Origin of the sequence: Chitinophaga hostae (genome assembly GCF_018224885.1) — a bacterium.
GTDB classification, from domain to species: domain Bacteria; phylum Bacteroidota; class Bacteroidia; order Chitinophagales; family Chitinophagaceae; genus Chitinophaga; species Chitinophaga hostae.
In genome coordinates this window covers 461,374-519,044 of sequence record NZ_JAGTXB010000002.1, presented here as the reverse complement: position 1 = coordinate 519,044, position 57,671 = coordinate 461,374, and the positions used below count along the sequence as shown (strand labels likewise).

51 protein-coding genes (2 of these 51 only partly in view) are annotated in these 57,671 nt (G+C 46.7%); 22 read left to right on the top strand and 29 right to left on the bottom strand.

Annotated elements, in window-relative coordinates; genetic code table 11:
• Positions 1–538, top strand: partial view of a 3-hydroxybutyryl-CoA dehydrogenase gene (locus tag KE626_RS06400; protein WP_211972027.1) — the 3' portion only. 350 nt of this gene lie to the left of the window's left edge; 538 of the gene's 888 nt are visible here — the last part of the coding sequence; its start codon lies beyond the left edge, outside the window; the stop codon is at positions 536–538.
• Positions 539–614: 76 nt separating this feature from the next.
• On the opposite strand, the gene KE626_RS06395 is transcribed toward KE626_RS06400, so the two are convergent.
• From KE626_RS06395 to ribD, 9 genes are all read right to left on the bottom strand, one after another.
• Entirely contained in the window at positions 615–1,532 is a 918-nt protein-coding gene (locus tag KE626_RS06395; RefSeq protein ID WP_211972026.1) for a hypothetical protein, read from the bottom strand.
• Between the two features lie 13 nt (positions 1,533–1,545).
• Positions 1,546–1,806 carry a hypothetical protein gene (locus KE626_RS06390; RefSeq protein ID WP_211972025.1) on the bottom strand — a complete coding sequence of 87 codons (261 nt, stop codon included), beginning with the start codon at positions 1,804–1,806 and terminating at the stop codon, positions 1,546–1,548.
• 61 nt (positions 1,807–1,867) lie between these two features.
• On the bottom strand, positions 1,868–2,305 hold the full coding sequence (locus KE626_RS06385; RefSeq protein WP_211972024.1) for a hypothetical protein: 438 nt from the start codon (positions 2,303–2,305) through the stop codon (positions 1,868–1,870).
• A 96-nt stretch (positions 2,306–2,401) separates the two neighbouring features.
• Positions 2,402–2,851 carry a hypothetical protein gene (locus tag KE626_RS06380; RefSeq protein WP_211972023.1) on the bottom strand — a complete coding sequence of 150 codons (450 nt, stop codon included), beginning with the start codon at positions 2,849–2,851 and terminating at the stop codon, positions 2,402–2,404.
• A gap of 14 nt (positions 2,852–2,865) precedes the next feature.
• Positions 2,866–7,152, bottom strand: coding sequence for a DUF6531 domain-containing protein (locus KE626_RS06375; protein ID WP_211972022.1), 4,287 nt, complete (start codon positions 7,150–7,152; stop codon positions 2,866–2,868).
• A gap of 28 nt (positions 7,153–7,180) precedes the next feature.
• Complete coding sequence (locus KE626_RS06370; protein WP_211972021.1) at positions 7,181–8,554, bottom strand: hypothetical protein; 1,374 nt, start codon at positions 8,552–8,554, stop codon at positions 7,181–7,183.
• Between the two features lie 18 nt (positions 8,555–8,572).
• Positions 8,573–10,381, bottom strand: coding sequence for a type VI secretion system Vgr family protein (locus tag KE626_RS06365; RefSeq protein ID WP_211972020.1), 1,809 nt, complete (start codon positions 10,379–10,381; stop codon positions 8,573–8,575).
• 304 nt (positions 10,382–10,685) lie between these two features.
• Positions 10,686–11,288 (bottom strand): IMPACT family protein, encoded by a 603-nt coding sequence (locus tag KE626_RS06360; protein WP_211972019.1) that lies wholly within the window; start codon positions 11,286–11,288, stop codon positions 10,686–10,688.
• Positions 11,289–11,317: 29 nt separating this feature from the next.
• Positions 11,318–12,331 carry a bifunctional diaminohydroxyphosphoribosylaminopyrimidine deaminase/5-amino-6-(5-phosphoribosylamino)uracil reductase RibD gene (gene ribD / locus KE626_RS06355; RefSeq protein ID WP_249207302.1) on the bottom strand — a complete coding sequence of 338 codons (1,014 nt, stop codon included), beginning with the start codon at positions 12,329–12,331 and terminating at the stop codon, positions 11,318–11,320.
• A gap of 135 nt (positions 12,332–12,466) precedes the next feature.
• Here ribD and prmC point away from each other — a divergent pair, with 135 nt between their 5' ends.
• The gene (prmC, locus tag KE626_RS06350; protein WP_211972017.1) at positions 12,467–13,321 is read left to right on the top strand and encodes a peptide chain release factor N(5)-glutamine methyltransferase; all 855 of its coding nucleotides are present in this window, start codon (positions 12,467–12,469) and stop codon (positions 13,319–13,321) included.
• A 238-nt stretch (positions 13,322–13,559) separates the two neighbouring features.
• Here prmC and KE626_RS06345 read toward each other — a convergent pair whose 3' ends face one another.
• The 3 genes from KE626_RS06345 to pepT all read right to left on the bottom strand — a co-directional run bounded on the left by KE626_RS06345 (position 13,560) and on the right by pepT (position 16,016).
• On the bottom strand, positions 13,560–13,955 hold the full coding sequence (locus KE626_RS06345) for a biopolymer transporter ExbD (protein WP_211972016.1): 396 nt from the start codon (positions 13,953–13,955) through the stop codon (positions 13,560–13,562).
• Positions 13,956–13,966: 11 nt separating this feature from the next.
• Positions 13,967–14,683 (bottom strand): MotA/TolQ/ExbB proton channel family protein, encoded by a 717-nt coding sequence (locus tag KE626_RS06340; RefSeq protein ID WP_211972015.1) that lies wholly within the window; start codon positions 14,681–14,683, stop codon positions 13,967–13,969.
• 85 nt (positions 14,684–14,768) lie between these two features.
• Positions 14,769–16,016: a peptidase T gene (pepT, locus tag KE626_RS06335; protein WP_211972014.1), complete on the bottom strand. Its 1,248-nt coding sequence runs from the start codon at positions 16,014–16,016 to the stop codon at positions 14,769–14,771.
• A 195-nt stretch (positions 16,017–16,211) separates the two neighbouring features.
• On the opposite strand from pepT, the gene metE reads away from it, so the two are divergent.
• Both metE and KE626_RS06325 read left to right on the top strand, forming a co-directional pair.
• Positions 16,212–18,515 carry a 5-methyltetrahydropteroyltriglutamate--homocysteine S-methyltransferase gene (metE, locus tag KE626_RS06330; protein WP_211972013.1) on the top strand — a complete coding sequence of 768 codons (2,304 nt, stop codon included), beginning with the start codon at positions 16,212–16,214 and terminating at the stop codon, positions 18,513–18,515.
• A gap of 122 nt (positions 18,516–18,637) precedes the next feature.
• Positions 18,638–18,841 (top strand): cysteine-rich CWC family protein, encoded by a 204-nt coding sequence (locus KE626_RS06325; RefSeq protein ID WP_211972012.1) that lies wholly within the window; start codon positions 18,638–18,640, stop codon positions 18,839–18,841.
• Between the two features lie 166 nt (positions 18,842–19,007).
• On the opposite strand, the gene KE626_RS06320 is transcribed toward KE626_RS06325, so the two are convergent.
• A complete protein-coding gene (locus tag KE626_RS06320; RefSeq protein ID WP_211972011.1) occupies positions 19,008–19,436 on the bottom strand; it encodes an FKBP-type peptidyl-prolyl cis-trans isomerase in 429 nt (142 codons plus the stop codon).
• Between the two features lie 113 nt (positions 19,437–19,549).
• On the opposite strand from KE626_RS06320, the gene KE626_RS06315 reads away from it, so the two are divergent.
• Positions 19,550–20,707: an exo-beta-N-acetylmuramidase NamZ family protein gene (locus KE626_RS06315; protein ID WP_249207301.1), complete on the top strand. Its 1,158-nt coding sequence runs from the start codon at positions 19,550–19,552 to the stop codon at positions 20,705–20,707.
• A gap of 28 nt (positions 20,708–20,735) precedes the next feature.
• Positions 20,736–21,665, top strand: coding sequence for a methionyl-tRNA formyltransferase (fmt, locus tag KE626_RS06310; RefSeq protein ID WP_249207300.1), 930 nt, complete (start codon positions 20,736–20,738; stop codon positions 21,663–21,665).
• 197 nt (positions 21,666–21,862) lie between these two features.
• Here fmt and KE626_RS06305 read toward each other — a convergent pair whose 3' ends face one another.
• The 7 genes from KE626_RS06305 to hemH form a co-directional block, all read right to left on the bottom strand.
• The gene (locus KE626_RS06305) at positions 21,863–22,837 is read right to left on the bottom strand and encodes a LysM peptidoglycan-binding domain-containing protein (RefSeq protein WP_211972009.1); all 975 of its coding nucleotides are present in this window, start codon (positions 22,835–22,837) and stop codon (positions 21,863–21,865) included.
• Between the two features lie 284 nt (positions 22,838–23,121).
• Positions 23,122–24,525, bottom strand: coding sequence for a methyltransferase RsmF C-terminal domain-like protein (locus tag KE626_RS06300; protein ID WP_211972008.1), 1,404 nt, complete (start codon positions 24,523–24,525; stop codon positions 23,122–23,124).
• Between the two features lie 305 nt (positions 24,526–24,830).
• Positions 24,831–26,300: an NAD(P)(+) transhydrogenase (Re/Si-specific) subunit beta gene (locus tag KE626_RS06295; protein WP_211972007.1), complete on the bottom strand. Its 1,470-nt coding sequence runs from the start codon at positions 26,298–26,300 to the stop codon at positions 24,831–24,833.
• 120 nt (positions 26,301–26,420) lie between these two features.
• Positions 26,421–26,735, bottom strand: coding sequence for an NAD(P) transhydrogenase subunit alpha part 2 (locus tag KE626_RS06290; RefSeq protein WP_211972006.1), 315 nt, complete (start codon positions 26,733–26,735; stop codon positions 26,421–26,423).
• 31 nt (positions 26,736–26,766) lie between these two features.
• A complete protein-coding gene (locus KE626_RS06285; RefSeq protein WP_211972005.1) occupies positions 26,767–27,897 on the bottom strand; it encodes a Re/Si-specific NAD(P)(+) transhydrogenase subunit alpha in 1,131 nt (376 codons plus the stop codon).
• 60 nt (positions 27,898–27,957) lie between these two features.
• On the bottom strand, positions 27,958–29,304 hold the full coding sequence (gene hemG / locus KE626_RS06280; protein WP_211972004.1) for a protoporphyrinogen oxidase: 1,347 nt from the start codon (positions 29,302–29,304) through the stop codon (positions 27,958–27,960).
• 10 nt (positions 29,305–29,314) lie between these two features.
• Positions 29,315–30,361, bottom strand: coding sequence for a ferrochelatase (hemH, locus tag KE626_RS06275; protein WP_211972003.1), 1,047 nt, complete (start codon positions 30,359–30,361; stop codon positions 29,315–29,317).
• Positions 30,362–30,668: 307 nt separating this feature from the next.
• On the opposite strand from hemH, the gene hemA reads away from it, so the two are divergent.
• The 11 genes from hemA (at position 30,669) to KE626_RS06220 (ending at position 44,345) form a co-directional block, all read left to right on the top strand.
• Positions 30,669–31,922, top strand: coding sequence for a glutamyl-tRNA reductase (hemA, locus tag KE626_RS06270; protein ID WP_211972002.1), 1,254 nt, complete (start codon positions 30,669–30,671; stop codon positions 31,920–31,922).
• A 3-nt stretch (positions 31,923–31,925) separates the two neighbouring features.
• Positions 31,926–32,846, top strand: coding sequence for a hydroxymethylbilane synthase (hemC, locus tag KE626_RS06265; protein WP_211972001.1), 921 nt, complete (start codon positions 31,926–31,928; stop codon positions 32,844–32,846).
• Positions 32,836–33,618 carry a uroporphyrinogen-III synthase gene (locus KE626_RS06260; protein ID WP_211972000.1) on the top strand — a complete coding sequence of 261 codons (783 nt, stop codon included), beginning with the start codon at positions 32,836–32,838 and terminating at the stop codon, positions 33,616–33,618. The genes hemC and KE626_RS06260 overlap by 11 nt, the downstream gene beginning before the upstream one ends.
• Complete coding sequence (gene hemE / locus KE626_RS06255; RefSeq protein WP_211971999.1) at positions 33,615–34,643, top strand: uroporphyrinogen decarboxylase; 1,029 nt, start codon at positions 33,615–33,617, stop codon at positions 34,641–34,643. The genes KE626_RS06260 and hemE overlap by 4 nt, the downstream gene beginning before the upstream one ends.
• Before the next feature lie 8 nt (positions 34,644–34,651).
• Entirely contained in the window at positions 34,652–35,572 is a 921-nt protein-coding gene (gene hemF / locus KE626_RS06250; RefSeq protein ID WP_211971998.1) for an oxygen-dependent coproporphyrinogen oxidase, read from the top strand.
• A 20-nt stretch (positions 35,573–35,592) separates the two neighbouring features.
• Positions 35,593–36,564, top strand: a complete 972-nt coding sequence (hemB, locus tag KE626_RS06245; protein ID WP_249207299.1) for a porphobilinogen synthase — start codon at positions 35,593–35,595, stop codon at positions 36,562–36,564.
• Positions 36,565–36,600: 36 nt separating this feature from the next.
• On the top strand, positions 36,601–37,887 hold the full coding sequence (hemL, locus tag KE626_RS06240; RefSeq protein WP_211971997.1) for a glutamate-1-semialdehyde 2,1-aminomutase: 1,287 nt from the start codon (positions 36,601–36,603) through the stop codon (positions 37,885–37,887).
• Between the two features lie 186 nt (positions 37,888–38,073).
• A complete protein-coding gene (locus KE626_RS06235) occupies positions 38,074–38,496 on the top strand; it encodes a hypothetical protein (RefSeq protein WP_211971996.1) in 423 nt (140 codons plus the stop codon).
• Between the two features lie 134 nt (positions 38,497–38,630).
• A complete protein-coding gene (locus tag KE626_RS06230; protein ID WP_211971995.1) occupies positions 38,631–39,749 on the top strand; it encodes an efflux RND transporter periplasmic adaptor subunit in 1,119 nt (372 codons plus the stop codon).
• Between the two features lie 32 nt (positions 39,750–39,781).
• Entirely contained in the window at positions 39,782–42,922 is a 3,141-nt protein-coding gene (locus tag KE626_RS06225; RefSeq protein WP_211971994.1) for an efflux RND transporter permease subunit, read from the top strand.
• A complete protein-coding gene (locus KE626_RS06220; RefSeq protein ID WP_249207298.1) occupies positions 42,915–44,345 on the top strand; it encodes a TolC family protein in 1,431 nt (476 codons plus the stop codon). Before KE626_RS06225 ends, KE626_RS06220 begins: the two co-directional genes overlap by 8 nt.
• Before the next feature lie 221 nt (positions 44,346–44,566).
• Here the strand turns inward: KE626_RS06220 and KE626_RS06215 are convergent, their stop codons facing one another.
• From KE626_RS06215 to KE626_RS06205, 3 genes are read right to left on the bottom strand one after another with little or no spacing between them, the layout of a single operon-like run.
• Positions 44,567–45,358: a carboxylesterase family protein gene (locus KE626_RS06215; RefSeq protein WP_211971993.1), complete on the bottom strand. Its 792-nt coding sequence runs from the start codon at positions 45,356–45,358 to the stop codon at positions 44,567–44,569.
• Positions 45,359–45,393: 35 nt separating this feature from the next.
• On the bottom strand, positions 45,394–46,191 hold the full coding sequence (locus KE626_RS06210; RefSeq protein WP_211971992.1) for an O-methyltransferase: 798 nt from the start codon (positions 46,189–46,191) through the stop codon (positions 45,394–45,396).
• A gap of 17 nt (positions 46,192–46,208) precedes the next feature.
• On the bottom strand, positions 46,209–46,946 hold the full coding sequence (locus KE626_RS06205) for a glycosyltransferase family 2 protein (protein ID WP_211971991.1): 738 nt from the start codon (positions 46,944–46,946) through the stop codon (positions 46,209–46,211).
• Positions 46,947–47,132: 186 nt separating this feature from the next.
• On the opposite strand from KE626_RS06205, the gene KE626_RS06200 reads away from it, so the two are divergent.
• Both KE626_RS06200 and KE626_RS06195 read left to right on the top strand, forming a co-directional pair.
• The gene (locus KE626_RS06200; protein ID WP_211971990.1) at positions 47,133–48,461 is read left to right on the top strand and encodes a hypothetical protein; all 1,329 of its coding nucleotides are present in this window, start codon (positions 47,133–47,135) and stop codon (positions 48,459–48,461) included.
• Between the two features lie 158 nt (positions 48,462–48,619).
• The gene (locus tag KE626_RS06195; protein WP_211971989.1) at positions 48,620–49,570 is read left to right on the top strand and encodes a hydrogen peroxide-inducible genes activator; all 951 of its coding nucleotides are present in this window, start codon (positions 48,620–48,622) and stop codon (positions 49,568–49,570) included.
• Positions 49,571–49,674: 104 nt separating this feature from the next.
• Here KE626_RS06195 and KE626_RS06190 read toward each other — a convergent pair whose 3' ends face one another.
• From KE626_RS06190 to prmA, 3 genes are all read right to left on the bottom strand, one after another.
• Positions 49,675–50,481, bottom strand: coding sequence for a M48 family metallopeptidase (locus KE626_RS06190; protein ID WP_211971988.1), 807 nt, complete (start codon positions 50,479–50,481; stop codon positions 49,675–49,677).
• Positions 50,482–50,586: 105 nt separating this feature from the next.
• Entirely contained in the window at positions 50,587–51,228 is a 642-nt protein-coding gene (gene plsY, locus KE626_RS06185) for a glycerol-3-phosphate 1-O-acyltransferase PlsY (RefSeq protein ID WP_211971987.1), read from the bottom strand.
• 118 nt (positions 51,229–51,346) lie between these two features.
• Entirely contained in the window at positions 51,347–52,171 is an 825-nt protein-coding gene (gene prmA, locus KE626_RS06180; protein ID WP_211971986.1) for a 50S ribosomal protein L11 methyltransferase, read from the bottom strand.
• A gap of 175 nt (positions 52,172–52,346) precedes the next feature.
• Between prmA and KE626_RS06175 the strand changes: the two genes are divergently transcribed.
• Complete coding sequence (locus KE626_RS06175; protein ID WP_211971985.1) at positions 52,347–52,919, top strand: hypothetical protein; 573 nt, start codon at positions 52,347–52,349, stop codon at positions 52,917–52,919.
• A 77-nt stretch (positions 52,920–52,996) separates the two neighbouring features.
• Here KE626_RS06175 and KE626_RS06170 read toward each other — a convergent pair whose 3' ends face one another.
• The 3 genes from KE626_RS06170 to KE626_RS06160 all read right to left on the bottom strand — a co-directional run bounded on the left by KE626_RS06170 (position 52,997) and on the right by KE626_RS06160 (position 56,597).
• Positions 52,997–55,357 (bottom strand): polyribonucleotide nucleotidyltransferase, encoded by a 2,361-nt coding sequence (locus KE626_RS06170; RefSeq protein WP_211971984.1) that lies wholly within the window; start codon positions 55,355–55,357, stop codon positions 52,997–52,999.
• Between the two features lie 123 nt (positions 55,358–55,480).
• On the bottom strand, positions 55,481–55,753 hold the full coding sequence (gene rpsO, locus KE626_RS06165) for a 30S ribosomal protein S15 (RefSeq protein WP_211971983.1): 273 nt from the start codon (positions 55,751–55,753) through the stop codon (positions 55,481–55,483).
• A 148-nt stretch (positions 55,754–55,901) separates the two neighbouring features.
• Positions 55,902–56,597 (bottom strand): cell division ATP-binding protein FtsE, encoded by a 696-nt coding sequence (locus KE626_RS06160; protein WP_211971982.1) that lies wholly within the window; start codon positions 56,595–56,597, stop codon positions 55,902–55,904.
• Positions 56,598–56,766: 169 nt separating this feature from the next.
• Here KE626_RS06160 and KE626_RS06155 point away from each other — a divergent pair, with 169 nt between their 5' ends.
• Positions 56,767–57,138 (top strand): BlaI/MecI/CopY family transcriptional regulator, encoded by a 372-nt coding sequence (locus KE626_RS06155; protein ID WP_211971981.1) that lies wholly within the window; start codon positions 56,767–56,769, stop codon positions 57,136–57,138.
• Positions 57,135–57,671, top strand: partial view of a M56 family metallopeptidase gene (locus KE626_RS06150; RefSeq protein ID WP_211971980.1) — the 5' portion only. It continues 1,125 nt past the right edge of the window; only the first 537 of its 1,662 coding nucleotides appear in the window; its start codon is at positions 57,135–57,137; the stop codon falls past the right edge of the window. The genes KE626_RS06155 and KE626_RS06150 overlap by 4 nt, the downstream gene beginning before the upstream one ends.

Here is a 57,671-nt window from a genome sequence, read left to right as displayed (position 1 = left end):
CTCTTCTATTTCCATTACTAAAATCGCGGCTGCCACCAAACGTCCTGATAAAGTAATTGGCATGCATTTCATGAACCCTGTACCAGTAATGAAACTGGTGGAAATCATTAATGGCTATGCTACGGATAAAAGTATTACAACCGCCATCGTGGCGCTGTCTGAGAAACTGGAAAAGGTTCCCTGCGTAGTAAACGATTATCCCGGTTTTATCGCCAACCGCATCCTGATGCCTATGATCAACGAAGCCATCTGTTCCCTGTTTGAAGGTGTAGCCGGTGTGGCGGAAATTGATACCGTGATGAAACTGGGTATGGCGCATCCCATGGGACCTTTACAGTTGGCCGATTTCATAGGACTCGATGTTTGTCTTTCTATCATGCAGGTGCTGCACGACGGCTTTGGTAATCCTAAATATGCACCATGTCCGCTCCTCGTTAACATGGTTACTGCGGGTTATCTTGGTGTGAAAAGCGGAGAAGGATTTTATAAGTATACCGCCGGCAGTAAGGACCTGGTTGTAAGCGAGAGATTTAAATAGCTTTTAGGTTTTAGCAGTTAGCTTTTAGTTAAATGCAGCGGAATTCTTCCCTGCGTTTAATTAAAAGCTTTTATATTTACGGCCTGCCAGTGATCCGTTCATACAGCTTTAGCACCAGGTCATCTGCCTTGATTTGCGTTCCTGACTCAATCAACGGTTTCCACGTATTTAGTAACGGATTATCGATAAAACTGTTATCCATCCCCTTTCGCTTTCTCAGTTCCAGCAACGCAATTATTTCAAGTGGATAATATTGCCAGATCGTATGATTGAAAGGCAAAGTCCAGTCATCCTTGCTATTAGTGATATGATAGGTCACTAATCCATCAATCCATGCTGATACGGTTGCTGTATCTTCACTATACAGCTGCTCCATTGCCTGTTGATAAACAGGTTGTATATGATCGCTGATATAATTTTTAATTTTCGGAAGAAGATCATACCCGGCGCTTTCCTTTGCCACGAATACCGCCAGGGGCATCAGGTCTATTTTTCCTAACAGGTTTGCATATATAGTTCTGTTCATCAGCACCGTTTCTTCTTCCAGGTAAAAAGCAAAATATTCTGCTAACGGTGGTAATACTTCCGGAAAATAAACAGCTGCCAATATAGTCACCGTGGATATCTCCGTGCTAAAAATGCTTTTCGCCGTCTTCTTCTCCTGCAAACATTTTAAAAGTGCCAATATTTTAAAATATTGCGCGTTCAACAACGATGAATAAAGCGGCCCGGAATTGCCGGTTACAACTACCTGGGCAGTTCTATACACCGCCATACCAGTCAGCAGATCCACAATATGATACTCCGTTGTGAATGTTTGGCCAAATTCAACAAAAGTGGAAGAGAATTCTTCCCGGCCGCTTTCCGCATAATCCCTGATGGAGGCTTCCAGGAAGGAAATGTAGTCCGAATAACTACTCAGGCTTTTATAGGCCGTTTCCAGCTCCATTTGCTTTTTTGAAACAAAGGATGATATTTTTTTGTCAGTACTCATATAGGGAGCTTCTTTATTCCGCTTCTTCCAGCGTTTTTTCATACAGGTCACCATGGTCCACTGCTTTCCATCCATCTCCATATTCTTCAGCTATCACAACAAGTGATAACAGCGAAAGTGGTGTAAATGTGGAAATTTCATTCACATCTTTCCTTGCTTTCCAGCCAATAACATCTTCGCCATCATTACTCAGCGTTGCGGCTACTTTATACCCTTTCTGAGTAATCATAAATAACGCGATGTTATAAGTATTCATTGCTTCTGCCAGTTTCATCAGTCAGTTATTACACCTTTAACGCTTTATGAGAACCAAATTGATAAAATGTTCCTGTATGCTATCTGATCTTATCCAAAATACTTATCGCCAGGTTCCTGGAAGCATCGCTCCTGGATGTAATTTTAGCCAGTGCATTATCGTCATCCTCTTTGTTAAAATAAACATTTACCTCACTGCGCATAAACAGGACGGTTTCTTCATCATCTCCGTAGATCGCAGTTATTTCAGGATCATATTTTTCAACAAAACTATCATAGCTGGTCCATGTTTGCGAGGCCGGTGAGCCTGACATTTCCACCTGCTCTGCCGCTATCTGATTTGCAGCAATATCGTAAACAAAAGAAATAGTAAAATCTCCCCGGTAGAAGTAGTACATAGGCACATCTTCTCCAAAAACGGTATCACTGTGCTCTTTGAGCCAGCTGACATCTACTTTTTCCTCCGCTTTGTCAAAAAAACTACCGGTACGAATAAATTTATCAATATTGAACTCCATCTTCAATAAGCTTCATCCAGGATTTTATCGTATAAATTTCCGTGGCTATCTGCTCTCATCTCCATGTTCTTCGGCTATCACTATGAGCAACAAAGATTATCGTAACTCCAGTGCCTTTATGAGAAAGGAATAGATCTCGTTACAAAACTGGCTTTCCGTTATCAGTCCTGGTAAAACCAGGGTATATTCATAAACATGTTGGATCATCATCCTTGCCGGATAAGGATCTTTGGGTGAATACTCCGACATAGGAATTATCTCCCGATTAACAGCTACCTCAAAATCAATTTCTTCGTGAAACGTACTGATTAAACGAAAACTCCCTTCTCCATTTTTATTCAAGGTAAAACCAATATCTTCCATCGTCATCTCTTCATCCTTTTCAAAGAAGATATCTACATTACCGGAAGTATCCGCTAAATATTCTTCCAATCCATCTATAATTGGGTCTTGCCACTTTTGTTTTACCAAATTAACAAATACACCTGTCACTTCTGAAGGATGCTTTGTACTAAAAAAAATCAAATCGGTCCCTGTTATTTCCATATTCCTCTTAATATTTAATGTGTTGTACCATGTCTTATCACATCCTCTCTTGGAACTGTTAAATCTTCCGGAGCATACAGTACATGGCCCGTCTGTCCGCGTCCTCCTGGCAAAGGTTTTATCTTGGCGTCGTCCACTTTGAACTCAAAAAAATGTGATGATTTTTCACCGGTCAGACCCAATTTCTTATACCCATTTGTTGTTTTAGCCAATTGTTCAGGAGATTTAGTTGTTACATATACTCCCTTAGGATTTCCCTTACCGGGAGTAGATGTTTTAAATATATGGGGCTTTTGCGAAGCAATAGCATTATATCCTTTCTTGCTTGTGTAGTGATAGACGGTTATTATTTTAAGGCCAAAAACATCTACTAATGCATTTGTGTCGCTTACATAGGCATATAACGTCTGATTATCACCTTCAAGCCCAATAGGATCCTGGCTTAGATACATGCCATCATCCGGTGAATAATACCGAAATCTGTTATACGCAAGTCCCGTATCCTCATCCATATACTGTCCCTGATAAAGATAGCTACAAAATGTTTTATCTCCATGCAGTTTTCTTACATTCCCATAACAATCAAGTTCCCTTTCCCATATCTTACATCCAGCAGTATCATAAGCATGTGTGGGCGTTCCAAGGTGATCGCAAATAATGCTATAAGATTGTTGTGAGACAAGTTTGGCACAAGGAGTAAATGAATTTTCTTCAAATACCCAGGTGATCAGATTCTCCATCGGTTCTGGCCGTGCTTGCAAATCACCACCTGCTTCAGCACTTAAATGTAGTGGATAATCCCCTTGATATTGCCATTCATGCAAAGGCATATTCCCATTCCATAGCCAGCGGAACACTTGTTTTTGTTGCTTATCTACCTTAGCAATACGTCGTCCCAATGGATCATAATGAAACACAATTTCGCCACCGGCCGGTGTCGCCACCTTACGTAGCAATCCATTACCTTTCCATTCATAACTCCAGCCAGTACCACTTCCTTTGGGTGCAATCTTCTGTACTTTAAAATAAATTTGTTTATCCTCAGCGTCAATGTCACTGTTATGCTTAAACTCTTTAAACAACAGGTTACCTTCGCAATCATAATGAAAATAGTAATCCGGACTTTCCAACAATTGCCCTCCTTTGCCGTATACACGGTCTTTCTGAGCGGGTGTTCTGAATAAATTACCCGATTTATCGGAAATCCTGTAAACAGTTTCCAAAGCAGCACCACGTGTTTCTACATAAGACGCACTCACCAGGTTATCTACCTCATCATACGCAAATTGTGTTTGTGTTCTCGTAAGCTCATTGATAATACGCTGTAGTTGAGAAGAGCGCCCCCAATCATAACGTGTATCGTGATGTACAACTTTATCTTCGCCAGTGGATTGCCGTATCATCCTTCCAACTTTATCCCGCTGGGTTTGTACCTTAACGCCCCCCGGAAGCCATCTTTGCATTTCAAGCCCGGTATTTCCATATTTCCATAATGCTTCCCATTTACCGCCTGATTCTCCATTGGAAACTAACATCTTTTCTACTACTCCACCTGCGTTATACTGCATCGTGATAGCTGCGCCCAAGCTGCTGCCTATAAAACTATGCTCTCCCATTTCGTCATACTCCCGGGTAACAACGTTCTCCCCCTGTATTTCACTCACCACGCGTCCACAAGCATCATATTTAATAGTTATCTCACCATCTTCATTGAAGGCACCTGTCAACAAACCATCTTTGTTATAGCCGTAAGCGGCAATGCTTCCATCATGATGTTCTTCACGTATCACATTACCGGTACCATCATAATCGTAAACAGTCCACCGGCCACCTGGCCGTATTATTTTTTTGACTTGCCCCGCTCCATCACGTTCATATTGCCGATGCTGTCCGTCAAACCCCCATTCCTGTATCACTTCTCCATTGGCATTCAATTCAAAACGATACAGTTCACCTCTCTCATTAATGATCGTGCGCAGTTGCTGTTCGGTATCATAATTGAAACGTACATTTGCACCATGTTGCAGCCTGCCTGTTAAAATTCCCAATGGACCATATGTAAAATTCACCTGTCGATGCCCATCGGATGCTGAAATCACATTACCAGCAGCATCATAGCTAAAGATATTTACAGTGCCATCAGTTTCCTCCGTACGCATCAAATTACCAACAGCGTCACGTACGTATCCATACCGATAACCATTGGGACCGACTTCCTTTACCAATCGACCAAGTTCGTCATACTCCCAGGACTGCATTGTTCCTTCCGGCATAACGAGTCCGCTCAAATTATGCTGCTGATCATATTCCATTTCGAATATCCGGCCAGTGCTGTGAGTAACCCGGTGCATGCGACAATGCGTATCGTATACGTATTTCAGCGTATTACCATCAACCTGGGTCTCTTTCTCCAGTAATCCCAGCTCATTGTAACTCCATTTCAATTGCCTGCCACCAGGGCTTTTCACCGCTACCAGCCGTTGTTCTTCATCATACGAAAACTGGGTTGCCTCCCCATTTCCATTCACCTCTTTTATGATCTTGCCATATTCATCATACGCTGTTTTCGTGGAGTTCCCCATTGGATCTACTATCACTTCCAGCTCCTCATCGCTGTTATATTGCTGAAGTGTGACCCCACCATTTCCGTCGATGATTTTATAGATGAGATTCCGCTCATCATAATAATATTCAGTAGTATGGCCAAGACTGTTAGTCGTCACCGTCTTCCCATCTTCATAACGCGTATGATATTCCAACACGCCACCATCGCCCCAGGTATGTACACAACGGCCGTTTGCATACTCCCAGTAGAAATTCATGCCACTCTGATTGGTTAGCTGTACCAACTGATGTCCCTGGTAAAAAAAGTATTTGCTAACGTCGAGTGCATTGGTGGTACTACTCAGGTTTCCAGCATCATCATAGCTGTAGCGAACCAGGTTGATGATATCTGCGCCATTCCCTGTATGAATCCTCTCGATGCGGCCCTGCGCATCCGTTGTTACCTGCAGTAAGCGATTTCCGCTATCAATGATCTGTTGCAGATGGCCTTTACCACTATACCGGAACTGAATATTAAAACCGGCAACACTGCGAATATCAGAGAGCATATAACTACCGTCCGGCGTAGGTTTGGAGGCGAAGCGATAGCTAAGTCCTGTTGTATTCTGCAGGTAATAACCGCTGTTATCACGATGCCACCACAGCTGTTCTTTCCTGTTATAATAACGCTCACCGGCTGTCAGCGCAGGCATCACCGTTTCCCTGCCATCAGCTAACCTTATACTGAAAAACCCATTATGCAGATCAAACAGGCTCATGTTATAGGAGTGATGCCAGTTATAACCCAATGGACCAGGCACCACTGCATCGCTATAATAAGTGCGTTCCCATACCAGTGGAATAGGGCCAGGGAGTTCAAAATCTATGTTAGCCGCAAACACTCTTCCGCTGGCAGCGTCGACGGGTTCACCAAAAAATTTGCATTTAAAATGCTGTAATGCCTCCGCCAGCTTGGGGAAACGACTTTCAATCTTACTAATTATTTTCTGTAATGCCGCACCCGCTGCTTTCGACAATCCTTTTAACCCCAGTTTAAACATTAGCTGAAACAGGTCTATGGTTGGCGGACCGCCTACCAATACGGGTTTACCGGCAGAAGTCATGATCAGTAGCACAGAAGTAGGTGCCATCAAGGCCATCGCCGTACTTTTTTTATTAAGCCGTGGCGGAGAGGGAAGCCCAACGAGATTACAGGACAACGCCGGATGAAACTGTGTTGAAAAAGGCCCCCCGTCAGCCAGCACCGTAGAACTGCCCATCCACATTTCAGAAGCCGCTTTAGGCTTCACGATAGGAAATGGCAGATGCGCGATAAACGCGGGCAGATGAAAGATGGGAGTTCCTGCATTAGCGATCCATTGATTATGCACTTTTACCGAGGGGCTGAGTGCATGTATCAACATCTGCGCCGTTGCCGCCAGGGAAAAGGGTTGAGGGGGCGGCTCCTTTCCTTCCTCTGCTTCCGGCGGCGGTGGTGGCGGTGGCACCACACTGGCGATAGCCGCCATAATTGCGCCCATTATATCGTATATCATGCCGATATGAGGCACCGGCAATAAAGGAGATGGAGGAAAAACCGAATCATGAAAATCGATACCTATTCCGAGGTCAAAGTATTTCGCAGCGGGCATTCCGGGAAATGAAGGCAATATGCTCGCCATCCCTTTCTGTATATGGTCCAATGAATTTTTCTTTTCGGCGAATAACTCACCGAAGCCTTTATTTTCTACCGCCATAATACTTCAATTTTTGGGGCTAAACTGTTTAATTGAATTCAAAAAGATTGGATTTACGTCGTACCGTTGCCTTGTCCATGCCTTCAGACTGCAGCAGGGTAGCCCAGTCATTACCCAGTTGTTCCTGTAACCGCTCCTGCAGGATTTTCAGGTCTTCCGGTCCCCTGGCTTTTTCACACAGGTGTACTGCCATGGCGGCGGCGTGCAGGAAGGTAGACTGCCGTCTTACCTCCAGCTCCAGGTAGCTGCCGCCGGTAAGAGCGAGCAGGAGATTTTCAAAAGCAATGTTTAGCTGGCCCAGCTCATAGTACAAATGCCCGCAAAGCCGGTAGCCTTCGAGGATCATAAAAGCATCGGCCTTGTTTGCTGCTTCATGCGCCAGCTCTTCATATAATGCGATGGCCTGTTTCCGTTTCTTTTTGCCGACCAGTATGGCCGCTTTTATCATCACACATGACTTCCACGTAGGGTACCCGGCAGGATCATTGGCATTCATCAGTTGCCGGGATTGGGCAATGGCTTTATCAGCATAGCCGGCGCTTTTATCCGTTTCCCGGATCATAAAATAAGCCTGTGCTGCAATCATCTGTCCTGAAACCTGGTAAGCGGCGCCGCCCATTTTTTTGCACAACGATAACAACAGCGCCACTTCGTTGCCCAGTACGCCAGCATCCTGCTGGGTAGTACAATCCATCACCTTGCGGATCTGTTTGCGGAAACGTGCGTCTATACTTACGCTGTCTGAATTGCCGCCGCCTTTATCCATATCATTTTTTACTGCTTCCACCATTTCCAATGGTGGTTGCAGTAATGTTACCTGTTCGGTCAGTATTTTTTTGGAAAGGGTAATCCTGGGGTTGGTTACAATATCGATGGTAACAAGACGGATACCATCAGGCAATCCTTTTTTCAATACATCCGCATACCAGTCGCCGGCATCCGGACAATCCGGTCTTAACGGCGGAAAGTAGATACAGCAACCAATATCTTCCAATCCCGCAATCAGGGATTTAAATCGCAGCAACTCCTTCCAGATACTTTGTACACAAGGTTTGAGGCGAAGATCCGGCTGATAGTCTTCTTTTAACAGCCTGTCTTTTTTCAATGCGCCATAGATATCATAATCGCTGTTGCTTACAGGCTCAAACCAGGATATATATTCCTCCCACAATGCTTTTTCCCAAGCTTCGTGGTCATCCTGGTAGGGGGTATCGAAACGAAAAAATATCTCTTTAAAAACACCAATGGCAGTACGCTCTGTTTCCAGGAATTTATCAATGATATCCACATCTGCATACTGTACCAGCCAGATCGCCAGTTTCCAGTGTTTATCGGCGTCGGCAACAGCCCAGGCATCGCGTACTTTATAGAATTCCTGTCCAATGGATGGTGACGTTGTCATAAGTTAGCTTTATCAGGATCAGGAATTTATTTTCACCAGTCCGCCAGACACGCACACGTCTGTACTGCCACTCATGGAGATGTCTTTATTAGCTATCACATTTACAGTATTCCCGGTAACATGTGCGCTGGTACTTCCTTTAGCCATGAATTCCTTTGTAAGCATTGTCAGCGATTCATCTCCCTTAAACAAGGTATCTTTTCCCTTTACGGTTACTGATTCCTTGCCTTCCATATAAATAGCTTTCTTGGAGTATAGTGTACCGCTTTCTGATCCTGCGATGGTGAATTTTTCGGCGGTGATTTCAATCTCTTTGGAAGAAATTTCCATTTTTGTTTTAGAGGAAATGGAGATATTTTCCGTTCCATCCATAAATATGCGGTTTCCGCCAGGATCGGTGATCGTTACGCTGCCGTCCGCATCATTGAGTAAAATAGAGATCCCGCTGCGGGTGCGTATGGCTTTCATGTCGTTTGCCGCCGATCCGAAGCCGGACTTGCCCTCCCCGTTATAGGTGGTACCGAGTACATAAGGTAGCTCGGGGTTGCCGCCTTCAAAATCCACCACTACTTCTTCCCCTTTTTCCGGTACCATATACATTCCTTTGCTGCCTCCCCCGTGAGGAGAAACCACTCTCATCCAGGGGGTGGTGCCTTGTTGTTGCCATTTGAACCGGACTTTCACGCGGCCCAGGTCTTTAGGATCATGGTTATCCACTACGGTGGCGCTCTGCGACTCGCAGAAAGGTATGTTCTCCAGGTTGACCGGCGGCGCTGCCGCGTCGGCAGGCACGCCTTCAAAGTCGTTATAATAGTCGCCGTTGCCGGTTACATAATGAGTTAACCCCCAGATCATAAATTTTCCATGATCGTCTTTTGCATACACATTTTCCTGGATGGAAATATGGTCGCCCACACGAAGCGATGTGTGCCGGCTGCTACCCTTCAATTGCACCATACCAGCCATACGGCCTTTCTTCTGACGGGTCACCAGCGTATCCAGCTCTGCTTTTGCATTGCTGCTGAAAGCATGCGTCATCTTGAACAATGACGGGTTACTGTATAACTTCTCACTTAACCCCTGTACATGTTGTGTATAATCATTTACTTTTCCTGCCGGCGCGGCAGTTGTAGCATTGTCAACCACCTTGTTATTACGGTAATCGTAGCCGTTGAGCTGTTGATTATTAGGCTGCACCTTCATTTCCAGGTCAAAGCTCATTAAATCCACCAGGTGTACCAGCGATATGTCCCGTGGCTGGTATTTACCAAAAACCACCTGCTGTCCGTTGTAAAAAAACCATTCCCCGTAACGCTCAGACATGCGGTGCAGGAAGTCAAAGGAAGTTTCCTTGTACTGTACCACATATTTAAGAGAGCTACTGGTATTTGGATCTACCTGTGGCCGGGAAACGTAGGGCCCGCAAGCTTTCAGGGTGGTGTTCACAATGGCGCCCAGGTCCTGGTTCTCAAATGCCTGTATATGCGGATCATTATTCAATAAAATAGTGGGGCTATATCCGCGGATCACACAGAAACCGTGCGTACCGTCACTTTCCTTCCCGGCACTGACAGACATAACAATACCGTTGAATATAAGCGGATCATAATGTTGCAATGACTCATAAGGCTGAATCGTAATACTTACCTCCTTCCCCAGGAAGGCTTTGGTAGCAGATACCATGCCCGGCCCCAGCTCCTGCAGCCAGTCATACCCGATTTTCAGTTCAAAATGATGATGTCCCTGCAACTGCTGTTCCAGCCGCAACGAATGGAACTGTTTAAACTGTTTGTCAGCAATAGATACGGTCGTGATGGTATGTAACATAAACAAGGGGGGCTTTTAATATTAATATGGTACTCAATCTGATCTGAAAAGGATGGATGGCACTGTTATTCAACAGTTTCATCCTGACAGCATTATTTTAAAAAACGGGCTAAGAAAATATATAGTTAACAAAATTAAATTTAAGAAAAAAACGATAAAGACAAGGTCTATTTCATACAAATTTTTATTCGAGGTCCTATCTATTTACTGGCAGAAAGCAGAAAGCGAAAAGCATAAAGCCGTTGAAGCGAATGATCAGCGTAAAAACACCCTCATTCGCTTCAACGGCTTTATGCTTTGGATTTTATGCTTTCCGCTTCGTTATACTGAGACCATAAATATCTTTCAAACGCAGGAGACATAGTTCCTCGCCTGTTTTGGGTATGCCGATTTCCATCTCACAAAATAACTGCAGTTCCTGCGACAGTACGGTACAGTTATTTTGTTTTACCACCATCATCACATCATTCATGATGGTATAATCAAAGCTGAGGTGATATTTTACTTCTATGTTTTTCTGGATCACGGGGATCAGCTGCAATACCATTGCGGCGCTCATTTTGTAGGCATTAATAAGGCCGGGCACGCCTAAAAGGCTGCCGCCAAAATAGCGCACTACCACAATGAGGGCATCTGTTATCTGTTTACTGTCTATTTGCCCGAGTATGGGCTTTCCGGCGGAACCGGACGGCTCTCCGTCGTCGCTGGCACGGAACTGAAGACCACCGGTACCAAGCCGCCAGGCATAACAGTGATGTGTGGCTTTGGGATGTTCCTTTTTTACTTCAGCAAGGGCTTCTTTTACGGCTTCCGGGGTTTTAACCGGAAAGGCGTATGCCAGAAACTTACTGCCCCGGTCTTTAAATTCTGCTACAGCTGTTTTATCAATCGTAAAATAAACCTCCATCAATATCATTTAAAATGCGCACAAAAAAATTAGGCCGGATTATAAAAATCAATACGATCCCCGTTTAACGGCATCGTATGAGTAAGCGCCGCATGGGTAAGGAAAGGGGCCGATAATCCTGCTGGTAGTGTAACCGTACCTGTTATAACACGGGCTTCATCCCATAAGCCGGCAGCAATAAATTGCCGGAGCACATACGGGCCGCCTTCCACCAATATACTCTGCATTTGTCTTTGATGCAATTGTGTCATCAGCTGCGGAAGCAGGTCTTTGAAATCCAGTTGCATCGTTTCAGTTAACCCATTTGTACCGGCGCTGGAAGCAGCGATAAAAATGGTAGGAATACTGCCATCCCATACATGATGGGAATGCGGCACCTTCCTGTCCCTGTCAATCACCAGGCGTACTGGGTCTTTACCTGTCCATAAACGGTTGTTGAGCCTGGGGTTGTCCATAATAGCGGTTCGGGTGCCTACCAGGATTCCCATCTCTTCACTGCGCCATTTATGCACCAGCCGGTTACTGAATTTATTGGATATTTTTACGGGCTCCCCGTCGGCCGCCGCCATGATACCATTATGGCCCTGTGCCCACTTCAGTACAATATAGGGTCGTTTCTTTTCATGAAAAGTAAAAAAACGGCGGTTGATATACCTGCATTCAGCTTCCAGCATACCGGTATGCACGGTAACACCGGCCTTTTCCAGCTTCTCAATACCTTTACCTGCCACTGCAGAAAATGTATCTATACAGCCGATCACCACCTGTTTAATTCCCCTGGATACGATCAGATCAGCGCAGGGCGGTGTTTTGCCGTGATGGGCGCAAGGCTCCAGGCTTACGTACATGGTCGACAGCGGGATGAGTGACTGGTCCTCTTCCGCTACGCTGTTTACACAGTTCACTTCTGCATGCGCCTGTCCATACTGCCGGTGATAGCCTTCTCCGATGATGCGTCCCTGGTGTACCAGCACTGCGCCCACCATTGGGTTGGGCGCTACCTGTCCGGCCCCCATGGCGGCCAGCTGCAGACAGCGGTGCATAAAAAATTCATTGAACGTGCTATTCATAATCCCCGGGCGATGTAATATTTTTGCAAAAATATCGTTTTAAACCGATGTAAAATGTCCCTCCCCCAGGTTTGCATTTTTCCGGTTAGATTCCTTAAACTGTTTATATTGACTATACAAACGGCCTTTACCTATATCACAGGTGCCATCAGTGAGCTTTACGATGAGCGGGAAGCCGCCAACATAGCCCATATCGTGATGGAATACCTAACAGGCATGAGTAAACTGGATCGCATTGTCCACAAAACAAAAATCCTGTCCCCCGACCAGAACCAACGGCTAAAAATAGCCATAGAAGCCCTGCAACGGCATGAACCGGTACAATATATTACCGGTACCAGCTGGTTTTACGGCATGGAACTCGTGGTTAATAAAAATGTGCTGATCCCCCGGCCGGAAACGGAGGAGCTGGTGGAATGGATGGTACAGGATGCGGCAGACCGGCATCGCCTGCACCTGCTGGATGTTGGCACCGGCAGCGGATGTATTCCGCTGGCGCTGAAAAAATCACTGCCCGCTGCGCACGTATCTGCGATAGACGTAAGTGAAGGCGCCCTGGAAGTGGCGCGCAGCAATGCTTCGCGGCAAAGACTGGAGGTAAATTTCCATTTGATGGATGCACTCGATCCTGCCCAACTGGCCACCCTGCCGGAATTTGACATGATTGTCAGCAATCCGCCCTATATCACACAAAGCGAACAAAAAACAATGCAGGAACTGGTATGGGGCTTCGAACCCTCGCTGGCCCTCTTTGTTCCCGATAACGACGCCCTGTTGTTTTATCGCCACATTTCCATCATGGCTCAACAGAAACTATTCCCCGGAGGCGCGCTTTATTTTGAGATCAATGAAGCCCTGGGCAAAGAAGTAGTAGCCCTCATGGAAGAACTGGGCTATAAAGAAGTGACGCTGAAACAGGATATGTTTGGGAAAGACAGGATGGTGAAGGGCAGAAGAATTTAGCGGGGGATCGCCTTCGGCGATTGTCTTTGAGCAGGATTAAATTGATTTTGATGATTAGACTGATTTGATTTTTTTTGATTTTAAAAGATTAGAGAGATAAATTTTAAAAGATTAGGGGAGATGGAAGGGTATATCCTCTTCATCTCCCCTAATCTTTTAAAATCAAAAAATGATCAAAAAATCAGTTTAATCATCAAAATCAATTTAATCCTGCCCAAAGACAATCGCCGAAGGCGATCTACTTATGTGCCGTTGCCAATACTACCTTGGCCCCCATCTCCCTGGCCACTTCCATCACATCCACCACGTCTTCCACGGGAACAGATTTTTCGGCATTGATGACGATGGTGGGCTCTATCTTTTCGTTGCCGATAGAAGGAGCCAGCGCCTGTTTGAGGTGATCAAACGGTACTTTGTTGGTGCCAACAAAAAACTCACGTTTATCATTGATACTTACCACCACTGTTTGCTTCGATTTGGTGTTGCTCTTGGCTTTGGGCAGTAATAGCTTTATAACATTCGGATTAGCCAGTGTGGAAACAATCAGAAAGAACAACAGCAGAATGAACAGAATGTCATTCAGTGCAGAGTTATGCATTTCCACCTGTCTCTTATTTCGCCTGCGTAAATTCATGATTTCCTGGTTTAGCGGGTTGGTTCCTGCAAAATATCGATGAACTCAGCGGAAGCGCCTTCCATCTTGTTAACAACCTTATCGATCTGAGCATTCAGGTAACTGTAACCAATAAAGGCCACAATACCGATGATTAGCCCGGATGCAGAGGTGATCATCTTTACATAGATACCGCCGGCAATAGTACCCAGGGTAATGTCGGAAGTAATAGAGATGTTGAAGAAGGTCTGGATCATACCTGCAATCGTACCCAGGAACCCGAACATCGGCGCAATACCCGCAATGATGGACAGGATCACCAGGTTCTTTTCCATACCATAGATTTCCAGCTTACCCACATTCTCCATAGATTTCTCAATATTATCAATGGGCTTGCCTATACGCTGGATCCCTTTTTCGATCATACGCGCAATAGGACCAGCCGTGTTTTTGGCCAGTGAGCGCGCCGACTGCATATTACCACTGGTAATCTGGTCGCGGATCATGGGCATAAAGTTATCGGGCAGCTTCCCGGCCTTAGCAACAGTAATAGCCCTTTCCACAAATACATATACCGCTATCAGCGAAAGGATACCTAATGGAATCATCAGGACACCACCTTTCATCAGCATATCTATCAGGTGGATCTGCGGCGTAGCTCCGGGAGTACCGGATATTCCCTGCGCCACCGTATCTGCCTTGGGAAGTAATAAAGAATCCTGTAATAATGTAATTAAACCTAACAACATGAACTATATTTTAACGGGTGCATAAGTAGATCACTACTATAAACGGTTAAAGTAAGAAAATATTTGCGAATGTTTTTCGCATAATTTAGGCCTTCTCCTCCCAAACCTGTGCCAGATACACAATTGTTTGCACCGCTTTCTGCATATCCTGTATGCTTACGTATTCATGTTTGCTGTGAAGGGCCATTTCACCGGTAAAAATATTCGGACAGGGCAATCCCATAAATGACAAACGGGATCCATCTGTACCACCCCGGATGCTCATTCTCAACGGTTGCACACCGGCCCTGCGTATCGCTTCCGCCGCATTGGCCGTTACCGCCGGATGATTCACCAGCACTTCTTTCATATTACGATACTGCTCCGTTACTTTTAAAGTGGCTTTGGCGCCATGGTGCTTATCCAGCACTTTCTCCATAATACGGCGCAGGTAAGTTTCATGCGCTTCGAGATGGGCCGTTTCAAAGTCCCGGATAATAAAATCTATTTCTGTTTTCTCTACGGTACCCTGTATGCGAACCGGGTGAATAAAGCCCTCCCGGTCATCGGTTGTTTCCGGAGAAAGCCCATCTTTCGGTAACGCATCTACGATTTCACCGGCAATTTTTATAGCGCTGATCAGCTTATTTTTGGCCGCACCGGGGTGCGCACTCACGCCATACACCGTTATCCTGGCGCCATCAGCAGAAAAATTCTCATCTTCCAGGGACCCCAGCTCACCGCCATCCATAGTATAACCCACATCTGCGGCCAGCTTCTTCATATCTACTTTTTCCACACCACGGCCCACCTCCTCATCCGGTGTAAACAGGATACGGATCGCGCCATGCTTCACACCGGGATGCGTTATCAGGAAATTGGCAGCATCCATAATTTCAGCCACACCGGCCTTATCATCTGCGCCCAGCAAGGTAGTGCCGCTGGCCGTAATAATATCATCTCCCTTCTTACTGGCCAGGTAAGGATGCTCCTTAGCGCTGATCACTACTGTTTCATCATCCGGCAAAGCAATATCACCGCCATCGTACTGATAATGTACAATTGGCTTCACCCCTGTACCACTGCTGTCTGAAGAAGTATCCACATGAGAACAAAAACAAATTACCGGCACCTTTTTATCCGTGTTCGCCGGGATGGTTGCATAAACATAACCATGCTCGTCCATTTCCGCATCTGTAATGCCCATTTCCTGCAATTCCTTTACCAGCAGGCGGGAAAGGTCCTTCTGCTTTTCAGTTGTAGGAAAACTATCGCTCGTTGGATCCGATTGCGTATCTATTTGCACATAGCGCATGAAGCGCTTGTCGACTGTATATGAGTAATTAGTAAACATATTGCAAACGTAAGGAAAAACACCTATACCATCCCTGCCGTAGATTATTCTGTTTTACCACCGCTCACAATATGCAACAAAGTAATTTATTCTTTTTTTATTCATTTTTTCAAGACAAAAAACTGAATTTTAGGTAAATGATCGAACAAATGAGCAATAATTATAGGTTTGTAAAGAATAAAATACATCCTACATATGCTTACCAACATTCCAGGCTATCCACGAATAGGTAGCCAGCGGGAACTGAAAAAAGCCTGCGAAAACTATTGGGCCGGAAAAATTTCACTCGAAAGACTGGAACTAACGGCAAGGCAGCTACGAAAAGAGAACTGGACGCTGCTGCAGGAAGCTGGTATAGACCTGATACCCTCCAACGACTTCTCTTATTACGACCAGGTGCTGGATATGTGTATCACCCTTGGCGTAATACCCTCCCGTTTCCGTGCATTGCAACAAACACTTGTCAATCCCACCTGCCCTGAGCTGTACTTCGCCATGGCGCGCGGATACCAGAAGAATAACTTTGATATTACCGCCCTGGAAATGACTAAATGGTTTGATACCAATTATCATTACATGGTGCCGGAATTTGAAGCCACACAACAATACGCACTGCATCAGCCCAAATGCGTGCAGGAGTTTAAAGAAGCCCTTAGCCTCGGCATCACCACCAAACCCGTGCTCATAGGACCTGTTACTTTTATCCTCAGCGGTAAAATAAAAGACCCCGGACTGGATTACACCACGCTGCTGGCCAAACTGTTGCCGGTATACATCGAACTGCTCCGCACATTACAGGATGCCGGTGCTGCGTGGATACAACTGGATGAGCCTTCCCTTGTTACAGATCTCGATCCCGCTGCCAGGGAGCTTTATCATACAGCCTATTCATCGATCAGACAGGCATTGCCATCTGTCAAAATATTACTAACTACTTACTTCGGGGGGCTGGAAGACAATACAGCACTGGCTTTACAATTACCTGTACAGGCATTGCATATTGACCTGGTACGTGCTCCGGAACAACTGGAAACTATATTGGCCGTACTTCCGGAAGATAAACTGCTTTCACTCGGTGTGGTAGACGGAAGGAATATCTGGAAAAATGATTACACAGCATCCCTCACGTTGATAGACAACGCGATCCGTCAGATCGGGGAAAACCGTATACTGCTGGGCACTTCGTGCTCGCTGCTGCATGTTCCGTACAACCTCGAAACAGAAACCGACCTGGCTCCGGAAGTAAAACAGTGGATGGCCTTTGCCCAACAGAAAGTGGCAGAAGTGATTGCCCTGAAACAAATTGCAGCTGGCGACACCACTTTGCTGGCCGGCAATGAAGCGGCCATGATGAGTCGTAAAACATCCGCCAGCACACATCATCCGGCAGTAAAAGCCCGGATACAACAGATCACCACCGCCGATACCCAGCGCCATAGCATATTCCAGCACCGCCAGGTATTGCAACATAGTGTATTACAGCTGCCATTGTTCCCTACCACCACCATCGGCTCCTTTCCGCAAACTACGGAAATAAGACAGCTCCGGTCTGATCTTAAAAAAGGAGCTATTTCTATGGAAACGTATAACGCCGAAATCCGCGAAGCTATTACAGACAGTATCTACCGCCAGGAAAACCTGGGACTGGATGTGCTGGTACATGGCGAGTTTGAGCGGAATGACATGGTGGAATACTTTGGTGAACAACTCGAGGGATTTGCATTTACACAAAATGGCTGGGTACAGAGCTATGGTACCCGCTGTGTAAAACCACCGGTTATTTTTGGCGATGTGCAACGTCCGCAACCGATGACAGTAGCCTGGAGCCGTTATGCGCAGTCCCTCACCAGCAAACCGGTGAAAGGCATGCTCACCGGACCCATTACCATTCTGCAATGGTCCTTTGTGCGTAACGACCAACCCCGCATGGATACTGCTTTCCAGCTGGCACTGGCCATCCGCGATGAAGTAAAAGACCTGGAAGACGCCGGTATCACTGTGATACAGGTAGATGAGCCCGCCCTGCGGGAAGGACTCCCGCTCCGCAAATCACAACGGGCGGCCTACCTGGAGCAGGCAGTGAAAGCTTTCCGCCTCGCAGTATGCACTGTGGACGATGCCACACAGATCCATACCCATATGTGCTATGCAGAATTCAATGATATCATCGAACATATCGCTGCCATGGATGCAGATGTGATCACCATCGAAACCTCCCGTTCTCAAATGGAATTACTGGAAGCCTTCGCACATTTCCGTTATCCCAACGAAACCGGTCCGGGTGTATATGATATCCATTCCCCCAGGGTGCCCGCCGTAGCGGAAATGGAAGCCCTCCTGCTCAAAGCGGCTGCATTGCTGCCGGCACGCAACATCTGGGTAAACCCCGACTGCGGTCTTAAAACCAGGAAATGGGCCGAAACAGAAATGGCGCTCCGGAATATGGTGACAGCAGCAAAAAGCGTAAGAGCGAACATAGGGATTACTGTTAGCTGTTAGCTGTTAGCTATTAGCTTTTAGGGGAAAAATGCAGCGGAGATCATATTTTGTCTTCGCTGCATTTTTCCCCTAAAAGCTAATAGCTAAATGCTTCCAAGCAAAAAATTGGCTATTTTTATGCTATGGCCTCTCATGAAACCATCACCTGCCCGCGTTGTCAACGCACCTTCGAATGCCGTGTAGGCAGCATTCTACGTTGCCAGTGCCAGGAAGTAACCCTATCGGAAGAGGAACGGTACTTTATACAGCAACAGTATCGGGGCTGTCTTTGCGCTGATTGTTTACGTGATATGAAAGTGGTTTTCCGGCAGTCAACAGCCAGCTGATATCCATTAAATTATAAACAGGGGAAATTAGGGGGAGAAGACTTTCAAAGTCAGCGCAGTGGCTGAAATAGCGTAAGTAATAACTATGGGGATAAAAATTATCCAGGGATTGCTGATATCTGTTAACAGCTAAATACTATCTCTGTGCATCAGCAATCCCTGAATATTATACGATTTCAACCAGTTCCAGATCGAATACCAGGTCTTCACCAGCCAGCGCGTGGTTAGCATCCAGGGTGATAAATTCGTCACCGATAGCAGCTACTTTCACCTGGAATACCTGGCCCTGCGGATTGCTCATCTGCAGTTCCATGCCTACTTCCGGTTTCAGATCAGCCGGGATATTTTCTTTCGGAAAATCCATGATCATTTCGTCGCTTTTGGGACCATATGCCTGATCAACAGGGATATGAATGGTTTTCTTTTCGCCAACTTTCATGTCCAGCACACCATTCTCAAAACCTTTGATAACCATACCGGCGCCTACCTTGAATTCGAGCGGTGGTCTACCTTCAGAAGAATCAAAGGTAGTTCCGTTCGTTAAACGGCCATGGTAATGCACCTTCACTGTATCCCCGTTTTTAACAGCTTGCATAAAAATTAATTGTTTAGTGTTAATAATTACGCGCAAGATACAAAAAGCTGTTATAATCCCCTCTTTTTGATGCAGCCAATAAAGCTTTGCCGTATCTTAACGGCATGAACCGTATGCTACTTATTGTCGTCCTGCTGGCAGGATGCTTCCTAGAAACCTCCGCGCAGTACGCGGATCACGTATTGCCAGGCGCCACACAAACAGCCCGCTATCTGCCATTGCTGAAAAACAAACGGGTGGCGCTCATGGTAAATCAAACGGCTACCATCGACAAAACCCACCTGGTAGACTCATTGCTGAAGCTGCACATAAAAATCCAGAAGATCTTCAGCCCTGAGCACGGCTTCAGAGGCAATGCCGGTCATGGCGAAAAAGTGGCCAACAGCATCGACTCCGCCACCGGCATCCCCATTGTATCGCTCTACGGACAGCACCGCAAAGCCACTGCAGCGGATCTGAAAGATGTGGATATCCTCATTTTTGATATACAGGATGTTGGCACCCGTTTCTTTACCTACATTTCTTCCCTGCAGGAACTCATGGAAGCTGCGGCAGAAAACAAAAAAACACTCGTGATCCTCGACCGCCCCAATCCCAACGGGGATTATGTAGACGGTCCCATACTCGATACCGCGTACCGCTCCTTTATTGGCATGCAGCCTATTCCCATCGTACACGGTATGACCGTGGGCGAATATGCACGTATGCTGAACGGTGAACACTGGCTTAGCAAAGGGGTACAGTGTAATATCAAAGTGATCCCCTGCGAAAATTATAGTCATCAAACCTTCTATCGCGTACCCATCAAGCCTTCGCCCAATTTGCCCAACATGGCAGCGATCAACCTTTACGCTTCCATCTGCTTTTTTGAAGGAACAGCACTCAGCCTGGGACGTGGTACCGACAAGCCTTTCCAGGTATACGGCTCTCCGTTATTTCCCAAACAGGGCTTTTCATTTACGCCACGCGCCAGCGCTATAAACCCGAGCCCCGTACTGAAAGATCAGCTCTGCTACGGATATGACCTCAGCAACGTACCGGAAACAGTACCGCACAAAGGCCGTAAAATTGAGCTGAAGTGGCTCCTGGATGCCTACCGGACATTCCCCGACAAAGAGAAATTCTTTATTCCTTTCTTCAGCAAAGTAGCCGGCAATACCCAATTGCAGCAACAGATCGTGAAAGGTGTTTCAGAAGCAGATATCCGCAAAAGCTGGGAGCCCGGACTGGCAAAATTCAAAGTGATACGCGCTAAATATTTGCTGTATTAACGCACAATCCTCGTTACTTTTGCATCCTATGAGTAAAGATCTCCGCATTGTTTTTATGGGCACGCCTGATTTTGCAGTAGCGTCCCTGGATATATTGGTACAGCATGGTTTCAACGTTGTTGGTGTAATCACCGCCCCCGACAAGCCCGCCGGCCGTGGCTTACAGCTGCAGCAAAGCGCGGTAAAAGCGTATGCCGTCAGTAAAGGTCTGCATGTATTACAACCCGAAAAACTGAAAAATCCTGCTTTCATCGACGAGTTATCCGCACTGAAAGCAGACCTGCAGGTAGTGGTTGCGTTCAGGATGCTGCCTGAAATCGTATGGAATATGCCCCCGGAAGGTACCATCAACGTACACGCATCGCTGTTACCCAACTATCGCGGAGCCGCACCTATCAACTGGGCGATCATCAATGGTGAAAAAGAATCGGGCGTCACTACCTTCAAACTGCAGCATGAAATTGACACAGGCGACATTTTGTTCAGCGACAAAGTAGCGATCCGGGAAGATGAAACAGCCGGCGAACTCCACGATGCCCTGATGCAAACAGGCGCCAGGCTGTTACTGAAAACAGTGCAGGCCATCGCCGCAGGCAATGCATCCGAAACGCCTCAGGCCAATATTCCTGCCGCGGAGATAAAACACGCACCTAAAATTTTCAAGGAAACCTGCCAGATCAACTGGCAGCAACCATTGGATAGTATCTACAACCTGGTGAGGGGACTCAGCCCCTACCCTGCTGCGTGGACCGTTTTCCAGGGCAAAACACTGAAAATCTACAAGGCACATAAAGAATATACTACCCCATCAAAAGCGCCGGGCGACTTTGATACTGATCAAAAAAGCTATGTAAAAATTGCTGCACCGGATGGCTATCTCCTGCTCGATGAAATACAGCTGGAAGGGAAGAAGAAAATGGATATCGCGGCGTTCTTAAGGGGGTACCGCTTTCAGTAAAACGGATATTGTCTTGCCCAGGATTAAACTGATTTTGATGATTTAGAGGATTTTTTCGTTTTTGATTTTAAAAGATTAAGGGAGATAGAAGCGGATATTCGCCACTATCTCCCTTAATCTTTTAAAATCAAAATATAATCACAAAAAAAATCCTGTAAATCATCAAAATCAGTTTAATCCTGGGCAAGACAACCGGGCTATTTTTCGTAGCTCAGCTCGCAGTAAAAACGGCTTTCATTACTGCCGAGTGCCTGCATAGCGCTGTCGCTTAACTTGATAATCAGGCCTGCATTGGCTTTCATCTGCGGGATTACATCCAGTACTTTGGCGTATACAGATTTACCATTGAGCGGATTGGTTACTTTGATGATGGTACCACGCGGAGCGGTGTTATGCAAGGCATAGTATTTACCTACCGCATTGCTTTTAAACCAGGTACCGGGGCCTTTTTCAGTGTCTGCTTTTTTGCCGCTGTTGGTTTGCTGATCGTATAGCTGCTCAAAGTCAGCGCTGCTGTTTGCGGCAGCTGGCTTGGCAGCGGCGGGTGCAGGTGCCGGGGCGGGTGTTGTTTCTTCTGCTACCGGATGGGTCTCCGGCTCTTTCTTAACCGGATCTTTTGCTGGTGGCGGCGGTGGCGGAGAAAGCGTTACGGTTGTTTCGGCCGCTTCTTTTACAGGGAGCGCTTTTTCCTTTACTTTCTCAACCTTTGGAGCCGGTTCGGAAGCCACACCGGCAGCTTTCATGTAACCGATGATCACATAGCTGTCTTTCTTCAGACCATCGCCTGAGAAATTGTTCCATTGACGGATATTATCCAGCGGAACCTTGTTGTAATTCACGCTTACACGATACAACGTTTCTTTATCTGTTACCTTGTGATACACGGGTTTACCGGCAGCACCGGCCTTCTGGGAAAAGTTGGCGGCGGTGAGCGGAATATGAATACTGCGTCCCAGTTGTAAACCCTGTTCCATATTTACTTTATTGGCAGCAGCTATTTCCTTTGGCGGCAAACCATATGCACGGCTGAGGCTATAGAAATTTTCTCCTTTCTTAACAACATGGGATATGTAGAGGGCGGGTGAGGTACCTTGTACCTGCAGCGTGTCCTGCGCCTGCACCGCTCCTGCACTGAAACCAAACAAGACGATTGATAGAATCGATTTTACCATACTAACTCTGTTTATGATTGATATTCTGCCTGCCGCTATGGATATTTTTGCTCCCGCTTCCGATACGCAACGACAACCCAATTATACCATAGCAGCACCCAAAATCTGAAAATTTTATTTGCTATTTCGGGCAACGAATATATGCGTTAAAATTGACAATTTTACCTAATAAAACAAACGAACAATATTGCTTTTTGTTGTGATGACCGGCATAAACAACCGTTGCAGCAAATACCCGTTGGCAGCGCATTTCAAAGATGGCACAAATAACAGTAAGCTATTCTCTACAACCCTGTAATTTCTTTCAGTATACGCAATTCTTTCGGATAATAATTGTTCATGCGGTTTGGTAAAAACTTCGCCCAGCCCAGGTTCATTCCCTCATATCTTACCAGTGCCCAACCCCGTACATCCGTTTCCACACCCGGATCTTCCTTGCGCAGATACTGCAAAGCCTGTGGCAAATTCAATGATACTGCCGGCAGATTTTCCGATACCAGCATGCTCGCTGCCAGCTGGTGATCAGGAATCAATTCTTTCTGCCCGGGCTGCCCCGCTTTTACACCTGCCTTGCGAATATACAATTGTTGCTGCAACAATGGCATTTCTGCTGCCAATAAAGGTGGCAACAGTAATACTTCCTCCTGGTGCGGGAAATACTGGTACCCATCAGGAATATTCAGCCAGGGGGCTATCACCTCCCGCTGACGCGGTGTAAGCGTTGCCCGTTTCGCGTCTTTGGGTTTGCGCATAGTATCCCCGCCCCGCTTACGGAAACAGGCAATAAAGAATCCTTCTCCGCTCAGCCTGTCCGGGTAAAATCGGTATCCGGTACAATTTCGTTTATTCGTTACCGTTGGTACAATTCCCCAGGCTTCCTGCAGCGGAACGGGGATATTTTCCAGCTCAAAATGGTCAGCCAGCCAGTCGAGTATTTCTTCATCTTCTGCAGCAGAAAACGAGCAGGTAGAATAAATCACAATACCATCTTCCTTTACTGCAGGCAGCACATCTGCCATAATCCTTTGCTGGCGCTGGCTGCAAAGCGTTACATTCTCGGGCGACCATTCTGTTACCAGGTCCGGATCGCGACGGAATAAGCCGGACCCTGAGCAGGGCGCATCCACCACTACCAGGTCAAAATAACCAGGCAACCTGGAAAAATCACGGGGATCATTATTACTCACCACCGCATTCGCGGCGCCCCATTTAGTGAGATTATCTGCCAGCAGGGCGGCTCGCGGCTTAATCACTTCATTCGCCACCAATATACTCTCCGGGCTGATCAGCGATTGCAGCAGGGTAGATTTTCCACCCGGTGCGGCACACAGGTCCAGCACCTTCAGCGGCGCCGACAGGTCTACAGTAGCACGCACCGCCTGCTCCAGGAACATCGATGACGCTTCCTGTACATAATAAGCGCCCGCATGGAAAAAAGGATCGAAAGTAAAGGAGGGTCTTGCCGGTAAGTAGTAGCCCTCCGTGCTCCAGGGCACTTGCGTAACCCCGTTGGCAGATAAGGATTGCAACACGTGCTGTGCTTTCCCCGGCGATTTTATCTTGGTAGGATTTAACCGCAGCGAAGTAATTTTTTCTGCCGCGGCGTGTACCCGTTCAAAAGTTTCCCGGTTGTAACCTGGAAGTCCTGTTAACGAATCAAGCAATGCTGCTGGTAAATGACTGGACAAAAGATTTTTTTTCGCAAAAATAATGGTTTTTGTCTTGTCCGGGATTAACGGTGATTATGATGATTTTCAAGATTTTCTTGCCCAGGATTTTCTTGCCCAGGATTTTCTTGCCCAGGATTAACAGTGATTATGATGATTTTCAGGATTTTTTCTTGTGATTGATTTGATTTTAAAAGATTTTGCGGGATGTAGGCTAATTTTTTCGCTTACATCCCGCAAAATCTTTTAAAATCAAAAAGAAAAAAATCCTGAAAATCATCATAATCACTGTTAATCCTGGGCAAGAAAATCCTGGGCAAGAAAATCTACACCTCCTTAATCGCTGTCAGCAGGTCCTGCAGCACTTTTTTGGCATCGCCGAATAACATAGAGGTTTTAGGCTGAAAGAAAAGATCATTTTCAATACCGGCATAGCCTGGCTTCATACTGCGTTTATTCACCATCACCACTTTGGCATTTTCCACTTCCAGTATAGGCATTCCGTAAATGGGACTGGCCGGATCAGTTTTAGCAGCAGGATTCACCACATCATTGGCGCCCAGCACCAATACTGCATCTGCCGTTGGAAATTCAGCATTGGCATCTTCCATTTCCAGCAACTTTTCATAAGGCACATCGGCTTCTGCCAGCAACACATTCATGTGCCCGGGCATACGGCCCGCCACCGGGTGGATAGCATATTTTACCTCCACTCCTTTTTCCTCCAGCAGTTTTTCCAACTCATGACAGGCATGCTGGGCTTGGGCTACCGCCAATCCATATCCCGGTACGATAATCACTTTATTGGCGTAAGCCAGCACCACCGCCGCGTCACTCAAACTGATCTCTTTGTAATTCCCCTGTTCTTTTCCACCGCCAGCTGCTGCAGCGGCGCCACCACCAAAGGATCCTATCAGCACATTCTTCAGTGAACGGTTCATTGCCTTACACATCAGGATGGTGAGGATAGTTCCTGCAGAACCCACCAGGATACCTCCCGTGAGCATCACCGGGTTGCTGTATAAAAATCCTCCGCAGGCCGCTGCCACACCGGTAAAAGAGTTTAACAGGGAGATGACCACCGGCATATCTGCACCACCGATTGGAAGCACAAAAAGCACTCCGTAGAATAATGCCAGCGCAAAAATGAGGTAAAACAGGATAATACCTGTGCCCGGTGCCACACTGAACACCAGCAGCAACCATACAGATAAACCTACAATCAGGGCCAATACACCCAGGTTCAGCAGGTGCTGCCCCGAAAAAGAGAAATCCTTTATTTTCCCGGTAAGCTTACCCCACGCAACAATACTGCCCGCACAGGATACCGCCCCTATCACAAGGCTTAGTAAAATGATGAGCACCATTCCTTTTGATGCAGATGACTCCAACAGCTGTAACACCAGGTGATCATCTGCAACAGGCGCAAACAGGTTTTTGGTGAGCGTGTAAATATGATTATACTCTACAATCGAGATCAGTGCTGCACAAGCGCCTCCCATCCCATTAAACATACTCACCATTTCAGGCATCGCCGTCATCTTCACTTTCTTGGCAGATAATACGCCTATCACACCACCTATCAGCAGCCCGGTAAATATCCAGCCATAATTATGCAGGGGAGCATCGTTGACTTTATAAAGAAAAATGGTGCCCACAATGGCGAGCGACATTCCCGCAGCCGCTATCAGATTGCCTTTTCGGGCGGTATCCGGTTTACTTAACATCTTCAATCCGAGGATAAAAGTAACAGAGCCAATCAGGTAGATAATTGATAAAGTGCTGGAAGCGATCATAAAATAGTTCTTTTAGCAGTGGAACTGTTAGCATCCGGGCCTTACCCTTTAGATTATTGCGCCGATACTTCTACGCAGCATTTTCTAAAAGCTAAAGGCTGATAGCTAACAGCTGTCTCGTTACTTCTTCTTTTTCCCCTTAAACATTTCCAGCATTCTGTCTGTCACCACAAAACCACCCACTACGTTGATCGTACCCAGTATCACTGCCAGGAAACCCACTATCAGGGCCAGGTAGTTATCCGGCTCTGCTTTACCCATTACAATGATGGCACCTATAATCACTACGCCATGAATAGCGTTGGCGCCGCTCATCAGCGGCGTATGCAGCACGGACGGTACCCTTGAAATTACTTCTACCCCTAAAAAAACAGACAGGATTACAATGTAGATAAGATCAATATGCTGGTGAAGAAAAGTTAAAATATATTCCATGTTTACCGGTGTTTGCGATCGTTACTACTTACTAGGCAGGCTGCATCATACTTTTCACCCGATCATTCACGATTTCCCCGTTATGTGTGATACAGGCTCCCTTTACAATTTCATCTCCGAAATCAAGGTGCAGGGCGCCTTCTTTGGTGAGGATCAGTTTGAGAAAATTGAACACATTCTTTGCATATAGCTTACTAGCATCAGCGGGCATAGTAGCCGGCAGGTTAGAATCACCGATAATGGTAATCCCTTTATAACGCACCGTTTCATTGTTCTTTGTCATGCTGGTATTACCACCGGTAGCAGCTGCCAGGTCTACGATCACAGCGCCGGGACGCATACGGTTCAGCATTTCGGTACTCACCAGTATAGGAGCGGATTTCCCGGGAATCTGTGCAGTAGTGATCACGATATCCGCTTTGGCGATGCTTTCAGCGATACGCTGTTGTTGCTGCTGTTTATATGTGTCGCTTTGTTCTACCGCATAACCACCGGCGGCAGACGCATCTGCGGCACCTTCCACCTCCACGAATTTGGCGCCCAGGCTCATCACTTCTTCTTTTACCGCAGGCCTGGTATCAAACACCTCTACTACGGCCCCCAAACGGCGGGCAGTGGCAATGGCCTGTAACCCGGCTACGCCCGCGCCCAGTATCAGCACTTTTGCAGGCGCAATACTGCCTGCTGCCGTCATCAGCATAGGGAAATAACGTGAATAGCTATACGCTGCCAGCAGCACGGCTTTATAACCGGCAATATTTGCCTGGGAGCTAAGCACATCCATTACCTGTGCACGGGTGGTTCGGGGAATGGCATCCAGACTGAATGCCGTTATTTTTTTTGCAGCCCAGTATTCCACTTCAGGCACCCGGAAGAGTGGCTGCAGGATACCGGTGATGATTTTACCGGGCGGGATCTGATCTATCAGCTCCCGGGCAGGAGGCTGCAGGGTGAAAATAATATCTGCGCCGGAAAGAATCCCTTCCGCTGCCTTAATCTCCGCACCCGCCTGCATATAGGCGTCGTCGTTATAAAATGCATTGTCGCCGGCTCCCTGCTCCACCCACACGGTTACCGACATTTGCTGCAGTTGCTTTACTACTTCAGGAGTAAGAGATACCCTGGTTTCGCCGTTTTTTTCTTTTAAAATTCCTGCAATCATCTGGTGGAAATTTATAATGGAATTTAAAGAAAAAACGCCAACAACGAACTATTTTTCTGATTAATTTTTCTTCAGCGAAGCCGCGAAGGAGGCGGCACTTTGCAGCAGAGCCGGGATGGCTACGCCTTGCACGTAATTCCCGCGGATATATAATCCGGGATATTTTTTTTCAAAATCTTCTACTGCGTTCCGCAACCTGGCATGTCCCACATTCAGCTGAGGAATGGCCTTATTCCAGGTGCTGAAACGCTGCATCACAGGTGGCGCCGACAAATGCAGCAACGCCATTATTTCCGCCACCACACATTGTTGCAGGGTATTGGTATCCATTTCATCAAACAATTGTTCCTGCCGGGCTCCTCCCAGGAACACCGTAAACAGGAGCTTTCCGGCCGGTGCCTTTTCCGGGAAGATGGCGGAATTACAGATAGCCCCCAGGAAATGCATGTTTTCTGCATGAGGCACCAGAAAACCGAAACCATCCAGGGGCTGTGGCAGTGCTGCGGCATCAAAGCCCAGATGAAGTACGCCCATACGGGGATAATGTATGGCTTTCAAAGGCGCTGCTGTAGCCGCATCAAGAGCACCAATCATTTCAGCGGCGGCATAAGCAGGCGTGGTAACAACCACCCTGGCTGCAGGGAAGTCCGCATCAGCCCCGTTTTCAACGGCATTCACCACATATCCGTTATTTGCCTTGTTGATCCCGGTAACTTTACAGTTAAAGCGCACCGGTGTGGTGAGCAGTTGCTGCAAACGGTTGGTGAGCACCTGGTTCCCGCCTTTGAAGCTGATGATCTTTCTGCCGCCCATAGCGCCTTTATTTTTCATCAGTCCTTTGGTAACACTACCGTATTCCCGCTCCCATTGCGGCAAAACAGGTAGTACCTCCGCAATGCTCATGCGGTCAGGATTGCCGGCATAAATGCCCGACAATACAGGATCGAATACATAGTCTGCTATCTCCCTGTTAAACCTTCTGCTGACAAAATCTGTAACTGTTTCCTCTGCCGCTGCAGGCGCAGCTTTGCGGAAGCGCTCTGTAAACAAACGCCATTTGCTCCCCCTGCTCAGGTACGGAGAACCCATAATTTTAAAGGGGTGTGGGGAAACCGCGTGTAACTGATTATTTCTTACCAGGAAGCGATGCTTGCTGGCTGCGGTGGCCTGCAGTATTTCATCTGTTAATCCGAGTTGATGGAAAAACGCCAGCATTTCCGGTGATGCGGCAATGGTATTGGCGCCGGCATCGAGTTCAAAACCATTTTCCTGTAACGATTTCATTACGCCTCCCGTATGATCCGATGCTTCCAGTACCAGGTAGGGTATCTGTTGCTGCTGCAATTCATATGCAATACTCAGCCCGGCAATGCCGGCGCCTATGATCAATACGGGTTGTTCAGACATATGGAAAAAATTAGGCTTCCTGTTCTTGTGTTATCAGCTGTGTACAATATTTCACCACTGCCTTCACCCACAAAGGATGAATATTCAGACAGGGAATCATTGTAAAGGTTTCTCCACCACTGTTCAGAAACGAATGCTTTCCTTCTACCGCAATTTCCTCCAGGGTTTCCAGGCAATCCGATACAAAAGCAGGACAAACGATCAACAGCTTTTTCTTACCCTCTGCAGGCAACGTTTCCAGCAAACCAGCCGTATACGGCTTTAACCATTCCTCACGTCCCAGTCGCGACTGAAAAGAGATGCCCCATTTTTCACGGGGTAATCCCAGTTTCTCCGCCACGAGTTCAGAGGTAACGGTGATCTGATGACGGTAACAGTATGGCTGCGCAGGTGATTTCACATGACAACAGTCATTCACTTTCATACAATGCGCACCGGTGGGATCTGCTTTACGCATATGCCTTTCCGGTAAACCATGATAACTGAATAATATGTAGTCATAATCCTGTTGCAGGTATGGACGCATGCTTTCAGTCAATGCATTTATATATTCGGGCTCGTCGTAAAACGGCGGTACCACGGACAATTTGAATTTGTATTTCTTTTTACGGTAAATCTCCTGTGCGTATTCCACCGCGGTTTCATAAGAAGACATCGCATAATGCGGATACAGCGGGAGCAATACCACTTCTTTCAGCTCCGGGTTTTGTTTCAGCAGATTATTGAAGGCTACTTCCGGATGTGGATTACCATAGCGCATGGCTATCTCCACCGGGATTTCCATATCGTTCTGCACAGCCATTTGTAACTGCTTTGTCAGCGCTACCAGCGGTGAACCTTCTTCCCACCAGATGGAGGCGTAAGCTTTGGCAGATTGCGCTGCACGCTTTGGAACAATGATACCTTCAATTAATATCTTACGGAACAACCATGGATAATCGATCACACGCTTGTCCATCAGGAACTCTATCAGATAACGCTTTACATCCGGCACAGCGGTAGAATCAGGCGATCCAAGGTTCATCAATACTATTCCAACATCAGATTTAGATACCATTTCGAATAAATTGCAGCAAAGCTAAGGAAAAAGCAGAAAGCAAATAGCTGAAAGGAAAAAGCAGCTCATGAAAAGCAGAAAGCAAAAGCAAAAGGCAGTCCATAATGAGGCTGCAACCGCCTTCTGCCTTTTACTTTCTGCTTTCTGCCTGCTGTAGTGTCATCTTTTTGTAAAGATAAAACCTGATAAAAATCATTTTTTCGTCGTACTGTTTACCAGTAGTAGAAATGACACACTAATGACAGCCTAAACCCTTTTGTTTGGGACGTATGAAAGTACTTTTGCAACCGGAAGCTTATACAAGAACATGCAGGTCAGTCATTCAAAAGAAATAGCAAATTTTCATATTGTTGGGATCAACTATAAGAAAACCGACGCTGCTATCAGGGGATTATACGCCATCAATCCGGCTCAATACCAACTACTCCTGGAGCATGCCAGGGCTGTGCAATTAGATGATCTATTTGTACTCTCTACCTGTAACAGAACAGAGGTATACGGATTTGCCGCCAATCCCGGGCAGCTGATAGACTTGCTATGCAGGGAATCAAACGGCGACAGAAGCCAGCTCGAAGAATTAGCCTATGTCAAGTCAGGAGAAGAAGCCATCAGGCACCTGTACCAGGTAGGTACCGGCCTGGACTCCCAGATCCTCGGCGATTATGAAATCATAGGTCAGATACGCAACGCAACTAAATTTGCCAAGGCACACCAATGCCTGGGCAGTTTCCTGGAAAGACTCGTGAACAGCGTTTTACAGGTTTCTAAACTCATCAAAACAGAAACAGGCCTCAGCAAAGGCACCGTATCCGTGGCTTTCGCCACTGTAAGGATGCTGGAACGCATTTGCCCTGATATAAAAGATAAAAAGATCGTGCTGCTGGGTGTAGGCAAAATAGGTCGCAACACCTCCAAAAACATGATCGAATACCTCGGCGTAAAAGAAATTACCCTCATTAACCGCACCATGCAGGTAGCCGCCGATTTCGCCACCCAACACGGGTTGAAATACGCGCCCTACGAAAATATGGTCAGCGAAATGCAGCAGGCCGATGTAATCCTCGTAGCCTCTAACGCACCACAGCCAACAGTGCTGGCCAGTCACCTGCAACAGGCCTCTCCCAAACTGGTTGTAGATCTTTCCATTCCGTTTAACGTAGAAGCCGCCGTAGGAGAACTTCCGCATATCACGTTGGTGAACGTAGACGAACTTTCCAAAGTGCAGGACGAAACCCTCCAAAACAGGCTGGGCGAAGTTCCGAAGGCAATTGCCATCATCGACGAACACATGGAGGAATTTCTCTACTGGTATAAAATGCGCAAACATGCAGTAGTATTGAAAGCAGTGAAAGATAAACTGCAGGAAATACACACCCGCGAAATACTACAGCAGAAAAACGGAGGCCACTACAAAATGGAAGACATTGAACTGGTATCCTCCCGCATCATACAGAAAATGATTAATCTCATGGCAGGTAAAGTACGTAAGGAAAGCGACAAGAGCGACCAGTACATTGCCATGATCAACGATATTTTTGAGACCGGCGTTAACCAGGAATAGAAAATGGATAAAGTTATCAGGATAGGTACAAGAGAAAGTCAACTGGCCTTATGGCAGGCACACCAGGTAAATGATCTGCTCACCGCACAAGGCTACCGCACTGAACTGGTCCCCATCAAAAGTGAAGGCGATATAGACCTGGTCACGCCTTTGTACGAAATAGGCGTACAGGGCATCTTCACAAAAAGCCTGGATCTGGCACTGCTCAATAATCGTATAGACATTGCCGTGCACTCCTTCAAAGATGTTCCTACACAATTACCCAAACAAATCGTACATGCCGCCATCCTCAAACGTGGTCCGGTAAAAGATTTACTCGTATACAAAACATCAACGGATTTCCTGGAACAACCGGGTTATATCGCTAATATCGCCACCAGCAGCGTACGCCGCAAAGCCCAATGGCTGCGCCGGTACCCGCAGCACCAACTGCATAACCTGCGGGGTAACGTAAACACCCGCTTGCAGAAGCTGGCAGGCGAAAACTGGGACGGCGCTATCTTCGCCGTAGCCGGACTTGAACGCATCAACATTCGTCCCGCTAACTCCATCGATCTCGACTGGATGCTGCCCGCTCCCGCACAAGGCGCTGTAGTGGCCGTATGCCGGGAGGACGATACTTTTTGCAGAGAAGCCTGCGCGGCCTTCAATGATGAAGAAACAGCCCTCGCCACACACATAGAACGCGAATTCTTACGTACCCTGATGGGCGGTTGCACCACACCTATCAGCGCGTATGCTTATATACAAAACAATACCATACACTTTAGCGGCGAACTTTGCAGCCTCGATGGCACCGGCTTCTTCAGCGTTTCCCGCGAAGTGCCGGCAGCACAGGCACACCACCTGGGACAGGAAGCCGCAGAAGATATTATGGCGCAGGGCGGCGCTGAAATTGTAGCACAGATCAGAAATGTCAAATGATAAATACCGCATATTAAGCACCAGGCATCTGACAGACAGCTCCATTGCTGTGGCTGCTGAAAACGGTATTCTCATAGAAGTAAAAGATTTTATACAGATAAAACCTGTCACACTTCCCGCATTAAAAGGAACTACGCCAGGTTGGAACAACACCTATACCTCCAATATTTTCCAGGCGCCCAACGTATCCGTTTTTACAAGCGCCAATGCCATCAATGTACTGGAACAACACTATTTCAGTATTGGCAGCGATCGCAAAAACGGCCTCTTTACATTTTTTCTTAGAGATCATGCCAATATCTGCTGCATCTCCGGCAAAACCCTGCAAAAAGCCAGGGAAGTATTCCCCGATTGCAACATACTGGCATCGTCACCCTATGGAAGTGAGCTGGCTGCTGCCATCATTGCATTGGGCAACATCAGCGAGGTAAATTTCTATTGCGGCAACCAGCGACGGGAGGAATTGCCCTCCACATTAAAGCAAGCAGGTATCAGGGTCAACGAATTTGTGATCTATGAAAATATTCCGGCGCCGGAAGTGACTACCACAGATTATGACGGCGTACTTTTTTTCAGCCCCAGCGCAGTGAAAAGTTACCTTTCCACCAACAGGCTGCCCGGCAAAACCGTTTGCTTCGCCATTGGCCGAACAACAGCCACAGCACTCGGGGAATATACCGACAACAAGATTATAATGAGCACCAACATCAGCGAAGATGCCCTGGTGCAAACAGCTATATTTTATTTTAACAACATTAACTGCTACGAATGAGCGCATTGAAGAACGACTTATTGCTGAAGGCCCTTAAAGGTGAAACTGTTTCCCGCACGCCCGTATGGATGATGCGCCAGGCCGGTCGCTATCTCCCGGATTATATCAAACTGCGTGATAAATATACTTTTTTTGAACGCTGTGAAAATCCGGAACTGGCTACAGAAATAACCGTAATGCCGGTAGACCAGGTAGGTGTTGATGCAGCCATTATTTTTTCCGATATCCTCGTTGTACCACAAGCCATGGGCATGGAAGTACAGCTGGTAGAAAAGATAGGCCCACTGTTACCCGCACCTGTAAAAACCGCGCAGGACCTGCAACGTTTATGCGTTCCCGATGTACAGGAAAGACTGCACTATGTTTTTGATGCGCTGAAGCTCACCAAAAAAACACTCGATGGCCGCGTGCCGCTGATTGGCTTTGGTGGCGCTCCCTGGACTTTACTCTGCTACATGGTACAGGGTAAGGGTTCCAAAACTTTTGATGAAGCAAAAGCATTCTGCTATCAACAACCTGCTGTAGCGCATCAACTGTTGCAGATGATCACCGATACCACGATCGCTTATCTGAAAGCACAGGTAGCCGCAGGAGCCGATACCGTACAGGTATTTGATTCATGGGGCGGCCTGCTCAGTCCGCAGGATTTCGAAGTATTTTCTTTGCAATATATCCGCCGGATCGTAGCGGCGATGAAAGATGTTTGCCCTACCATCGTATTTGCCAAAGGCGCCTGGTTTGCGCTGGAAGATATGGCCGCTACCGGCGCCCATGGCCTCGGTATCGACTGGTGCATCAAACCCGAACTGGCACGGCAATTTGCCGGCAGCAACATCACCCTGCAGGGAAACTTTGATCCGGCCAAACTGCTGGCTCCCATTCCTGAAATTGAAAAAGCGGTGAAAGCAATGCTGAAAGGGTTTGGCAGACAACGTTACATTGCTAACCTGGGCCACGGTATTTTACCGAATGTACCGGTAGATCATGCCAAAGCATTTGTAGAAACAGTTAAAGCACACGGATAAATTTTACCATGAGCATTAAAAACGAATTCATCACGTTTATCCACGGTTTGCAGGATGACATCTGTGCAGCCCTGGAAAAAGCAGACGGCAAAGCTACCTTCCGGGAAGATCTCTGGGAAAGGCCCGGCGGCGGCGGCGGCAAATCACGTGTAATCGCCGACGGCAACGTATTTGAAAAAGGAGGCGTGAGCACCTCTATCGTACATGGCGACCTGCCGGAAGCCATGGCACAACAGTTTGGTGTTACCAACAGCCAGTTTATGGCCTGTGGCATCTCCCTGGTGATTCATCCCCTGAATCCATTTGTTCCTACCGTACATGCTAACTTCCGCTATTTTGAACTGTATGAAGCCGATGGAACACTGAAAGACAGCTGGTTTGGCGGCGGAGCCGATCTTACGCCCTACTATCTCGACGAAAAGGATGGTATCCATTTTCATACAACCTTCAAAAATGCCTGTGATCCATTCGGAGCAGAACTTTATCCAAAATATAAACAACACTGCGATGAGTATTTTGTGAATAAACATCGTAACAACGAAGCCCGCGGCATAGGTGGTATATTTTACGACTACCTGCGCCCGGATGAAAATACCACCGCAGCACAACGGCTGGCTTTTTCCATCGCTAATGGCAAAGCCTTCCTGGAAGCATACCTCCCGATTGTGGAAAGAACAAAGCAACTACCCTATACAGAAGCCCACAGAAGCTGGCAGGCGTATAGACGTGGGCGTTATGTAGAGTTCAATCTTATTCACGACAGAGGAACACTTTTTGGTTTAAAAACAAATGGCCGCACCGAATCTATTCTCATGAGCCTGCCACCGGTAGCCCGCTGGGAGTACGATTTTCATACCACCCCGGGCAGCCCGGAAGCACAGCTGCAGGAGTTTTTGAAACCACGCGACTGGACTAAGCAAACGATATAAAACAATAAATTTTTATAACGATGATCAGAAGAAACAGAATTTTAAGGGTATCTCCCGCCATTCGTGCAATGGTGGCGGAAACAATATTGAAACCAAGCGACTTTATAGCGCCGTTATTTGTTACCGAAGGAGAAAATGTGAAGGAAGAGATCAGCTCTATGCCAGGTTATTTCAGATACTCTCTTGACCTTACTATTAAAGAAGCCAGGGAACTCTGGAGCCTGGGTATTAAAAGTGTATTGTTGTTTGTAAAAGCACCGGACAACGTAAAAGATAACAAAGGAACAGAAGCCGTTAACCCGGACGGGCTGATGCAGCGCACCATTCGCGGCATTAAAAATGCCATTCCTGAAATGGTGATAATGACCGACGTAGCGTTGGATCCTTACTCTTCCTATGGTCATGATGGTATTGTGGACGGCACAGAAATTGTGAACGATCCTACCGTGGAAGTACTGGCACGTATGAGTCTCAGCCATGCACAGGCAGGCGCCGATTTTGTAGCGCCCAGCGATATGATGGACGGCCGTATTCTCGCTATCCGTAATATTCTCGAAGAAAATGGCTTCGACAAAACAGGCATCATGGCCTACAGCGCCAAATATGCCTCCTGTTTTTACGGCCCGTTCCGCGATGCACTGGATTCCGCTCCCGGCTTCGGCGATAAAAAAACATACCAGATGGACTACGCCAATTCAAGGGAAGCCATCAAGGAAACATTGATAGATATTGAAGAAGGCGCAGACATTGTAATGGTAAAACCTGCGATGGCCTACCTCGATATAATGCGCATTATTAAAGACCGTACAACCGTTCCCGTTAGTGCATACCACGTAAGCGGCGAATATGCAATGATCAAGGCGGCGGCAGAAAGAGGATGGCTCGATGAAAACAAGGCCATACTGGAAAGCATGACCAGCATAAAACGTGCGGGCGCGGATCTGATTGCTACCTACTTCGCCAAAGATGCCGTAAAACTGCTGAATGCATAATTCAGTATCTTGCGTAAAATAATAAACCACCAACAGATGTACAGCAAAAGTGAAATGTTATTCGGGAAAGCAAAGCAGGTAATTCCCGGCGGTGTTAACTCTCCCGTACGCGCATTTAAAAGTGTAGGCGGCACTCCCATATTTATGGAACGTGCCAAAGGCGCCTACATGTACGATGTAGATGGCAATCAGTACATTGATTACATCAACTCCTGGGGCCCTATGATCCTTGGCCATGCCTATGAGCCGGTAATAAAGGCCATACAGGAATATGCCGCTTACTCCACATCTTTTGGTGCTCCCACTGAACTGGAAATAAAAATAGCAGCGCTCATAGTTTCCATGGTGCCTAATATTGATATGGTACGCATGGTGAACTCCGGCACGGAAGCCTGTATGACAGCGCTCAGGCTGGCAAGAGGATATACCGGACGTAATAAGTTTATCAAATTTGAAGGTTGCTATCATGGCCACGCAGATGCGTTCCTGGTAAGCGCCGGCAGTGGCGTAGCCACCCTGGGCATACAGTCTGTTCCAGGTGTTACCGCTACTGTAGCGGAAGATACCCTCACTGCCCCCTACAATAACTTGCCCGCAGTAGAACAACTGGTAGCAGAACATGGAGGTGATATTGCCGCCATCATCATAGAACCGGTAGCCGGTAATATGGGCTGCATCCTGCCACAACCAGGCTTCCTCGAAGGGCTGCGCGCAATTTGTGACGCTAATAATATCCTGCTCATTTTTGATGAGGTGATGACCGGTTTCAGGCTCGCACGCGGCGGCGCACAGGAATTACTGGGTATCAAAGCCGACCTGGTGACCTTTGGTAAAATCATTGGCGCAGGTATGCCTGTAGGTGCTGTGGCAGGCCCGAAAGAAATCATGGAAAACCTGGCCCCGGCCGGAAAGGTATACCAGGCAGGCACTTTGAGCGGAAACCCTATCGCCATGATAGCTGGTTACACGCTGCTGCAAACACTGAACGATAACCCGGTTATTTATCAGCAACTGGAAGAAAAAGCCAGCTACCTCGTAAACGGATTAAAAGAAGCATTTGGCGCAGCCGGCATCGTACACAGCATTAACCAGATGGGATCTATGCTGAGCGCACATTTCACAGAATACCCGATCGTGGATTTCAGCGCCGCTTCCGCTGCCAACAATGAATTATTTAAACGATTCTTCCATGCCATGCTGGAACGCGGTGTATACCTGCCTCCTTCAGCCTTCGAAAGCTGGTTTATGTGTAATGCACTCACCACCGAAGACCTGGATGCAACAATAGCTGCCGCGAAATCTGCCATGCAGGCGATCAAATAGTTAACAATTCAATCCTGTGCTGAGTGGTAAGGCTGTTTCATTAAAAGTGAGACAGCCTTTTTTAGTGCTATCCACCACAACAAAAAAATGTAAAAGCCTGTTCCTCATTTACCGGTCATCCAAAAATATTTCCTTTACAATAAACTAACCTCCAAATAAAACAAAATCTATTAATTTTGGGGTTTGATGAGCGAACGTGTACACATATTAAAACACTGGGCAACTGTCTGTTTCCTGCTATGTTTGCAGCTGGTAACCGGTGCCCTGCCCACGTTTGCAGCACATCGCCATTTTCTGTTGCACGATATCACCGTACAACAATCACAGCAGGATCAGCTGCTGCGCATCGTTCATAAAATTCCGGTACACCTGGAGGCAGACGACGATGGAACAGATGTATGGCATATTACCAAACATCGCCGTAAAACACGCTGGTACCTCTCTGCCAGCGCTCCACAGGTAAGTACTGCCACGCGTATTGCCTACCTCGATGCAGATAATACTGCTCGCAGCATTTATATTCCCGTTAACAAAACCGGTGAGTACGAGCGCCAGAAGTCCTTTCTGCCTGCTTACTACACTTTCCTCTTCCGGTTTACACCGTTCTGAATACAACACTGTTTTCCGCTGTAATTACTTTTTATTTAGGAAGATGTCCACATTATCCGCTACCGTAGCGGATTAGCGTCTTACTGTGTTGTATTCACTTATTCCGGTCAAACCGGGATCAATATCTTATTGCTATGCGTCAATATACAGGGATCATTACATCGCTGATCGCTCTTTTCATGGCTGGCTGCGCCACCAAAGGAGAAAGTACCAACAAAGAGGAATTAAAATCCTTACCGGTTACCATACTGGGAACAAAAGATACCATCCTTCACCGCTCCTATGTTACCGACATCCAGGCAGTGCAAAATGTTGAAATACGTGCCCGTGTAAACGGCTTCCTCGATAAAATATACATTGATGAAGGACAGGAAGTAAAAAAAGGACAACTGCTTTTTGGCATCAGCGACGCAGAATACCGTGCAGAACTGGCCAAAGCAAAAGCAATACTCAGCAGCGTAATTGCAGAAAGCAAAGCCGCTGCACTGGAAGTGGACCGTGTTACCTTACTGGTAGATAAAAAAGTAGTAGCGCCCTCCGAGCTGGAAGTGGCGAATGCCAAACTCGCCGCAGCGCAGGCCAAAATTGAAGAAGCCCGCTCCGCTACCGCCAATGCCGAAATGCACCTGTCGTATACCTGCATCCGTGCACCGTTTGATGGTATCGTTGACCGCATTCCGCTGAAGAAAGGAAGCCTCATCAGCGAAGGCTCCCTGCTAACTACGGTGTCGGATACACGGGAAATATATGCTTATTTCAATGTATCAGAAACAGAATATCTCCAATATAATAAAGCCCTGGCCAAAGGCGACAACAGCTACCGCCAGGTAGCGCTGGTGCTGGCCGATGGTACCGATTATCATCATTCCGGGAAAATAGAAACCATAGAAGGCGAATTTGAAGAAAACACGGGCTCCATCGCCTTCCGTGCCCGCTTTCCCAATCCCTCCAAACTCCTTAAACATGGCGCCAGCGGAAAAGTGCGGCTCACCACTGAAATGGATAGCGCCGTCATTATCCCGCAAAAAGCAGTGTTCGAAATGCAGGACAAAAACTACGTATTCGTAGTAGATGCCTCCAATAAAGTGAAGATGAAAAACTTTATCCCCGCCGCCCGCTTTGCACATTTCTACATCGTTAAATCCGGTCTGCAACCCGGGGAACGTATTGTGTGTGAAGGCGTACGCAACATCCGTGACGGTATCCGGATTTCGCCGCGCAATATGTCCATGGATAGTTTACTGAGTTTATAATCACACTGCTTTTTAGCTGAAATCAAGGAACAATGTTTGAAACTTTTATAAAACGACCGGTGCTGTCACTGGTCATATCGCTTATTATCACACTGGTAGGCTTACTGGCACTGTTCACATTGCCGGTTACCCAGTTCCCGGATATTGTGCCGCCCTCTGTAACGGTAACGGCTAAATATACCGGCGCCAATGCGGAAGTATCTGCGAAAGCAGTATCCACCCCGCTGGAAAGGGCTATTAACGGGGTGCCGGGCATGACGTACATGTCGTCCGTATCCAGCAACGACGGGATCACCGTTATCCAGGTATTTTTCCAGGTGGGCACCGATCCCGACCAGGCCGCGGTAAACGTGCAAAACCGCGTGGCTACCATTATTGATGAATTACCGGAAGAAGTAATCAAAGCCGGGGTTACCACCGAGAAAGAAGTAAACAGCATGCTGTTGTACCTCAACATCATGAGCGAAGACACCTCCCTCGATGAACAGTTCATTTACAACTTTGCTGATATCAACGTACTCCAGGAACTCAAACGCATCGATGGCGTAGGTCGCGCGGAAATCATGGGCGCCAAGGAATATGCCATGCGCATATGGCTGAAACCCGACCGTATGCTGGCTTACAACGTATCGGCCGATGAAGTGATCCAGGCCATCCGCAAACAAAATATTGAAGCAGCGCCGGGTAAAACAGGCGAAAGCTCTGATAAAAATCCGCTGATGCTGCAATATGTATTACGCTATACCGGTAAATTCTTTGAACCGGAACAATACCAGCAGATCGTTTTACGCGCCGGACAGGATGGTTCCGTACTCCACCTCAAAGATGTGGCAGACGTTGAATTTGGCTCGCTTACCTATAGCATGGTGTCTAAAACAGATGGCAAACCATCTGCCTCTATTATGCTGAAACAACGCCCCGGCTCCAATGCCCGCGAAGTGATCAACAACGTAAAGGCGAAAATGGAAGAAATGAAAAACACCTCGTTCCCGCCGGGCATGACCTTCAACTTCAACTATGATGTATCCCGCTTCCTGGACGCCTCCATTCATGAAGTAGTGCGTACCCTGTTCGAAGCATTCCTCCTGGTGTTTATCGTGGTTTTCATTTTCCTGCAGGATTTCCGCTCTACCCTGATCCCGGCGCTGGCCGTGCCTGTAGCCCTGATAGGCACACTGGCATTTATGCAGATGATGGGCTTCTCCATTAACCTGCTCACCCTCTTTGCACTCGTACTGGCCATTGGCATCGTGGTAGATAATGCTATTGTAGTGGTGGAAGCAGTACACGTAAAAATGAGCGAGGAACATTTGCCGCCCATGGAAGCGACGCTGGCGGCGATGAAAGAAATCAGCGGTGCATTGGTAGCCATCACGCTGGTGATGTCGGCGGTGTTTATACCGGTGGCGTTTCTATCCGGACCGGTAGGTGTGTTTTACAGGCAGTTTTCACTCACGCTGGCCATCTCCATCGTTATCTCAGGCATCAATGCAGTAACGCTAACGCCTGCACTCTGTGCCATTATGCTGAAAGACACACATGGCAAACCCCGTAAGAAGACTCTCCTGCAACGGTTCTTTAACGGCTTCAACAAAGGCTATAATGCCACCGAAAATAAATATGCCAAATTAATCAGCTTTATCGCCGGCAGGAGACTCATCACACTGGCTTGTCTTGTATTTTTCTTTGCAGCTACCTGGGGTATCAGCGCGGTGCTGCCTTCAGGGTTTATTCCTACGGAAGACCAGGGCATGATCTACGTAAACGTTACCACGCCTCCCGGCGCTACCGTAGAGCGCACCGAAGAAGTGCTCGACAAGGTACAGACCATTGCCGCCCGGCTGGGCGAAGTGGAATCTGTATCCACACTGGCAGGATACAGCCTGGTAAATGAGGTGGCCGGCGCCTCCTATGGTATGGGCATGGTAAACCTGAAACCATGGGATCAGCGTAAAGCATCCGTACAGGATATCATCGAACAACTGCAAAAGCTCACCGCCGGTGTGGCAGATGCCAGTATAGAATTCTTCCCCCCTCCTACGGTTCCGGGCTTCGGTAACTCCAGCGGTTTTGAATTACGCCTGCTCGATAAAAGCGGTAGCGGCGATTTGCGGCAAACTGCCCAGGTTACCAATCAATTCATTGACGCACTGAAAAAAAGACCGGAAATAGGCAGCGCCTTTACCAGCTTTGACGCAGAGTTCCCCCAATACCTGATCCATGTAGACCAGGCCATGGCTGCCAAAAAAGGGGTGAGCATAGAAAATGCCATGAGCAACCTGCAAACACTGATGGGAAGTTTTTATGCTTCCAACTTTATCCGCTTCGGACAAATGTACAAAGTAATGGTACAGGCAGATCCCCACTATCGCACCAAACCGGACGACCTGCTGCGCCTCTACGTTAAAAATGACCGCGGCGAAATGGTATCCTACTCGGACTTTGTAAAACTGGAACGCGTATACGGACCGGAACAACTCACCCGCTATAACATGTACACAGCCGCCATGATCAATGGCGACGCCAAACCGGGATTCAGCAGCAGCCAGGCAATTGCAGCCGTGCAGGAAGTAGCTGCTAAAGAATTGCCGAGAGGCTATAGCTATGAGTGGAGCGGTATGACAAGAGAACAGATCCTGTCCGGCAACCAGGCCATTTACATTTTCATCATCGTACTGGTGTTTGTATACCTGTTACTCGCTGCGCAATACGAGAGCTTTTTGCTGCCGTTGCCGGTATTATTGTCGCTGCCCGCGGGCATCTTTGGTGCATTTTTCTCGCTGAAACTGCTGGGCCTGGAAAACAATATCTACGCACAGGTAGCACTTGTGATGCTGATTGGCTTGCTGGGGAAAAATGCTATCCTCATTGTGGAATTTGCCATTCTCAAAAATAAACATGGCGCTACCATACTGGCTGCTGCCAAAGAAGGCGCCGTATCCAGGCTGCGTCCTATTCTCATGACCTCCTTTGCATTCATTGCGGGCCTCATCCCGCTCTGTATTGCTTCCGGTGCAGGCGCTATGGGTAACCGTTCCATTGGTACCGCCGCCGCCGGTGGTATGCTTATAGGAACCATTTTCGGTGTACTGATCATACCCGGACTATATGTGCTGTTTGCCTCCATGATCAGGAAAAAAAATGTTGAACTAAAAGCTTACACCAATGAATAAACGATTATATCAATACACCTTATACGCCTGCATGGCCACTGCTACGGTGGCCTGCAGCACGCAAAAGGAACTGTCGCTGCCGGAACGTATTACCGTTCCCGTTATTACCGGTTACACCGCAGATACCTTATCACTGCATACCTTTTCACAGGTATTCAGCGATCCGCACCTGCGCACGCTCATTGATACGGCGCTTCATAATAACTTCGACCTCCTGTCGGCCGCGCAACGGGTTACCACCGCGCAAGCCAACCTCATGATGGCAAAGAATGCATGGCTGCCTTCATTAAACGTGGCCCTGTCGGCCGGCGTAGATAAATATGCCGATTATACCCTCAACGGGGTGGGTAACTACGATACCAACCTTTCGCCCAACATCAGCAAGGACCAGCGTATCCCGGGGCCTACGCCCGAATATTTTGCCGGCTTACGAAGCAGCTGGGAAATAGATTTGTGGGGTAAGCTGAAAAGTCAGCGGCAGGCGGCTTACGCCCGCTTCCTGGGCAGCCGGCAGGGACGCCGGTTGTTGATAACGCAGATAGTGGCAGGCGTAACCGGCTTATATTATGAGCTCACTGCTATGGACAATGAACTGGCCATCATTCAGCGTAACATTACATTACAGGAAACAGCCGTAGCCACAGTACACATCCAAAAGGCAGGGGGCAGGGCTACTGAGCTGGCAGTACAACAGTTTACCGCGCAATTACTCAGTACACAGGCACTGGAATTTGGCGTAAAACAGGAAATTGCCTCCCTTGAAAATCAGCTGAATGCTCTCCTGGGCCGGCTGCCACAACCCATTATGCGCAGCGCTGTGAAAGATGCACAGGTGTTGCCGGGTATCATTAAAAGCGGGATCCCCGGCAGCCTGCTGCTGCAACGCCCGGATGTACAACGTGCAGAACTGGAATTAACGGCGGCTAAAGCAGATGTTAAAGCGGCAAGAGCAGCCTTCCTTCCCTCTTTTACCATCACCCCCTATGCAGGCTTTAACGCCTTTAAGGCGGGCCTGCTGTTTCAGTCACCCGCGTCGATCGCCTGGGGCGCCGTGGGTAACCTGGCAGCACCCGTCTTCAATAAAAAACAAATAAAAGCACAATACAATATCAGTACCGCCAACGCCTATACGGCATTTTACGACTATCAGCAGGCAATTGTAAATGGTTACCAGGAGGTAGCATCGGCATTAAATAAAGTAGAAAACCAGCAGGAGGCATTTACCCTGAAAAGCAAGGAGGTATTGGTATTACAGCAGGCAGTATCTACCGCCAACATATTGTTCACTACCGGTTACGCCAACTACCTGGAAGTGATTACCGCACAAAAAAGCGTACTGGAAGCAGAACTGGCGCTGGTAACTACCCGGCGGAATGTATACCAGGGAATGGTATCGTTATATCGCGCGCTGGGGGGTGGCTAATGCAGCAGATTTTGTCTTGCCCAGGATTGTCTTGCCCAGGATTAACAGTGATTATGATGATTTACAGGATTTATTTTTAGATTTTATTTTCGATTTAAAAAGATTAGCGAAGAAAAAAGCGGATACTCGCTTCTGTCTTCGCTAATCTTTTTAAATCATCAAAGAAAAAATCCTGAAAATCATCATAATCACTGTTAATCCTGGGCAAGACAAACTCCGCGTCATTTCTTGTGTTGAAACAGCCAGTTCATTAACTCCGGCTCCACAAAAACATTATCCCAGCTGTTGTGTCCCACTCCGGGATATTCTGTATATTTTTCTTCAGCGCCCAGCGATTTCAGTTGGGCATGATAGGCACGGGAAGCTTCCACGGGCACTACTTTATCCTCGCCTCCGTGGAAAATCCATACCGGCACTTTCTTAGCAAAACGGCCTGCTTCAGCTACATTGCCGGCCCCGCAAATGGGGAAGGCTGCGGCAAATAGCCCGGGGCGGGTAGTGATCATATAAAAAGTACCCATACCACCCAGCGACAAACCTCCGATGTACACCCGTTTGGTATCTACTTTTCCGCTGGCCAGCAAACTATCCAGCAGGGGGTTAAGTAACGCGGTAGGGGGCGTTGCATCGCCATCCAGCGGGAAATCAGCCCGGATCACTTTCCCGGTGCTGTCGCGGTCAAACCGCATGGGCGCCCAGGTTTGATTAACCGGGCATTGCGGGAAAAGTACAAAGGCGGGATAATTTTGCCGTATGCTGTCGCGCAGGAACATCTCCCCGCCATGCAGCAGCTGCGCATTATTATCTGATCCTCTTTCACCGGCCCCATGCAAAAAAACGATCAACGGGTATTTCTTGCGGGGTTTATAATTCGCCGGCAACAAAAGACGGTAACGCAGCGTATCACCTTTACGGCTAAACGTTTGGTAGGTATACTGTGAAAAGTCCTGTGCGGCCGCTACCATACCGGTAGACAGCAGGCAGGCCAGAAGGAGGATTTTCAGGTAGCGCATATCGGGGAATTTATACCCAATATACTACCACAAAATCAGTATTTCAATGTAAAATGCTGTTTCACTTTAAAATCCTTACGGAAAAATACCAGGCCTATAAAAAACAGGTCAATGGTCATGGTCACCTGCGGATGATCCTGTATGATATGCCAGGCGGCTTCCATATCAGGCGTCCAGTGTATGTCGTCGAAAATAAAAACAGAATATTCGTCCGCAAACTGAAGGCACTGCTCAAAATATGCCAGCGTAGGTTCCTTGCGGTGATTACCGTCTATATACACCCAGTCGGGCAACTGCATTTGCTTTAATACATCAGGCAGTACCGTATCAAAGTTTCCTGTTACCTGGGTGATGTTGCTGAGATGCAGGGATTCAAAATTCTTTGCCGCCCTTGCTGCGATATTAGGGCATCCCTCAATAGTATATACGCGGGCCTTGGGTGCTGCCTTTGCCATATAGGCGGTAGAAAGGCCCATAGAAGTCCCCAGTTCGAGGATACGCCCCGGTTGGAGGTATTGTATCAGCCGGTAGAATAACTGCCCGAATTTGGGCTGTTTTGCCGCATAACGGGTGATATCCCGTACCCGGCGTTCATTACCGGCTGATATCAGCGACCCGGCGCCCAGGTCAGTGACCTGAAGCGTTTCATCACTTTGCAGTAACTGTTTGCGCAACTGTTCTATTTCCCTGAAAGCAGGATGCTGCTTTTTATCCAGCAATACGTCTTCTATCAGTGAATATACAAAAGGTGAATGTACATCGTGACGATTGCCGGAAGTAAAATAATACTTCAGATACTTCCCCGCTAAATTATACTGTTGCGCTAAACCCACTTGCTATATTAATATTTTTAATAAATCTTTCCCTTGATGATACCCCACATATGTAAACGATGTTGCAGCGATACTCTTAATACGCCCAGGCCGTAAATGGCGCTGCGCTTGAAGTTGATACTGGAGGCCTCGTCAAAATATTTGGTAGGACAAGTCACTTCCGCAATATCGTATCCTTTCATAAATATCTGCGAAACCATTTCATTATCAAACACAAAATCGTCATTATCAGCCATATAGTTGATATTACGAAGTACTTCTGCCGAAAAAGTCCTGTATCCTGTATGATATTCACTCAGTTTCTGACCGATCAGGATATTCTGTGTCAATGTTAAGAAACGATTAAATATATACTTATACATGGGCATCCCCCCTTTCAGGGCTCCTTTTCCCAGGATCCTGGACCCAAATACCACCGGGTACACGTCGTTGGCAATAATACTGCACATCGCTGTAATCAGCTTGGGCGTGTATTGATAATCGGGATGCAGCATCACTACTATATCTCCCCCCAGCTCCAGGGCTTTGTTATAACAGGATTTCTGGTTACCGCCATAACCCTTGTTCTTATCATGGCGGATCAGGTGTTTAATGCCCAGTTGTCTGCCCACCTCAAGGGTATCGTCTTTACTGGCATCGTCCACCAATACCACATCGTCTACGATTTCAAAAGGAATCTCCCGGAATGTTTTTTCCAGCGTAAGTGCTGCGTTGTAGGCCGGTAATACAACCACTATCTTTTTGTTATTAAGCATGAAAGTGGATCAAATTTGGACGCAAAGGTAACTCACCTGCCGATAATTCAAAATATATCGCAGGAAAGCATAATTTCACCACCTATCATGATTTAATTTTAACTGTTATTAATTATTTATCTTTGCCTGATGATGTTTTTGGCATCATATTTTCTTAAATTTTTGTTAACAAAAAGCAAAAACAACATGTTAAAACACCTACCAACGGAGATGAAGCATGACAAGCGCTTGACTGACAAGCTTTATGTTCCATTGCCGTTAGTACAACTGGCTCTGAAGTTAAGGTCCTGCCGATGGATCAAAGTTATTCCAGCCCCGTTTGTTCTCCTGTTCACTTTCCACACTGCGCATGCGCAGGACCCGGAACTGAAAGGCACCGTTGCTCCAGTTATCAAAACACAGGATACCACTATCCGCAAACTCATGGAAGAAGTACAGCGGATCACGGATAACGACAAACAAAACTCTACCGCCATACAGGCCCTCCTGCAGGGAAAGGAAATCGATAACATCACTAAGTATGAATTGATAAAGAATAATATCATCAATGCCAGTGAAACTTACTATTTACTTAATAAAAAAATCATCGATCTAAAATCCCGTACTACTACCAACAATCTCGACGTATTCATCACCTCGTTGAACAACCCGGAAAGTAAGGCCCTCGGATTTTCCCTGAGCGACCGTATCGTGGAACTGGTAGAAAAGATCATCCTGAAAAATAAAAGCGATAAGGGAGAGAAGAATTCAAAGATTGTGGAATCCACCAAATCCATCATCAACAGCCCGATCTTCCAGAGCTTTACCTCGCTTACACCTCCGCTGGCCATTGCCAACTCTGTGATGAACTTCCTGCACAGCGTGAGTGTAAACAACAAGCAAATCAATCAGAAGTCATTACAGGATTTTGAAAAAGAGCTCAACAAATATGTAGTATACTACACTGCATTAAATGATGCCAATCAGAAATTCGAATATGGCCTGAACTTTAATAAAGACCAGCTTAGCCTGCTGCAGGACAACCTGTTCGACCACCTGTCTTTCACCGCTACTTCCATGAAGTTCCCGGCGCCGCAGAAAGGTAATCAGGGCCTGAGCCAAACGATGAACGAATACTTCTTCGATTTCAAAAAAGAAAAAGTAGTCGATTACTTCAACCAGCTGGAAACAAAATATACCAAGGGTAAACGGGTAGACTACGAATCCCTGCTGCGCGAAAATTCTTCCCTGAAAGAAGTAAATAACCAGCTGGAAGACCTGGTACTGCAAACCAAACGGTTCGAGAACTTATATAACGAATACTTTACCCTGCTGGATTCTTATTATACCAAGGTGAATAACTCCCTCAAAATTGCCCAGGATAATGGCCTGGCCGATAAAAGCATCATCGATGCCAAACAGGCCGAATTCAGAAACCTGAAAACAGAGGCAGTGGGAGAAATACAGGCTTCCATCAACATCCGGGAACTGTACAGTAATACAGAAAAGATCAAATACAGATACAGAATATTTTAGCATTACGAATTACGTATTTGTGAGAAGAAATACGGCGAAGGATCATCTTTGCGTTTACTATCTTCTGACAAATACGTAATTTGAAATTCGTAATTCTAAATTCCGCCCCCCTTCCTATAGATTTTATTGATACCTTTGCGCTATCAATTTAGAGGAAAATGACGACAGTTCAATTGGAGTACATTGTTGCGGTAGATACCTACAGAAGTTTTATCATGGCTGCAGAGAAGTGTTTTGTTACCCAGCCGACACTGAGCATGCAGATCCAGAAACTGGAGGACGAACTAGGCATAAAACTGTTTGACCGTAGCAAACTCCCCGTAGTCCCTACTGAAATAGGCGTTTCCGTGATAGCGCAGGCAAGGATCATTATCAAGGAAAATGCCCGCATCCGCGAAATCATCACTGACCAGAAAAAGGAGGTGCAGGGTACCCTCAAGGTGGGTATCATCCCTACGCTGGCGCCCTACCTGCTTCCCCGCATACTCACCGGGTTCATGAAAAAATACCCGAAGGTAAAGCTCGAGATCTGGGAATATCCCACAGAGCAGATCATGCAGCAACTGAAACAGGAACTGCTGGATTGCGGATTGCTGGCCACTCCCCTGCATAATCCCCACCTGGAAGAACATCCTTTATTTTATGAGTCGTTTGTGGTGTATACCGCCAAAAGCAATGCCCTGTACGAAAAGAAAATAGTAAAAGCCGAAGAGCTGGACATCAAGGATGTATGGTTGCTGAACGAAGGTCATTGTATGCGTAACCAGGTGCTGAATATCTGCAAGGATAAATTCACTATGGGCGACAATAAGAACCTGGAATACAATACCGGCAGTGTGGAAACACTGAAAAGAATGGTGGATCTGAATGAAGGATATACCATTTTACCGGAACTTTCCCTACAGGACCTCACCACGCGGCAATTAAATATGGTGCGCTATTTCAAAGCACCGGAACCGGTAAGGGAAATCAGCCTGGTTACACACCGGCATTTTATCAAACAAGCACTGATAGAGGCTTTCAAGAAAGAAATCCTGACGCATGTACCGGATAAAATGAAAGTACAGAAGAATAAAAAAGTGATAGAAATACTTACAGAGAAGGCGTAAAGCTGAAAGCATAAAGCTAAAAGTTATTGAGGCGAATGATTAAAGCGGGATAACACTCGCTCTGATCATTCGCCTCAATAACTTTTAGCTTTATGCTTTCAGCCTTATGCTTTTCTGGCCGGCGTATAATACTTCATTGCTTCCGGCATCAGTTGTTGTAATTTCTGTACACGGGTTGCATCGCTGGGGTGTGTGCTCAGGAATTCAGGTGGCTTCTGGCCCTGGCTCATATTCGCCATACGAGTCCAGAAAGGAATAGATTCCTGCGGGTTGTATCCGGCCATAGCCATGAATATAACGCCCAGGTGATCTGCTTCCAGCTCATTGCCCCGGGAAAATGCCAGCATACCCATGTTACCGCCTACACCAAATGCCTGGTTGAACAGGTTTACGGCAGTAGGGTTTTTATTCAGGGCAACGGCGCCTGCCATTTGTATTCCCTGCATGGCCAAGCCCTGACTCATACGTTCGTTACCATGACGCGCAATCGCATGCGCAATTTCATGCCCCATTACACAGGCCAACGCGGTTTCATTCTGGGTAACAGGTAATAAACCGGTATATACTACTACCTTACCACCGGGCATACACCAGGCGTTTACTTCCTTATTATCCACCAGGTTAAATTCCCATTTATAATTGGCAACTTCATTGCCCATGTTATGCTGGTTCATGTAATTGGTAACGGCAAGAGCAATACGCTGGCCTACCCTTTTAACCATTTCAGCGTCTTTACTGGTGGTTTGTGCCACTACCTTGTTAGATGACAGGAACGACTGGTACTCCTGCAGGGCCATTGACTGCATGGTGCTTTCAGGAATGAGGTTCAACTGACTGCGACCAGTGATAGGAACGCGGCTACAGGCGCCCAATGCAAGGCTGGCAGTAAAGAATAAGACATACTTTTTCATGGGAGCATTAATTTAAGTTGCGTAAACGCAAAAAGCACAAAGCAAAAAGCATGCACAATTTATGGCCATAGCTTCCTGCTTCATGCTTTTGTTATATAACTATAACTAGTTTTTGTCCTTTTTGTTTTTAAATAACGGTACTTTACTTTCCACACCTTTCAATAACCGCGTAATGTTTTTCTGGTGGGTCAATACCACCATCAGCGCCACAGCAATAGCAAAGATGCGATAAAATATCTCCGGCTCATTAAAGATATACAGGATCAGTATCGGGAAAGCAATACTGGCTATAATTGAACTGAGCGATACATATCTTGTTAAGAAGAGGATCATTAAAAATACGCCTACGCAGCACAATGCTACCAGCGGCTGTATGGCCAGTACGAGACCAAACAGGGTGGCAATACCTTTACCACCTTTAAAATTCGCCCAGATCGGGAAAATATGGCCAACTACAGCAGCCAGTCCCAGACCTATCTGGAGATTTACCAGCTGTGTAAGATTTTCGGGATCGTGATAGTAAGGAGCCAGATAAGCTAAACGAACCGCCAAGACGCCTTTCAGCATGTCTACCACCATTACAAAGGTACCCGCTTTCGGACCCAGTACCCTGAAAGTATTGGTAGCCCCGGCGTTGCCGCTACCATACTCCCTGATATCCATACCAAAAACGCCTTTACTTACCCAAACAGCTGTGGGAACAGATCCTATCAGATAAGCACAAATAAGCAATAAAATTTCTACCATCACTACAAGTTAGGAATGCTAAGATAACAAATTCTCTGTTAAAATAGCGACAATATTAGAAAAGATTGTAACACAAAAGTTGGATTATCAACACTTTTCATATGTAACTTTTAATCTATTATGCTACCGGTACCCCAAATTGGAGGGCGAGCCAGTTATCCTTTTCAATTTTCCGCTCCGGTACAAATCCATGAGATGCTGCTGCTACGGTGATTTTCGTTTCGTCGGTAGTTAAAATGCCACTTAACAGCAGTTTGCCACCGGGTTGTACCAGTCCGCGCATATCCCCCATAAATTGTAACAGGATGTTACAGTTGATATTCGCCAGCAATATATCATATTTTTCGGTAATGGCATCAAGGCGGTCGGCCTGCCATACTTTTACGGTACTCATTTTGTTGGCTTCGATATTTTCCAGGGTATTATTCACCGCCCATTCATCATAGTCGATAGCGTCTGCAGTGGCCGCTCCCATCATTTCCGCCAGGATAGCGAGTATCCCGGTACCGGTGCCGAAATCAAACACCTTTTTACCCTCAAAACCGATGGATTCCATCAGTTTTATCATGGAAGAAGTAGTGGCATGATGACCCGTACCAAACGACATCTTAGGCGTAATCACGATTTCATAGGCTGGTTGCGGCGAAAACGGAGGGTGAAATGCCGCCCGTATACCACAAAAATCATCTACCTGTACCGGTTGAAAATTACTCTCCCACACTGCATTCCAGTTAGCAGGCAAAATAGTTTCTTTCGTATAGGCAACCCCGTAAGGCTGCAAAATTTCCTGCAGTACAGCTTCATCAAAATCCGTTTCCGGGATATACCCTACCAGGGCCGCTGCCTGCTCTTCAAATCCCTCGTAACCCACTTCAGATAACTGTGCAATCAACAGATCCGTTTGATGCGCACCTGCGTGCATCGTAATAGCAATGTAAGACATAGGCCGCAAAGATAAGCAGAAAGCTAAAAGCGGAAAGCAAAAAGCTATTGTAGCGAATGATCTAAGCAGATATAAAATATTCACATTTATCATTCGTTACAATAGCTTTTTGCTTTCCGCTTTTAGCTTTCTGCTTTTTTATTATATTTGATTAATAAATAATATAAAATATCCTATGAAACCACTGTTCCTTCTGCTGGCCGGTATAGCCTTGTCGCTATCCGGAATGGCCCAGATCATCAAAATCAAGCAGCCGCCAGCACCTATTACCGATTCTATTGTGTACCAGACCGAAAATGTAACACTGATATTTGAGCGCAGTAATCTCCGTGATTATATGGAAACCATGGACACTACCCTCCGCAATGCCAGGTATAGTAACAAGGTATTTAGCAGTGTGCAGTTTACCCGTTTAAATGCCATTGATATGGGCAACCATTTCCGTAAGGCATATTGTTACCTGGAAGATAGCACCAATAAGGACTTCAGCTATAGTACGGGAAAAATGAACATGTTATGGGCAGAAGATGGCGGCATTATGTTGCCCTATGTGGAAGAGATTTTACCGGATCTGCTGGCCGCCGGGATGGTGCGGGTAATAGACCGGAGTACAAAGGCCCTCCAGCCTGCCTACAAAATGATTGCGGAACCGATTGATGGCAATAACTACCGGGTATTTCGCTTAAACAGCGGCCGGGAAATATTCAGGGAAAGTACATTCAGGGTAGAGCAACTAACGAAGAGATAGTTCATAAAAAAAGCTGCCCCAGTCGGGGCAGCTTTTTTTCTTATTTAATTCCAGTTATCTGCTAGCTATAACAGCGCCTATTCGGCATCAAAGGTAGGCTCTTGTGGTTTTTCAGGACGGGAGTTGTAATCTCCGCCGCCACGTCTGTCGTCACGATTGAAATCACGTCTGTCGCCACCACCGCGTCTGTCATCGCCGCCACGTCTGTCGTCACGGGGACCACGTCTGTCGCCACGATCACCACCACGGTCACGATCGCCGCGATCACGGAAATCGCGCCTGTCGTCACCACGCTCTTCGCGTTCAGGTCTTTCCACATAACCGTCTGGTTTAGGCATCAGCACTTTGCGGCTCAGCTTAAATTTACCGGTTTTAGGATCTGTACCAGTGAGCTTCACTTTTACTTTTTCACCTTCTGTCAGCACACCTTCCATTGTTTCCAGGCGTTTCCAGGAAACTTCGGAGATGTGGAGCAAGCCTTGTTTACCAGGCATGAACTCAACAAAAGCACCATAAGGCATGATGGATTTAACAACAGACTCATAAACTTCCCCTACTTCAGGTACAGCGATGATGCCTTTTACCCATGCTACCGCTTTATCGAGACTTTCCTTCTGAGAAGAGAAGATGCTAACTTCACCGGTTTCACCAACTTCTTCGATGTTGATGGTAGTACCGGTTTCGCGTTGGATCTCCTGTATAATTTTACCACCGGGTCCGATCACTGCGCCGATAAATTCGCGGTCAATAATGATCTTCTCCATGCGTGGTGCATGTGGTTTAGGTTCAGGACGTGCAGCAGGGAATGCTTCGTACATGGCTTCCACAATATGCAGGCGGCCTTTCTTGGCCTGGGCCAGTGCAGAGCGCATTACATCCATGCTTAAACCATCAACCTTAATGTCCATCTGTATACCCACAATACCATCGCGGGTACCGGTTACTTTAAAGTCCATATCACCCAGGTGATCTTCATCACCAAGGATATCGGTTAATACTGCCCATTTACCATCGGAAGCGCGGGAAATCAATCCCATTGCCACACCGGAAACGTGCTTAGGCAAAGGAACGCCTGCGTCCATCAGTGCCAGTGAACCGGCGCATACGGTAGCCATGGAGGAAGAACCATTGGATTCGAGGATATCAGAAACCACTCTTACGGTATAAGCGTAGTCGCTGCCTGGCATCATTTGTTTCAGGGAGCGCATGGCGAGGTTACCGTGTCCAACTTCACGACGGCCGGGGCCGCGCATCATTTTCACCTCACCGGTTGAGAATGGCGGGAAATTATAATGCAGGATGAATTTGGAATAGTTGGAAACAGCTGCGCTTTCGATCAGCAGTTCATCTTCCGGCGTACCGAGGGTAACAGTAGTCAGCGACTGTGTTTCACCACGGGTAAACAGGGCAGAGCCGTGCGGAGAAGGCAGGATGTCTGTTTCCATTGCCAGCGGACGAACCTGGTCCAGTGCACGACCATCCAGGCGAACGGATTCGTCGAGGATCATGTTACGGATCACTTCTTTTTCCAGATCATGCAGGTATTCTTTTACCAGCGGCTGATCTTCTTCAGGCAATTCGCCCAGGTGTTCTTTCAGTTCCACACCAATGGCAGCAAACGCATCGCTGCGATCGTGCTTGGCGGAAGCTGATTTAGCTACCTGGTAAATTTTATCTTTTGCAAAAGCTTCCACTTTTGCTTTCAGTTCTTCGTTCTGGTGAGGTTGTGCGTATTCACGTTTGCCTTTCACACCTTTCAGGTCACGCAGTTCTTCCTGTGCCTTTACCTGCACGCGGATAGCAGCGTGTGCTGCTTCAATAGCGCTGATCAGGTCTTCTTCCTGGCACTCTTTACTTTCACCTTCCACCATCATGATGTTCTTGTCGGTAGCACCAATGATGAAGTCCATATCGGCCTTAGCCAGTTCAGTACGGTTAGGGTTGATAACAATTTTGCCATCAATGCGGGCTACACGCACCTCAGAAATGATTTCCTGGATGGGAACGTCAGATACTGCGAGTGCTGCAGAGGCAGCCAGGCAAGCCAGCGCATCAGGCATTACTTCAGGATCGGAAGATATCAGGGTAACGAGTACCTGTACTTCGCAGAGATAGTTGTCGGGGAACAGGGGACGCAATGCGCGGTCAATCAAACGGGAAATAAGTACCTCGGAATCAGACAACCGGCCTTCACGTTTGAAAAAGGAACCGGGTATGCGACCGGCAGATGCAAATTTTTCCTGGTAATCAACCGTAAGGGGGAAAAAAGACTGGCCTGGTTTGGGTTCTTTATTTGCTACCACAGTGGCCAGCAAAATAGAATTACCTAAACGCACCGTAACCGCACCGTCGGCCTGACGGGCCAACTTGCCAGTTTCGATGGTCACCATACGACCGTCTCCTATATCGAATTTCACTGAAATAGGTGTCAGATTCATAATAAAGTGAGGATTAATTGATAACGTTATCCATTTAAAATCACAAGGATAACAAAAGGTATACATACAAAAAAACTATTCCCAACCGTATAAGTTGGGAATAGCGCTATAATTAAGTCATGGTTATTTCCTGATACCTAACTTCTCGATGAGGGCACGGTAGCCTGTGAGGTTGGTTTTAGATAAATAGGAAAGCAAACGCTTTCTCTGGCCAACCATTTTCATCAAACCACGATGGGTAGAAAAATCCTTTTTGTTTTGTTTCAGGTGACCGGAAATGCTGTTGATACGCTCAGTCAGCAGCGCAATTTGTGCATCCACAGAGCCTGTATTTTTTTCGCTTCCACCAAATTCCTTAAAAATATTGGCTTTCTTTTCAACAGTTAAGTAAGACATCTTTAAAAATAATAAGTAATAATAATGTTTTTTGTCGCTATTTTTCCGGTGCAAAGGTAACTTAAAAAATAGGAATTACCAATTAACCGGAAATTAATAATAAATGAGAGATAATATGCAATTGTAAATCTCTCTTCCTCAACAACTCTTAGGAAGAAAAGTTTACAGCCGCATTATCTGCCACATGCCCGTTTTCGGTACGGAGTACTCTCGACGGGAATTTCTGTAATACAATATAATCATGTGTGGCCATTACGATGGCGGTTCCTTCCCGGCAAATACGGAATAACAGCTGCATAATACCATCGGAGGTTTCCGGATCCAGGTTACCTGTAGGCTCATCTGCCAGGATCAGCTTGGGCGAATTCAACATGGCACGGGCAATATCCACACGCTGCTGCTCTCCGCCTGAAAGCTCATAAGGCATTTTAAACCCTTTGGTTCCCAATCCTACCTTTTCCAGTACATCCGAAATCTTAGCCTCCATTTCCTTTGGATCCTGCCAGCCGGTAGCCCGTAACGCAAATTTCAAATTATCATGCACATTGCGGTCTGTCAATAACTGAAAATCCTGGAACACCACACCCAGATTCCGGCGAAGATACGGCACTTTTTTCCAATCCATCTTCTTCAGATCAAAACCCACTACCTGACCGGTACCGTCATTTAAGGGCAAATCACCATATAAAGTCTTCAACAAACTGGATTTACCAGTACCGGTTTTTCCAATGAGATAAACAAATTCCCCCTTATTCACGGTGATATTCACATCCGATAATATCAATGAATGCCCCTGGTATATACTGGCGTTTGTTAATTGGATAATAGGTTGTTCAGGCGTCATGTCCTTTCTGTTTTTTACAATCTGTACGAACAAAAATAACTAATTAAAAAATAACTCGTTGCGTTTATATAGCAAATCACCCAACAGATACCCATCTTCATAAAACTAAAAAAATAGTTGTTAAACTAAATAATTAGTTATAATTTAGAATTACAATCAATCTACGCATATGAAACAGCTTACCAAAGCCGAAGAGCAGATCATGCAGGCCCTGTGGGAAACAGGTCCCGCCTTTGTAAAAGATATCATAGAAGTAATGGCGGAACCCAAACCCCATTATAATACGGTATCCACGCTCATCAAAATCCTGATCGAAAAAGGTTTTGTAGACTTTAAAGCATATGGTAAATCCCACCAGTACTTTGCCCTCGTTACCAAAGATGCCTATAGCCATAAAACGGTGAACAATATTGTGAAAGGATATTTCGACGGCTCCTTTAGTAATATGGTGTCCTTTTTTGTGAAAGAAAAGGAATTAAGCATCTCTGAATTAGAAAAACTGATACAAAAAATCAAAGACACCCAAAAACCCAAGTCATGACAGTGCTGCTCACCTATCTCGCCAAAGTGATTATATGCTCCGCTGTATTATATACCTATTATCATATAGCGCTGCGTAACAACCGCTTTCACCAGTGGAACCGGTATTACCTGGTACTGATTACCATTATTTCCCTGCTCACACCACTGCTCCGGATACCGTTACCAGGACAAACGCATGAAGCGCCATCCGCCATGCTCACTTACACTACCCGCATGGTTACCCTCCGGGAAACAGTGATACCTGCTGCCAGTCCCGTTATCAGCTCCGGTATGCTGGTTAATATGGCCTACGTAACGGTAATAATATTATTGCTTATACGCATTCTCGTTAGCCTGTTCAAAATCAAACAACTCATTCGCCGCAGCCAGGTACAGGAAGTACCGCCTTACCGGTTTGTAAAAAACGAAGATATTAAAGCCCCCTTTTCCTTCTTCACCTATATTTTCTGGGATCCGCACACCTCCCTGAATACCCAGGAAGGACAACAGATCCTGAAACATGAACTGGTGCACCTGCAAGAGAAACATAGT

Coding starts and splice junctions, on each gene's coding strand:
- KE626_RS06395 (WP_211972026.1), bottom strand. CDS start 1,532: ATGAGTACTGACAAAAAAATATCATCCTTTGTTTCAAAAAAGCAAATG.
- KE626_RS06390 (WP_211972025.1), bottom strand. CDS start 1,806: ATGAAACTGGCAGAAGCAATGAATACTTATAACATCGCGTTATTTATG.
- KE626_RS06385 (WP_211972024.1), bottom strand. CDS start 2,305: ATGGAGTTCAATATTGATAAATTTATTCGTACCGGTAGTTTTTTTGAC.
- KE626_RS06380 (WP_211972023.1), bottom strand. CDS start 2,851: ATGGAAATAACAGGGACCGATTTGATTTTTTTTAGTACAAAGCATCCT.
- KE626_RS06375 (WP_211972022.1), bottom strand. CDS start 7,152: ATGGCGGTAGAAAATAAAGGCTTCGGTGAGTTATTCGCCGAAAAGAAA.
- KE626_RS06370 (WP_211972021.1), bottom strand. CDS start 8,554: ATGACAACGTCACCATCCATTGGACAGGAATTCTATAAAGTACGCGAT.
- KE626_RS06365 (WP_211972020.1), bottom strand. CDS start 10,381: ATGTTACATACCATCACGACCGTATCTATTGCTGACAAACAGTTTAAA.
- KE626_RS06360 (WP_211972019.1), bottom strand. CDS start 11,288: ATGGAGGTTTATTTTACGATTGATAAAACAGCTGTAGCAGAATTTAAA.
- ribD (WP_249207302.1), bottom strand. CDS start 12,331: ATGCACCGCTGTCTGCAGCTGGCCGCCATGGGGGCCGGACAGGTAGCG.
- KE626_RS06345 (WP_211972016.1), bottom strand. CDS start 13,955: ATGAATTTACGCAGGCGAAATAAGAGACAGGTGGAAATGCATAACTCT.
- KE626_RS06340 (WP_211972015.1), bottom strand. CDS start 14,683: ATGTTGTTAGGTTTAATTACATTATTACAGGATTCTTTATTACTTCCC.
- pepT (WP_211972014.1), bottom strand. CDS start 16,016: ATGTTTACTAATTACTCATATACAGTCGACAAGCGCTTCATGCGCTAT.
- metE (WP_211972013.1), top strand. CDS start 16,212: ATGCTTACCAACATTCCAGGCTATCCACGAATAGGTAGCCAGCGGGAA.
- KE626_RS06325 (WP_211972012.1), top strand. CDS start 18,638: ATGGCCTCTCATGAAACCATCACCTGCCCGCGTTGTCAACGCACCTTC.
- KE626_RS06320 (WP_211972011.1), bottom strand. CDS start 19,436: ATGCAAGCTGTTAAAAACGGGGATACAGTGAAGGTGCATTACCATGGC.
- KE626_RS06315 (WP_249207301.1), top strand. CDS start 19,550: ATGCTACTTATTGTCGTCCTGCTGGCAGGATGCTTCCTAGAAACCTCC.
- fmt (WP_249207300.1), top strand. CDS start 20,736: ATGAGTAAAGATCTCCGCATTGTTTTTATGGGCACGCCTGATTTTGCA.
- KE626_RS06305 (WP_211972009.1), bottom strand. CDS start 22,837: ATGGTAAAATCGATTCTATCAATCGTCTTGTTTGGTTTCAGTGCAGGA.
- KE626_RS06295 (WP_211972007.1), bottom strand. CDS start 26,300: ATGATCGCTTCCAGCACTTTATCAATTATCTACCTGATTGGCTCTGTT.
- KE626_RS06290 (WP_211972006.1), bottom strand. CDS start 26,735: ATGGAATATATTTTAACTTTTCTTCACCAGCATATTGATCTTATCTAC.
- KE626_RS06285 (WP_211972005.1), bottom strand. CDS start 27,897: ATGATTGCAGGAATTTTAAAAGAAAAAAACGGCGAAACCAGGGTATCT.
- hemG (WP_211972004.1), bottom strand. CDS start 29,304: ATGTCTGAACAACCCGTATTGATCATAGGCGCCGGCATTGCCGGGCTG.
- hemH (WP_211972003.1), bottom strand. CDS start 30,361: ATGGTATCTAAATCTGATGTTGGAATAGTATTGATGAACCTTGGATCG.
- hemA (WP_211972002.1), top strand. CDS start 30,669: ATGCAGGTCAGTCATTCAAAAGAAATAGCAAATTTTCATATTGTTGGG.
- hemC (WP_211972001.1), top strand. CDS start 31,926: ATGGATAAAGTTATCAGGATAGGTACAAGAGAAAGTCAACTGGCCTTA.
- KE626_RS06260 (WP_211972000.1), top strand. CDS start 32,836: ATGTCAAATGATAAATACCGCATATTAAGCACCAGGCATCTGACAGAC.
- hemE (WP_211971999.1), top strand. CDS start 33,615: ATGAGCGCATTGAAGAACGACTTATTGCTGAAGGCCCTTAAAGGTGAA.
- hemF (WP_211971998.1), top strand. CDS start 34,652: ATGAGCATTAAAAACGAATTCATCACGTTTATCCACGGTTTGCAGGAT.
- hemB (WP_249207299.1), top strand. CDS start 35,593: ATGATCAGAAGAAACAGAATTTTAAGGGTATCTCCCGCCATTCGTGCA.
- hemL (WP_211971997.1), top strand. CDS start 36,601: ATGTACAGCAAAAGTGAAATGTTATTCGGGAAAGCAAAGCAGGTAATT.
- KE626_RS06235 (WP_211971996.1), top strand. CDS start 38,074: ATGAGCGAACGTGTACACATATTAAAACACTGGGCAACTGTCTGTTTC.
- KE626_RS06230 (WP_211971995.1), top strand. CDS start 38,631: ATGCGTCAATATACAGGGATCATTACATCGCTGATCGCTCTTTTCATG.
- KE626_RS06225 (WP_211971994.1), top strand. CDS start 39,782: ATGTTTGAAACTTTTATAAAACGACCGGTGCTGTCACTGGTCATATCG.
- KE626_RS06220 (WP_249207298.1), top strand. CDS start 42,915: ATGAATAAACGATTATATCAATACACCTTATACGCCTGCATGGCCACT.
- KE626_RS06215 (WP_211971993.1), bottom strand. CDS start 45,358: ATGCGCTACCTGAAAATCCTCCTTCTGGCCTGCCTGCTGTCTACCGGT.
- KE626_RS06205 (WP_211971991.1), bottom strand. CDS start 46,946: ATGCTTAATAACAAAAAGATAGTGGTTGTATTACCGGCCTACAACGCA.
- KE626_RS06200 (WP_211971990.1), top strand. CDS start 47,133: ATGTTAAAACACCTACCAACGGAGATGAAGCATGACAAGCGCTTGACT.
- KE626_RS06195 (WP_211971989.1), top strand. CDS start 48,620: ATGACGACAGTTCAATTGGAGTACATTGTTGCGGTAGATACCTACAGA.
- KE626_RS06190 (WP_211971988.1), bottom strand. CDS start 50,481: ATGAAAAAGTATGTCTTATTCTTTACTGCCAGCCTTGCATTGGGCGCC.
- plsY (WP_211971987.1), bottom strand. CDS start 51,228: ATGGTAGAAATTTTATTGCTTATTTGTGCTTATCTGATAGGATCTGTT.
- prmA (WP_211971986.1), bottom strand. CDS start 52,171: ATGTCTTACATTGCTATTACGATGCACGCAGGTGCGCATCAAACGGAT.
- KE626_RS06175 (WP_211971985.1), top strand. CDS start 52,347: ATGAAACCACTGTTCCTTCTGCTGGCCGGTATAGCCTTGTCGCTATCC.
- KE626_RS06170 (WP_211971984.1), bottom strand. CDS start 55,357: ATGAATCTGACACCTATTTCAGTGAAATTCGATATAGGAGACGGTCGT.
- rpsO (WP_211971983.1), bottom strand. CDS start 55,753: ATGTCTTACTTAACTGTTGAAAAGAAAGCCAATATTTTTAAGGAATTT.
- KE626_RS06160 (WP_211971982.1), bottom strand. CDS start 56,597: ATGACGCCTGAACAACCTATTATCCAATTAACAAACGCCAGTATATAC.
- KE626_RS06155 (WP_211971981.1), top strand. CDS start 56,767: ATGAAACAGCTTACCAAAGCCGAAGAGCAGATCATGCAGGCCCTGTGG.